The sequence below is a fragment of the Actinoplanes sp. NPDC051343 genome (genome assembly GCF_044455125.1).
GTDB lineage: Bacteria > Actinomycetota > Actinomycetes > Mycobacteriales > Micromonosporaceae > Actinoplanes.
Window position 1 is genome coordinate 1 of the sequence record NZ_JBITEL010000006.1, and the last position, 55,878, is coordinate 55,878.

54 protein-coding genes and 1 pseudogene (1 of these 55 only partly in view) are annotated in these 55,878 nt (G+C 67.3%); 31 read left to right on the forward strand and 24 right to left on the reverse strand.

From position 1 onward, the window contains the following. The coding region (locus ACIA5C_RS20115) for a transposase (protein ID WP_396056685.1) at positions 1-261 on the forward strand (261 nt) is incomplete at its 5' end. Positions 262-446: 185 nt separating this feature from the next. Here the strand turns inward: ACIA5C_RS20115 and ACIA5C_RS20120 are convergent. The 6 genes from ACIA5C_RS20120 to ACIA5C_RS20145 are packed head-to-tail and all read right to left on the reverse strand — an operon-like array spanning position 447 to position 6,074. Beyond that, positions 447-1,913, reverse strand: a complete 1,467-nt coding sequence (locus ACIA5C_RS20120; RefSeq protein ID WP_396056687.1) for an NAD-dependent succinate-semialdehyde dehydrogenase — start codon at positions 1,911-1,913, stop codon at positions 447-449. Beyond that, positions 1,910-2,314 carry a RidA family protein gene (locus tag ACIA5C_RS20125; RefSeq protein ID WP_396056689.1) on the reverse strand — a complete coding sequence of 135 codons (405 nt, stop codon included), beginning with the start codon at positions 2,312-2,314 and terminating at the stop codon, positions 1,910-1,912. Before ACIA5C_RS20125 ends, ACIA5C_RS20120 begins: the two co-directional genes overlap by 4 nt. Further along, entirely contained in the window at positions 2,311-3,162 is an 852-nt protein-coding gene (locus tag ACIA5C_RS20130; RefSeq protein WP_396056691.1) for a fumarylacetoacetate hydrolase family protein, read from the reverse strand. The genes ACIA5C_RS20125 and ACIA5C_RS20130 overlap by 4 nt, the downstream gene beginning before the upstream one ends. Then, positions 3,159-3,581: a YybH family protein gene (locus tag ACIA5C_RS20135; RefSeq protein ID WP_396056693.1), complete on the reverse strand. Its 423-nt coding sequence runs from the start codon at positions 3,579-3,581 to the stop codon at positions 3,159-3,161. Before ACIA5C_RS20135 ends, ACIA5C_RS20130 begins: the two co-directional genes overlap by 4 nt. Next, a complete protein-coding gene (locus tag ACIA5C_RS20140; RefSeq protein WP_396056695.1) occupies positions 3,571-4,821 on the reverse strand; it encodes a DUF3500 domain-containing protein in 1,251 nt (416 codons plus the stop codon). Before ACIA5C_RS20140 ends, ACIA5C_RS20135 begins: the two co-directional genes overlap by 11 nt. Then, a complete protein-coding gene (locus tag ACIA5C_RS20145) occupies positions 4,818-6,074 on the reverse strand; it encodes an FAD-dependent monooxygenase (protein WP_396056697.1) in 1,257 nt (418 codons plus the stop codon). Before ACIA5C_RS20145 ends, ACIA5C_RS20140 begins: the two co-directional genes overlap by 4 nt. A gap of 334 nt (positions 6,075-6,408) precedes the next feature. Between ACIA5C_RS20145 and ACIA5C_RS20150 the strand changes: the two genes are divergently transcribed. From ACIA5C_RS20150 to ACIA5C_RS20200, 11 genes are all read left to right on the forward strand, one after another. Further along, entirely contained in the window at positions 6,409-7,365 is a 957-nt protein-coding gene (locus ACIA5C_RS20150; protein WP_396056699.1) for an ABC transporter permease, read from the forward strand. Positions 7,366-7,391: 26 nt separating this feature from the next. Continuing rightward, the gene (locus ACIA5C_RS20155; RefSeq protein ID WP_396056701.1) at positions 7,392-8,537 is read left to right on the forward strand and encodes a sugar ABC transporter substrate-binding protein; all 1,146 of its coding nucleotides are present in this window, start codon (positions 7,392-7,394) and stop codon (positions 8,535-8,537) included. Beyond that, positions 8,534-10,093 (forward strand): sugar ABC transporter ATP-binding protein, encoded by a 1,560-nt coding sequence (locus ACIA5C_RS20160; protein ID WP_396056703.1) that lies wholly within the window; start codon positions 8,534-8,536, stop codon positions 10,091-10,093. The genes ACIA5C_RS20155 and ACIA5C_RS20160 overlap by 4 nt, the downstream gene beginning before the upstream one ends. Next, complete coding sequence (locus tag ACIA5C_RS20165; RefSeq protein WP_396056705.1) at positions 10,090-11,145, forward strand: amidohydrolase family protein; 1,056 nt, start codon at positions 10,090-10,092, stop codon at positions 11,143-11,145. Before ACIA5C_RS20160 ends, ACIA5C_RS20165 begins: the two co-directional genes overlap by 4 nt. 25 nt (positions 11,146-11,170) lie before the next feature. Continuing rightward, on the forward strand, positions 11,171-11,956 hold the full coding sequence (locus ACIA5C_RS20170) for a fumarylacetoacetate hydrolase family protein (protein ID WP_396056707.1): 786 nt from the start codon (positions 11,171-11,173) through the stop codon (positions 11,954-11,956). Beyond that, positions 11,941-12,732 carry an HpcH/HpaI aldolase/citrate lyase family protein gene (locus tag ACIA5C_RS20175; protein ID WP_396056709.1) on the forward strand — a complete coding sequence of 264 codons (792 nt, stop codon included), beginning with the start codon at positions 11,941-11,943 and terminating at the stop codon, positions 12,730-12,732. Before ACIA5C_RS20170 ends, ACIA5C_RS20175 begins: the two co-directional genes overlap by 16 nt. Further along, on the forward strand, positions 12,729-13,400 hold the full coding sequence (locus tag ACIA5C_RS20180) for a hypothetical protein (RefSeq protein ID WP_396056711.1): 672 nt from the start codon (positions 12,729-12,731) through the stop codon (positions 13,398-13,400). Before ACIA5C_RS20175 ends, ACIA5C_RS20180 begins: the two co-directional genes overlap by 4 nt. A 60-nt stretch (positions 13,401-13,460) precedes the next feature. After that, positions 13,461-14,120: a GntR family transcriptional regulator gene (locus ACIA5C_RS20185; RefSeq protein ID WP_396056713.1), complete on the forward strand. Its 660-nt coding sequence runs from the start codon at positions 13,461-13,463 to the stop codon at positions 14,118-14,120. Positions 14,121-14,136: 16 nt separating this feature from the next. Further along, positions 14,137-15,318, forward strand: coding sequence for a DUF3500 domain-containing protein (locus tag ACIA5C_RS20190; RefSeq protein WP_396056715.1), 1,182 nt, complete (start codon positions 14,137-14,139; stop codon positions 15,316-15,318). Continuing rightward, positions 15,299-15,922: a nuclear transport factor 2 family protein gene (locus tag ACIA5C_RS20195; RefSeq protein WP_396056717.1), complete on the forward strand. Its 624-nt coding sequence runs from the start codon at positions 15,299-15,301 to the stop codon at positions 15,920-15,922. Before ACIA5C_RS20190 ends, ACIA5C_RS20195 begins: the two co-directional genes overlap by 20 nt. A gap of 301 nt (positions 15,923-16,223) precedes the next feature. Continuing rightward, a complete protein-coding gene (locus tag ACIA5C_RS20200) occupies positions 16,224-16,496 on the forward strand; it encodes a HupE/UreJ family protein (protein ID WP_396056719.1) in 273 nt (90 codons plus the stop codon). A 420-nt stretch (positions 16,497-16,916) separates the two neighbouring features. Here the strand turns inward: ACIA5C_RS20200 and ACIA5C_RS20205 are convergent, their stop codons facing one another. Next, positions 16,917-17,414, reverse strand: coding sequence for a hypothetical protein (locus ACIA5C_RS20205; RefSeq protein WP_396056721.1), 498 nt, complete (start codon positions 17,412-17,414; stop codon positions 16,917-16,919). A 154-nt stretch (positions 17,415-17,568) separates the two neighbouring features. On the opposite strand from ACIA5C_RS20205, the gene ACIA5C_RS20210 reads away from it, so the two are divergent. Further along, positions 17,569-17,910, forward strand: coding sequence for a hypothetical protein (locus ACIA5C_RS20210; RefSeq protein WP_396056723.1), 342 nt, complete (start codon positions 17,569-17,571; stop codon positions 17,908-17,910). A 63-nt stretch (positions 17,911-17,973) separates the two neighbouring features. Further along, complete coding sequence (locus tag ACIA5C_RS20215; RefSeq protein ID WP_396057670.1) at positions 17,974-19,113, forward strand: recombinase family protein; 1,140 nt, start codon at positions 17,974-17,976, stop codon at positions 19,111-19,113. Positions 19,114-19,317: 204 nt separating this feature from the next. Here the strand turns inward: ACIA5C_RS20215 and ACIA5C_RS20220 are convergent, their stop codons facing one another. After that, positions 19,318-20,121 (reverse strand): alpha/beta fold hydrolase, encoded by an 804-nt coding sequence (locus ACIA5C_RS20220; protein ID WP_396056725.1) that lies wholly within the window; start codon positions 20,119-20,121, stop codon positions 19,318-19,320. A 551-nt stretch (positions 20,122-20,672) separates the two neighbouring features. Here ACIA5C_RS20220 and ACIA5C_RS20225 point away from each other — a divergent pair. Next, positions 20,673-22,874: a hypothetical protein gene (locus ACIA5C_RS20225; protein ID WP_396056727.1), complete on the forward strand. Its 2,202-nt coding sequence runs from the start codon at positions 20,673-20,675 to the stop codon at positions 22,872-22,874. Positions 22,875-22,892: 18 nt separating this feature from the next. Here the strand turns inward: ACIA5C_RS20225 and ACIA5C_RS20230 are convergent, their stop codons facing one another. Both ACIA5C_RS20230 and ACIA5C_RS20235 read right to left on the reverse strand, forming a co-directional pair. Next, the gene (locus tag ACIA5C_RS20230; RefSeq protein WP_396056729.1) at positions 22,893-25,958 is read right to left on the reverse strand and encodes an AfsR/SARP family transcriptional regulator; all 3,066 of its coding nucleotides are present in this window, start codon (positions 25,956-25,958) and stop codon (positions 22,893-22,895) included. A gap of 93 nt (positions 25,959-26,051) precedes the next feature. Continuing rightward, a complete protein-coding gene (locus ACIA5C_RS20235; RefSeq protein ID WP_396056731.1) occupies positions 26,052-26,201 on the reverse strand; it encodes a hypothetical protein in 150 nt (49 codons plus the stop codon). Between the two features lie 618 nt (positions 26,202-26,819). Between ACIA5C_RS20235 and ACIA5C_RS20240 the strand changes: the two genes are divergently transcribed. Then, positions 26,820-27,014, forward strand: coding sequence for a hypothetical protein (locus ACIA5C_RS20240; protein ID WP_396056733.1), 195 nt, complete (start codon positions 26,820-26,822; stop codon positions 27,012-27,014). A 39-nt stretch (positions 27,015-27,053) separates the two neighbouring features. On the opposite strand, the gene ACIA5C_RS20245 is transcribed toward ACIA5C_RS20240, so the two are convergent. Beyond that, the gene (locus tag ACIA5C_RS20245) at positions 27,054-28,328 is read right to left on the reverse strand and encodes an ABC transporter substrate-binding protein (protein WP_396056735.1); all 1,275 of its coding nucleotides are present in this window, start codon (positions 28,326-28,328) and stop codon (positions 27,054-27,056) included. Between the two features lie 180 nt (positions 28,329-28,508). Here ACIA5C_RS20245 and ACIA5C_RS20250 point away from each other — a divergent pair, with 180 nt between their 5' ends. From ACIA5C_RS20250 to ACIA5C_RS20265, 4 genes are read left to right on the forward strand one after another with little or no spacing between them, the layout of a single operon-like run. Beyond that, entirely contained in the window at positions 28,509-29,981 is a 1,473-nt protein-coding gene (locus ACIA5C_RS20250; protein ID WP_396056737.1) for a diguanylate cyclase domain-containing protein, read from the forward strand. Further along, positions 29,978-32,308, forward strand: a complete 2,331-nt coding sequence (locus ACIA5C_RS20255; RefSeq protein WP_396056739.1) for a putative bifunctional diguanylate cyclase/phosphodiesterase — start codon at positions 29,978-29,980, stop codon at positions 32,306-32,308. Before ACIA5C_RS20250 ends, ACIA5C_RS20255 begins: the two co-directional genes overlap by 4 nt. After that, positions 32,251-32,949, forward strand: coding sequence for a recombinase family protein (locus ACIA5C_RS20260; protein WP_396056740.1), 699 nt, complete (start codon positions 32,251-32,253; stop codon positions 32,947-32,949). The genes ACIA5C_RS20255 and ACIA5C_RS20260 overlap by 58 nt, the downstream gene beginning before the upstream one ends. A gap of 14 nt (positions 32,950-32,963) precedes the next feature. After that, positions 32,964-33,173, forward strand: a complete 210-nt coding sequence (locus tag ACIA5C_RS20265; protein WP_396056741.1) for a hypothetical protein — start codon at positions 32,964-32,966, stop codon at positions 33,171-33,173. A 183-nt stretch (positions 33,174-33,356) separates the two neighbouring features. Here ACIA5C_RS20265 and bla read toward each other — a convergent pair whose 3' ends face one another. After that, complete coding sequence (gene bla / locus ACIA5C_RS20270; RefSeq protein WP_396056744.1) at positions 33,357-34,184, reverse strand: class A beta-lactamase; 828 nt, start codon at positions 34,182-34,184, stop codon at positions 33,357-33,359. Positions 34,185-34,266: 82 nt separating this feature from the next. Between bla and ACIA5C_RS20275 the strand changes: the two genes are divergently transcribed. The 4 genes from ACIA5C_RS20275 to ACIA5C_RS20290 all read left to right on the forward strand — a co-directional run bounded on the left by ACIA5C_RS20275 (position 34,267) and on the right by ACIA5C_RS20290 (position 37,595). Continuing rightward, positions 34,267-35,112, forward strand: a complete 846-nt coding sequence (locus ACIA5C_RS20275; protein ID WP_396056746.1) for a LysR family transcriptional regulator — start codon at positions 34,267-34,269, stop codon at positions 35,110-35,112. A 4-nt stretch (positions 35,113-35,116) separates the two neighbouring features. Continuing rightward, complete coding sequence (locus ACIA5C_RS20280; RefSeq protein WP_396056748.1) at positions 35,117-36,025, forward strand: serine hydrolase; 909 nt, start codon at positions 35,117-35,119, stop codon at positions 36,023-36,025. Between the two features lie 311 nt (positions 36,026-36,336). Next, a complete protein-coding gene (locus tag ACIA5C_RS20285; RefSeq protein ID WP_396056750.1) occupies positions 36,337-36,537 on the forward strand; it encodes a hypothetical protein in 201 nt (66 codons plus the stop codon). Between the two features lie 128 nt (positions 36,538-36,665). Next, positions 36,666-37,595, forward strand: coding sequence for a hypothetical protein (locus ACIA5C_RS20290; RefSeq protein WP_396056752.1), 930 nt, complete (start codon positions 36,666-36,668; stop codon positions 37,593-37,595). Positions 37,596-37,799: 204 nt separating this feature from the next. On the opposite strand, the gene ACIA5C_RS20295 is transcribed toward ACIA5C_RS20290, so the two are convergent. After that, positions 37,800-38,831 carry an integrase core domain-containing protein gene (locus tag ACIA5C_RS20295; protein ID WP_396056754.1) on the reverse strand — a complete coding sequence of 344 codons (1,032 nt, stop codon included), beginning with the start codon at positions 38,829-38,831 and terminating at the stop codon, positions 37,800-37,802. A gap of 194 nt (positions 38,832-39,025) precedes the next feature. Here ACIA5C_RS20295 and ACIA5C_RS20300 point away from each other — a divergent pair. Next, positions 39,026-39,312, forward strand: a pseudogene (locus tag ACIA5C_RS20300) (IS110 family transposase); the annotation flags it as partial. 38 nt (positions 39,313-39,350) lie between these two features. Here ACIA5C_RS20300 and ACIA5C_RS20305 read toward each other — a convergent pair. The 4 genes from ACIA5C_RS20305 to ACIA5C_RS20320 form a co-directional block, all read right to left on the reverse strand. Next, entirely contained in the window at positions 39,351-40,025 is a 675-nt protein-coding gene (locus ACIA5C_RS20305; RefSeq protein ID WP_396056756.1) for a response regulator, read from the reverse strand. Then, positions 40,022-41,239, reverse strand: a complete 1,218-nt coding sequence (locus ACIA5C_RS20310; protein ID WP_396056758.1) for a sensor histidine kinase — start codon at positions 41,237-41,239, stop codon at positions 40,022-40,024. Before ACIA5C_RS20310 ends, ACIA5C_RS20305 begins: the two co-directional genes overlap by 4 nt. A gap of 63 nt (positions 41,240-41,302) precedes the next feature. Continuing rightward, positions 41,303-42,550, reverse strand: coding sequence for an alpha/beta fold hydrolase (locus tag ACIA5C_RS20315; protein WP_396056760.1), 1,248 nt, complete (start codon positions 42,548-42,550; stop codon positions 41,303-41,305). A 150-nt stretch (positions 42,551-42,700) separates the two neighbouring features. Further along, complete coding sequence (locus ACIA5C_RS20320) at positions 42,701-43,267, reverse strand: SAM-dependent methyltransferase (protein ID WP_396056762.1); 567 nt, start codon at positions 43,265-43,267, stop codon at positions 42,701-42,703. Positions 43,268-43,611: 344 nt separating this feature from the next. Between ACIA5C_RS20320 and ACIA5C_RS20325 the strand changes: the two genes are divergently transcribed. Together ACIA5C_RS20325 and ACIA5C_RS20330 are read left to right on the forward strand one after the other, a co-directional pair. Further along, complete coding sequence (locus tag ACIA5C_RS20325) at positions 43,612-44,421, forward strand: recombinase family protein (protein WP_396056764.1); 810 nt, start codon at positions 43,612-43,614, stop codon at positions 44,419-44,421. After that, entirely contained in the window at positions 44,415-45,005 is a 591-nt protein-coding gene (locus tag ACIA5C_RS20330; protein WP_396056766.1) for a zinc ribbon domain-containing protein, read from the forward strand. The genes ACIA5C_RS20325 and ACIA5C_RS20330 overlap by 7 nt, the downstream gene beginning before the upstream one ends. Positions 45,006-45,558: 553 nt before the next feature. Here ACIA5C_RS20330 and ACIA5C_RS20335 read toward each other — a convergent pair. From ACIA5C_RS20335 to ACIA5C_RS20345, 3 genes are read right to left on the reverse strand one after another with little or no spacing between them, the layout of a single operon-like run. Beyond that, positions 45,559-46,950, reverse strand: coding sequence for a hypothetical protein (locus ACIA5C_RS20335; RefSeq protein WP_396056768.1), 1,392 nt, complete (start codon positions 46,948-46,950; stop codon positions 45,559-45,561). Beyond that, positions 46,940-50,359 (reverse strand): AAA domain-containing protein, encoded by a 3,420-nt coding sequence (locus ACIA5C_RS20340; RefSeq protein WP_396056770.1) that lies wholly within the window; start codon positions 50,357-50,359, stop codon positions 46,940-46,942. Before ACIA5C_RS20340 ends, ACIA5C_RS20335 begins: the two co-directional genes overlap by 11 nt. Then, positions 50,352-51,179, reverse strand: coding sequence for a hypothetical protein (locus ACIA5C_RS20345; protein ID WP_396056772.1), 828 nt, complete (start codon positions 51,177-51,179; stop codon positions 50,352-50,354). Before ACIA5C_RS20345 ends, ACIA5C_RS20340 begins: the two co-directional genes overlap by 8 nt. A 423-nt stretch (positions 51,180-51,602) precedes the next feature. Here ACIA5C_RS20345 and ACIA5C_RS20350 point away from each other — a divergent pair, with 423 nt between their 5' ends. Continuing rightward, positions 51,603-51,917 carry a helix-turn-helix transcriptional regulator gene (locus ACIA5C_RS20350; protein ID WP_396056774.1) on the forward strand — a complete coding sequence of 105 codons (315 nt, stop codon included), beginning with the start codon at positions 51,603-51,605 and terminating at the stop codon, positions 51,915-51,917. Positions 51,918-52,190: 273 nt separating this feature from the next. On the opposite strand, the gene ACIA5C_RS20355 is transcribed toward ACIA5C_RS20350, so the two are convergent. Continuing rightward, positions 52,191-52,943 (reverse strand): helix-turn-helix domain-containing protein, encoded by a 753-nt coding sequence (locus ACIA5C_RS20355; protein ID WP_396056776.1) that lies wholly within the window; start codon positions 52,941-52,943, stop codon positions 52,191-52,193. Between the two features lie 361 nt (positions 52,944-53,304). Between ACIA5C_RS20355 and ACIA5C_RS20360 the strand changes: the two genes are divergently transcribed. Next, positions 53,305-53,853 carry an HD domain-containing protein gene (locus tag ACIA5C_RS20360; RefSeq protein ID WP_396056778.1) on the forward strand — a complete coding sequence of 183 codons (549 nt, stop codon included), beginning with the start codon at positions 53,305-53,307 and terminating at the stop codon, positions 53,851-53,853. 2 nt (positions 53,854-53,855) lie between these two features. Here ACIA5C_RS20360 and ACIA5C_RS20365 read toward each other — a convergent pair whose 3' ends face one another. From ACIA5C_RS20365 to ACIA5C_RS20375, 3 genes are read right to left on the reverse strand one after another with little or no spacing between them, the layout of a single operon-like run. Next, positions 53,856-54,308 carry a hypothetical protein gene (locus ACIA5C_RS20365; protein ID WP_396056780.1) on the reverse strand — a complete coding sequence of 151 codons (453 nt, stop codon included), beginning with the start codon at positions 54,306-54,308 and terminating at the stop codon, positions 53,856-53,858. Beyond that, entirely contained in the window at positions 54,301-54,777 is a 477-nt protein-coding gene (locus tag ACIA5C_RS20370) for an NUDIX hydrolase (RefSeq protein WP_396056782.1), read from the reverse strand. The genes ACIA5C_RS20365 and ACIA5C_RS20370 overlap by 8 nt, the downstream gene beginning before the upstream one ends. Positions 54,778-54,784: 7 nt before the next feature. Next, positions 54,785-55,357 carry an XRE family transcriptional regulator gene (locus ACIA5C_RS20375; RefSeq protein ID WP_396056784.1) on the reverse strand — a complete coding sequence of 191 codons (573 nt, stop codon included), beginning with the start codon at positions 55,355-55,357 and terminating at the stop codon, positions 54,785-54,787. Positions 55,358-55,668: 311 nt separating this feature from the next. On the opposite strand from ACIA5C_RS20375, the gene ACIA5C_RS20380 reads away from it, so the two are divergent. Both ACIA5C_RS20380 and ACIA5C_RS20385 read left to right on the forward strand, forming a co-directional pair. After that, a complete protein-coding gene (locus ACIA5C_RS20380) occupies positions 55,669-55,863 on the forward strand; it encodes a hypothetical protein (protein ID WP_396056786.1) in 195 nt (64 codons plus the stop codon). After that, positions 55,860-55,878, forward strand: the 5' end (the start) of a protein-coding gene (locus tag ACIA5C_RS20385) for a hypothetical protein (RefSeq protein WP_396056788.1). The gene runs 176 nt beyond the window's last position; only the first 19 of its 195 coding nucleotides appear in the window; it begins with the start codon at positions 55,860-55,862; the stop codon falls past the right edge of the window. Before ACIA5C_RS20380 ends, ACIA5C_RS20385 begins: the two co-directional genes overlap by 4 nt.

Consider the following 55,878-nt stretch of genomic DNA (forward strand, 5'->3'; position numbering starts at 1 on the left):
GTCGAACACGGCGCCACACTCGGCGTCGACGTCGAGATCGTCAGCAAGGATCCCCAAGTCAAAGGCTTCACGATCATCAAACGCAGATGGGTCGTAGAACGCACGCTCGGCTGGCTCATGCACCACCGCCGCCTCGCCCGCGACTACGAAACCCTGCCCACCACATCAGAAAACATGATCCGCATCGCCATGATCGACACCCTCACCCGCCGAGCCACCGGCGAAACCACCCCAACCTGGCGAGACCCCCAAATCACATAACACACAAAATACGTGAATCAGACGCCCTCTCAGGTCGAGCGTCCCGTTCTGTTGCGCCTCGTCCCACTCGCCGGGGCCGCGGCGCGACAGGTGCGAGACCAGCTGCTTGCCGTACCGGCCCGGCCGGCCCGTCGGTACCGTCGCGGTACTTGTCTGAGCTTCACTCATCGCTTTCTCCAGTTGGTTCAAGGTCGCGGCGAGGCCGAGGGGATCAGGGTGTATTTCGTCTCGAGATATTCGTTGATGCCCTCGCCGCCGCCTTCGCGGCCGAGGCCGGATTGTTTGATACCCCCGAACGGCGCGGCCGCATCCGAAATCGCGGCGACGTTCAGGCCCATCATTCCCGACTCGATGCGGTCGATCATGCGTTGCCCGCGGGCGAGATCGTTGGTGTAGACATAGGCGGCGAGGCCGTATTCGGTGTCGTTAGCCCGCCGCACGGCTTCGCTTTCGTCGGTGAAGGAGGCGATGGCGAGGACCGGGCCGAAAATCTCCTCGGTGAGGATGGCCGCGCCGTCCGGGACGTCGCTCAGCACGGTGGGAGAGTAGAACGTTCCCGGCGCCGCGACCGGCGTGCCGCCGCAGAGCTTCTTCGCTCCGCGGTGCACGGCGTCCGTGACGAGGCCGTGCACCTTCTCGATCGCTTTCTGCTCGATGAGCGGCCCGATCGCCACGCCCTCGTCGGTGCCGCGGCCGACGCGCATCGCCTGGACCCGCTGGGCGAGCCGTCCGGCGAACTCGTCGGCCACCGACTCGTGCACCAGGAAACGGTTCGCGGCGGTGCAGGCCTCGCCCGAGTTCCGGAATTTGGCGGCGAGCGCGCCCTCGACGGCGAGGTCGAGGTCGGCGTCCTCGAAGACGAGGAAGGGTGCGTTGCCGCCGAGTTCCATGGAGCACTTCAGAACGGTGTCCGCGGCCTGGCGCAGCAACCGGCGGCCGACCGGCGTGGAGCCCGTGAAAGAAAGCTTCCGCAGTCGCGGGTCGGCGATGATAGGCGCGCTCACCGCGGCTGACGCCGTGGTTGTGACGACGTTGACCACGCCGGCCGGCACCCCCGCTTCCTGCAGCAGGGCCGCGAAGTGCAGGGTGGTGAGGGGAGTCAGCTCGGCCGGCTTCACCACGACCGTGCAGCCGGCGGCGAGGGCCGGCGCCAGCTTGCGGGTCGCCATCGCGAGCGGGAAGTTCCACGGCGTGATGAAGTAGCAGGGGCCGACCGGCCGCCGGGAGACGACGATCGTGCCGGTCCCGGCGGGGTTGCGCTGGTAGCGGCCGGCGATGCGGGGGGCCTCCTCGGCGAACCAGCGGAGGAACTCGCCGCCGTAACGGACCTCGCCGCGGGACTCGGTGAGGGGCTTACCCATTTCGAGGGTCATGAGCAGCGCGAATTCGTCCTCCCGCGCGATCAGCAGCTCCCACGCGTGGTGGAGGATCTCGGCGCGGCGCCGGGGCGCCTCGGCGGCCCAGGATTCCTGCGCCGCCACGGCCGCGTCGAGGGCGCGGAGGCCGTCCTCGGCGGTGGCGTCCGCGATGCGGAGCAGTTCGTCGCCGGTCGCGGGGTTCCAAACGCCGAAGTCGGCGGCGGTGTCGGTCCAGGCGCCGTCGATCAGCACCCGGGTCGGCACCCGGCTCAGCAGTTCCGTTTCGTTGATCATTTTTCTCCGGGACGGGAGTCGCCGAGGACGGCGATGAAGTCGCACTGCACGAGCGTGTCCCCGTCGAAGGTGGCGGCTAGGGCGTGTCGCGCGGGCCGGCTGTCCGGATCCGGGAACATGGCTTCCCACTGTTCGTTGAGCGCGTCCCGGTCGCGGTAGTCGCGGAGCCAGACCGTCATCTTCACGATGTCGTCCGGGCTGCCGCCGGCCGCCTCGACGATCTCGCGGACGTGCCGGAACATGTTCGCGCACTGCGCGCCGAGGTCGGCCGGCATATCCCGGGTCTGCGGGTCGCGGCCGGTGATCGCGCCGGAGAACACGAAGCGGTCGATCCTGCTGGCGGCCGGCACGGGGTTGGCGTGCTCGAACCCGCCGATGTGGACGCTGCGGCGCTTGGTCATGACGACCCGGCGGCGACGACGCGGTTCTCGATCGCGCCGAGGCCCTCGATCTCGGCTCGCACCACGTCGCCGGGCCGCAGCCAGGTGCGGGTGGGGGCGCCGATGCCGGCCGGGGTGCCGGTGGCCAGGATGTCGCCCGGCATCAGGGTCATGACGGTGGTGAGTTCGGCGATCTGCGCCCAGATGTTGTGGATCATGTCGCCGGTGGTCCAGTTCTGGCGTTCCTCGCCGTTGACGGTGAGCCGCAGGGACAGGCCGTGCGGGTCGTCGATCTCGTCGTCGGTGGTCAGCCAGGGGCCGATCGGGCCGTGGGTGTCGAACGACTTGCCGAGGGTGAAGGTGGGGGACCGGGCCATCAGCCAGTCGCGTACCGACACGTCGTTGGCGACCAGGTAGCCGGCGACCACCGACCGGGCGTCCCCGGCGGCGACGTTACGGCAGCGGGCACCGATCACCACGGCGAGCTCGATCTCGTAGTCGAGCTGCTCGGACACGACCGGTTTGACGATGTCGTCGTACGGGCCGGCGATGCAGGACACCTGCTTGTTGAACCAGAGCTGATGGACCGGGACCGGGATGCCGGCTGCCCGGGCCTCCTCGGCGTGCGCCTTGTAGTTCATCCCGATGGCCAAGTACTTCTGGGGGTTGTCGATCGGGGCTTCGAGGAGCACGCCGGCGAGGGGGTGGCTCGGCCCGTCGGCGGCCTCGAGCGCGGGTCGTAGTTCGGCCAGCCGGGGCAGCAGGTCCCGTAGCGAGTCACCGGCGCCCGGGAGTTCCACCACGTGGTCGCCGACGACCTTGCCGAGGCGGGCCGGTGCTCCGGGCGTACGGAAGCGGGCGATCTTCACGGCTTTTCCTCCTCTGAGGCCAAAGCGGGCCAGGCCTGCTCGCCGTACGGGGTCATCTGGAAGCTGACGAACCGCCAGCCGCTGCGTTCGTCGCGGCGAAGCACCTGCGTCGCGACGCCCGCGAGCGTGCGTTCCCCACCTTCGGCCGTCCGCAGCCGGTTGGTGATCGGGCCGGTGATGATCGCGACGTCGTCGAACAGCCGGATGTGGAGGTCGCCGCGGGTGATCTCCAGATAGGCGCGCCGGGTGCCGGTGTGTTCCAGCAGCTGCGCCTTGTCGTGTACGACGCCGGGGGCGTGGATGTGCACCAGCGAGTCGTCGAAGAGCTCGTCGAGGGTGTCGAGGTCGCCGTCGAGGAGTGCCTGCTGTCGGCGCCGCTCGACGGCGTACAGCGCGGCGGTGGTCTGTTCAGGATCCATGCGTGTTCCCGGTGTGGTGGTCGGCCTCGGCGTAGTGCTGCCGGAGCAGGTCCTTGCCGTAGTCGTTACCGTTGGGTGTGCGTACAAGGGTGTGCACGTGGAAGCGGGCCGGCTCGGTGTTGGTGAGCCAGACGCCGCTGTGGGTGTCGAACTCGACCAGGACGACCGGGCTCTGTACGCGGTAGTAGAAGGGTGAGACGCCGTCGGTGGGGCCGATCCAGCTGAACCAGGTCTCGTCGAGCGCCGCCTCGATCTGTCGCATGCGGGCATCGAACGGCCGTTGCGGCAGGAGGTCCAGGAAGCTGGCCACCACGTCCCGCAGCATTCCCTGCTGGGCACTCTGCAGGGAGCGGGCGCTGATCCCCTCGTACGGGATGATCCGGTTGTCCTGGTAGGCGCCGCCGAGCTGGCGTTCGTCGGCGAAGTGCCAGCGTCCGTCCGGCATCGCCGGATCGCGCATCTCGCGGTAGGTCTGCGCCTGGTCCTGCAGCGATGACGGCAGCGAGCGCATCAGCTCGATGCCGGTCAACGCCTCCCGCTGGAACAGCTCGAACTGGTGGCCGTCGCCGCGGTCGATGACGGTCGGCTCGGCGCCCTGGAAGGTGGGGGAGACGACGATCTGGCCGCCGATGATCAGGCAGTTGAGCGCCAGGTGGTGCCCGTAGAGATTCCAGCCCCAGGGCTCGGTCTCGCTGGGCTCCCCGAACAGCAGAAAGTGGTAGCTCCACTCGTTCATGATGGTGCGCAGGTCGTACAGCTCGCCGAGGAACAGGTTCGCGATGCGGACCTGCTCAGTCTTGAGGTAGCCGTCGTCGCTGAAGCAGGCCCGCATGAGCGTGGTGACCGCGTCCCGTACCCGGTCGTCGACCTCGTCGAGCCGGATGCCGTGCGAGTTCATCGGCCATTCGGGGTTGTACCAGTCGCGCCACTCGGGAGCGTCGATCGCATAGCAGGCCTTTGCCCGCTCACCCTCGCTGAGCGTGTCGATCAGGGCAGTCGCGGCCGCGGTGGCCGTGCGGGCGTCGAAGCCCTCGTCGGCGAGCGCGTACCGGCCTTCGAGCAGGGTGCCGTCGGTAGTGACGCCGCGGAACGGCTCGTGGTAGAGGTCCTGCCACATCTTGATCAGGCCCTGGGCGCGCTCGGACTGCCGGATCGGCTTCGAATACGTCCAGGGGTCGAGCCCGCGGCCTTCGATCAACCGCGGCGAATCGGCCGGGATCAGATAGTCCTGGTAGTTCATGCGGACCGGAACCCGGTCGCCTGGCCGGCCTCCCAGCCGGGACGCTCCTGGCCGACGAGCTTGTGGTACTTGCTGAAGATCCCGTCGGCCTCAGCCAGCGGGAGCACCTTCTCGATGTCGTCGAAGCGCTGCCCGTCGGTGCGCTCGGCGACCATCCGCCGGATCACCTCGTAGCCCTCGCCCCGGTGCGCCATCACGATCCGGTTGACCGCCTCACGGCGCTCGTCCTCGTACGCCTGCAGCGCCGCGACCGGGTCGCTGATCGTCGCGAGTTTCTCCGCGACGACGCGTCCGTCCACCAGCGCCTGGCAGGCGCCGTTGCCGCCGCGCGGATACATCGCGTGTGCCGCGTCGCCGAGCAGGGTCACCCGGCCGTCGCACCACGAGTCGAGCGGCTCGTGCCGGATCAGCGGGAACAGGTAGACCTCGCGGGCGTTGCGCAGCATCTCCTGCACGTCCAGGAACGGGATCTCGCAGTCGTCGTAGTAGGGCAGGATCTCCTCGACCGAGCCACGCTGGTTCCAGTCCTCGACGGACTCCTCGCGGGTCGCCTCGACAACCCAGTTGACCAGGGTCAGCCCGGTCCCCTCGAAGTCGTCCCGCAGGGGGTAAACGATCATGCTCGACAGACGGGGGTCGCCGATGTGCAGGATCGTGCCGCCGGTCTTGAACGGCTTCATCAGCGTCGTCCCGCGCCACATGGTGATGCCGGAGTAGGTCGGCTCGGCGCTCTCCGGGTGCATCTCGCGGCGGACGACCGACTTGATCCCGTCGGAGGCGATCATGACGTCGTGCCGGGCCTCGGCGGTGCTGCCGTTGGCGTGCCGCAACCTCAGGGTGACGCCGTCGTCGTCCTGCGCATAGTCGATCAGGCGGGTGCCGAGCACGACTACGTCCGGGCCGAGGCGTTCGAGGACCTTGGCATACAGGAACATCTGGAAGTGGCCGCGGTGCACGAAGCGCTGCTCGTACAGGTAGCCCATGTGCACGCCACAGAGCTCCGCGTAGATCTCCTGGCCGTAGCGGTTGAAGAACAGCGACTCCTGGGCGTCGACGGAGATCGCGCGGAACTCGTCGAGCAGGCCGAGCTCGTCCAGCTCCTTGGTGGCGTAGACCTTCACGTCGATGCCGACGCCGAGCGGCTTCAGCGCCGCGACAGACTCGTAGATGCGAGGGCGCAGGCCCTGCTGGTGCAGCCGTAACGCGGTCATGAGACCGCCGGGACCGGCTCCGATGATGGCGATGTCGAGCATCGGTGCTCCTTGGTGCTCCGGGTTGGCGCTCCGAAACCGCCGGCGACTGCTCCGCGATGGGGGTACCGGCAGTGACTGTGACCGGATCGTATGTGAAATCGTGCACGGCATCAACAGCTTGACCTCGAGCATGTCAAATTTCGTATACGAAGAATCGCAGGATTTCGTTGTGTGTCGCAGACGACATCGTATACGCTTTCGCCTCATCCGCTGGTAGAGCTGCGGATCGGTCCGCTGCCGACCCTCAGGGGGCGAGATGAAAATCCGCAGCATTCAGACACTTCATCCGGGCGCTCGCGTCGTCGAACTGCCTGCGTCAACGCCGAACGAGCCCGTGCACCGCTCGCTGTCTCTCGGTCACCTCGGCTCCCGTTTCGCGGCGGTGGGTTTCTGGCTCGTCCTGGCGGTGCTCTACGCCGCCCTGCGGCCCGACACCTTCCTCACGGAGGGCACCTTCCAAACGATCTTCGGATCTCAGCAGGCGCTGGTGTTCCTGACCGCCGCACTGCTGTGCACGATCATCGTCGGCGAGTTTGTCGACATGTCGGTGGCGTCGAACTTCGGCTTCGCCGCGGTGCTCGTCGCCGTGCTGAACGTCAACCTGCACTGGAACGTCTGGGCGGCCACCCTGGCCGCGGTCGCCGCGTCCACGCTCGTCGGCCTGGTGAACGGCTGGCTCACGGTCCGGCTCGGCGTGAACACGATCGTCGTGACACTGGGCATGGGCACGTTCCTGCTCGGCCTGGGTCTGTGGATCACCAACTTGACCCCGATCTCGGGACTGCCGTCGGGCTTCGCCCAGATCGCCCTGTTCGACATCGCCGGGCTCCCGGTCGGGTTCTACGAGGGCCTGCTGCTGATGCTCGCCTTCGCGTACGTCATGAAGTTCACCCCGCTGGGCCGCAACATGCGCTTCGTCGGGGCCAACCGGGAAGTGAGCCGGCTCGCCGGCGTCCGGGTGAACCGGTTGCGGCTCGGCGCCTTCACCGCCGCCGGCCTGATCGCCGGTGTCGGCGGCGTGATCTCAGCCGCGGCCACCGGCGGGTTCGACGCGTCGGTCTCGCAGTCCTACCTCCTGCCGATCTTCGCGGCCACCTTCCTCGGGACGGCAATCCTCGAGCCGGGCAAGTTCAATCCGCTCGGCACGCTGCTCGCCGTGTACTTCCTTGCCACCGGCATCCTCGGGCTCCAGCTGCTCGGTGCCTCCGGCTGGGTCTCCTCGGTCTTCTACGGCGGCGTTCTGGTGATCGCCGTGACGATCTCGACGCTGCTGCACCGCAAGGTTCGCTGAATCTCTCCGTCCCCTCTGGAGGTTCCATGTCCACGATCAAGTTTGTCCTCGTCGGTGCGACCACCCTCCTGCTCGCCGCGTGCTCCAGCGGGACCACCGGCGGCTCCACCTCGTCCGGCGCGTCAGCGGCCTCGTCACCGCTGGCGACCAAGGTCGCCGAGCTCGAAAAGGCCGGCGACAGCTATCCCGTTCCCACCGGACAGATCTCCGGGGTCGACGCCCTCAAGGGCAAGACGGTCTACTACATCCCGATCACCCAGCAGTCGCCGCAGTTCGCGGTCACTCAGGCCGCCCTCGAGTCGGCGTTCGGCAAGGTCGGCATCAAGCTGCAGGTCTGCAACGGCAACGCCACCCCGACCGGCATCGCGGCCTGCCTCACCCAGGCGACGCAGGCGAAGGCCGGGGCGATCATCACCGACGCCATCCCGTACGTCATCGCCGCCAACGCCTTCAGCGCGGCCATCGCGGCCGGGATCCCGGTGCTCAACACGAACCAGACCGCGGACAGTGCGCACCCGGCGGCGGCGAGGCTCGGCTACGTCTACGCGGCCGGCTCTGCGCAGATGGTCGCGGTCGCGGACTGGATCATCAGCGATTCCGGCGGCAAGGCGAACGTCGTCATCAATCAGAGCACCGACGGCCCGTCGCCGGTGGCGTTCGTCGCCGCGGCCAAGGACGAGTTCACCAAGGAATGTCCCGGCTGCACGGTGACGATCAACGCGATCTCCTCGGCGAACTTCTCGCTGATCCCGTCCTCGACCAGTTCGGCGCTGCTGAAGAACCCGAACGCCAAGTATGTGGTCTCCGAGTTCGACCAGTACCTGCAGCCGACGCTGGGCGGTGTGCAGCAGGCCGGCAAGATCGCCGCGGTCAAGGGTGTCTCCGGCGCCGCCCAGCTGTCGGGCCTGAAGATGATGTCGGCCAAGAATTTCCTGTACGCCTCGGTTGGGCAGGCCTCGGCGTACCAGGGCTGGGTCGACGCCGACGCGGTGCTGCGGATGATGACCGGCACCAGCGGCGACAAGCTGCCCGAGTACACCATCCCGATCCGGCTGTTCACCCGGGACAACATCGGCAGCGTCCCGCTCACCTCGGCCGCGGAGGCCTCCGGCGAGTGGTTCGGCCCGACCGACTACACCGGCTCGTTCCTCAAGCTCTGGGGTCTGAGTTGAGTTCCCGCCTGCGGATCGAGGGGGTCTCGGTTACCTTCGGCCGCAACCGGGTCCTGCGTGACGTCGGCTTCGAGGTGGGCGCGGGGGAGATCCACGCGCTGATCGGACAGAACGGCTCCGGGAAGTCGACCCTGGTGAAGGTGCTGACCGGGCTCTACGCCGCTGAGCCGGGCGCCCGGGTCGAGGTCGACGGGGAGTCGTTGCGGCTGCCGGTCCGGCCGCTGGAGGCGCGCTCCCACGGGGTGGCGGTCGTGCACCAGTCCCTCGGGCTGGTGCCGGAGATGAGCGTGCTGGAGAACATGCGGGTCGGCCGCCTGCGCGCCGGCCGGTTCACCCGGCGGATCCAGTGGAAGCAGGAGGCCGCGGCGGCCGCGCTGATGTTCGACCGGCTCGGCCGGCACGTCGCGCTCGACGTGCCGGTGCACCGTCTCAGCGAGGAGGACCGGGCTACGGTCGCGATCGCGCGGGCGCTGCAGGACACCCCGGAGGGCGGCGGGCTGATCATCTTCGACGAGTCCACCCGGGCACTGTCCCGCCAGTCGCTCGAACACTTCTACGACGTGCTCGACGGCGTGGTCCGGGCCGGCACCTCCGCTCTGCTGATCTCGCACCGGCTCGAGGAGGTCGCCGACGTCGCCGACCGGGTCACGGTGCTGCGCGACGGCGAAGTCGTCTCGGCCGGTCTGCCCGTCGCCTCGCAAGGGCCGGCCGGCCTCGCGAAGCTGATGCTTGGCCGGGTGCTGGACGAGATCAGTTCCGGCGGCGGCCACGCCCGGGCCGGGCAGGAGCCGGCGGCCGAGTTGGCCGACGTGGTCAGCGGCCGGCTCGACGGCGTCGCCGTGCGGGTCGCGCCGGGCGAGATCGTCGGCCTGACCGGCCTCGCCGACTCCGGTTACGACCAGGTGCCCTACGTGCTCGCCGGCGTCGAACGGGCCACGGCGGGCAAGCTGGTCGTGGCCGGCGGCCAGGTCGATTTGGACCATCTCACCCCGGTGGATGCGATTGATGCGGGCATCGTGCTGGTGCCCGGCGACCGGGAGGGTGCCGGGCTCGCGATGGAACAGACCGTCTGCGAGAACGCGGCCCTGCCCCGGACGGGCGGCCGCGGGGCGTGGCTGATGCCGATCCGCCGGCGGGCCGAGCTGGCCGAGCTGACGCCCTGGCTCGAGCGGCTGGACCTGCGTCCCCGCGACCCGCATGCCGTGGTGGGCAAGCTCTCCGGGGGCAACCAGCAGAAAGTGGTCCTGGCCAAGTGGCTGTCCCGGGGTCCCAAGCTGCTGGCTCTGCACGAGCCGACCCAGGCCGTCGACGTCGGCGCTCGGGAGGTGATCGTCACCGCGGTCAAGGACGCCGCCGCCGCGGGCTGTGGGGTTCTGGTGGCCAGCAGCGACGAGAACGAGCTGTCCATGCTCTGCGACCGGATCCTCGTCTTCTCGGGCGGCCGGGTCGATCAGGAACTCTGCGGGCCAAGCCGGCCCGATGACATCGTCGCCGCGATTTTCGCCGGCACCGATCGCCGCCCGCTGCGGGGCGCCAAAGAAGGGGCTTGTTCATGACCGTCGTCGACATCAACATCCACCACCTGCCGGAGGATCTGTTCACCAACCCGAAGATCCTCAACGGCTTCCTCGACTCGGCGCCGCGCGGCTTCGGCGAGATCGCCCGCGTGGCCACCATGGACAGCGGCAAGAAGCAGCTCATCCTCGAGAAGCCCAAGGGCTACCCGAACCTCAACTACGTCGAGGGCGACTACTCCGCCGAGTCGAAGCTCGCCGCGATGGACGACGCGGGTGTCGACTACGGCATCATGCGGGTGCCGGTCTGGCAGGAGTGGCTGGACCTTCAGACCTGCAAGGCGGTCAACGACAACGCCTTCGACATCGTCAAGCGCTCCAACGGGCGCCTGTTCGCGACCGCCTGCGTCCCGCCGTGGGGCGGTAAGGAGAACGTTTACGAGGTCGAGCGGTGCGTGAAGGAGTACGGCGCGGTCGGCGTGCAGCTCGCCTGTCACTACGGCGAGCTCTACCTCGACGACGAGGTCTTCGAGCCGTACCTGAAGGTGCTCAACGAGCTGAACGTGCCGGTGATCGTGCATCACACGCCGCTGCCGGTCGAGTGGAAGTCCATCATCGACTACACCAACTTCCGGCGCGAGTACGGCCGGATCATGGACCAGGGCATCGCCGTCGGCCGCGAACTGTTCAGCGGCATGTTCGAGAAGTTCCCCAACCTGCGCATGATCCACACCATGCTCGGCGGCAACTTCTTCGCCAATACCGCGCTGCTGACCCCGCACAAGTCGAACAAGTCCGAGGCGATGAACCGGCTCGACTCCGGTGGCGGCGACAAGATCAAGGGCTACCTCGAGAACAACATCTTCTTCGACCTCACCCACCCGCACTCGTGGGGCAAGGACCAGGTCGAGTGTGCCCTCAAGGTCAACGGGTCGGACCACTACCTGTTCGGTTCGTCGTTCCCGGTCTTCTACGGCTGGATGAGCCAGGGCGTTCAGTTCGTCCGCGACACCCTCGAGATCGGCGACGCCGACCGCGACCTGGTGCTCGCCGGCAACGCGATCCGGTTGTTCAACCTGCCGATCTCGGCCTGATTTCCCGTAAAGAGACGGAGACATCGTGCTCGACCCGACCGTGCATCAACAGATTGCGGACGAACTCGCCCGTGCCGAGCACGAGCGGGGCGTCCTGCCGCTGCTGACCGCCCGCTACGCGGACATGACGGTCGACGACTCCTACGCGGTGCAGCGGATCTGGCACGCGAGCGGCGTGGCCGCCGGGCGCCGCCACGCCGGACGGAAGATCGGCCTCACTTCGAAGGTGATGCAGGCGGCCACCGGGATCACCGAGCCTGACTACGGGGCGGTGTTCGCCGACCAGATCTACGAGTCCGGCTCGACGATCGAATTCGACCGGTTCTCCAGTGTACGGATCGAGGTCGAGCTCGCCTTCGTGCTCGGCGAGAAGCTGATCGGCCCGGACGTGACGCTGTTCGACGTGCTGGACGCGACCAAGTACGTCGTACCGGCGCTGGAGATCCTGTCGTCGCGCATCGAGCTCGCGGGCCGCACGATCGTCGACACGATCAGCGACAACGCGGCGCTCGGCGGGGTGGTGCTCGGCGGCTCGCCGGTCGCGCCCTCGGCCGTCGACCTGCGGTGGGTAAGCGCCGTGCTCTACCGCAACGAGACGATCGAGGAGTCCGGCGTCGCCGCCGCGGTCCTCGGGCACCCCGCGATGGGCGTCGCCTGGCTGGCCAACAAGCTGGCTCACTACGGCGACAGCCTCGAGCGCGGCGAGATCGTGCTGGCCGGCAGCTTCACCCGGCCGATCTGGGTCCAGCGCGGCGACATCATCCTCGGCGACTATCGCGATCTCGGAGCGGTGTCATGCCGGTTCGCCTGAGCCTGCCGCGGCCGTTCGCGGCCACCCTGGCGGAGTTGGACCGCGCCGCCGTCGGGATGTGGGTCTGCTCCGGTAGCGCCCTGGTCGCCGAGATCTGTGCCGGCAGCGGCCTCGACTGGCTGCTGATCGACATGGAGCACGCCCCGAACGGCCTCGAGTCGGTCTTCGCGCAGTTGCAGGCCGTCGCCGGCTACCCGATCACGCCGCTGGTGCGAGTGCCGGTGAACGACCCGGTGGTGATCAAGCAGGTGCTCGATCTCGGGGCGCAGAACCTGCTGGTGCCGATGGTCTCATCGCAGGCCGACGCGGTGGCCGCCGTCCGCTCGGTGACCTACCCGCCGCACGGGGTGCGCGGCGTCGGCAGCGCCCTCGGGCGGGCCGCCCGCTGGAACCGGGTGGACGGTTACCTCGCCGACGCCGCCGGGACGGTCTCGGTGTTCGTACAGATCGAGACGGCCGAGGCGGTCGAGCAGGTCGACGCGATCGCGACCACCGGTGTGCACGGGATCCTGGTCGGGCCGAGCGACCTCGCCGCGTCGATGGGGCTGATCGGGCAGCAGACACATCCCGACGTCGTCGCCGCGGTCGAATACTGCATCGCGGTCGGCCGCAGGCTCGGCGTGCCGGTCGGCGTGAACGCGTTCGATCCGGCGACGGCGCGCCGATACCTCGGCGCGGGGGCCTCCTTCATCCTGGTGGGTGCCGACGTCACGCTGCTCGCACGTGGTTCCGAGGCCTTCGCCGACCAGTTCACCTCAGAAGGGGGACGTCAATGATCGACCGGCTTCGCGCCGTCGGCACCGCGGGGTTGTCCACGGCGCTGCGCAAGCGCGGCTATCACGACGTGTTCATCGACGGCGTACGCCCGCTCGCGGCCGGCATGCGGCTCGCGGGACCCGCCCGTACCTTGCGGTTTGTTCCGTTCCGCCCCGACCTGCTGGCTGCGCGGGGCGGCGGCTTCAACCCGCAGAAGCAGGCGTTCGACTCCGTCGGCGCAGGTGAGGTCCTGGTCATCGAGGCGAGAGGCCGGCCGGAGGCGGGCACCCTCGGCGACATCCTCGCGCTGCGCGCCCGGTACCGGGGTGCGGCCGGGGTGGTGACCGACGGCGGGGTGCGCGACGCGGAGGCGGTCGTCGCCACCGGCCTGCCGGTGTTCGCGAGCGGCCCGCACCCGTCCGTGCTCGGCCGGCGGCACGTTCCGTGGGAGACCGACGTGGTGATCGCGTGCGGCGGCGCCGCGGTGGTCCCGGGCGATTTGGTCGTGGGTGACGCCGACGGTGTGCTCGTGGTGCCCGCCGCGCTGGTCGACGAGGTGCTGGCCGAGGCAGAGCAGGACGGGATCCGGGATGCCTGGATTGCGGCCCGGATCGCCGAGGGTGAACCGGTCGACGGGCTCTTCCCGATGAACGAGGCGTGGCTCACTCGGTACGATGCCGCAGGTTAACAATCGCATACGATATATTACGCAATTTTTGAGCCTGCTATGCGAAAGATGGTGAACGGAATGGCAACGCGGACCGACATCTGCTACGACCTGCTCAAGGGGCGCATCCTTGACGGTACGTATGGCTCCGGACACCGGCTCGTCATCGATCAGCTCGGGCGCGAGACCAACATCAGCACCATCCCGTGGCGCGAATCGATGCGGCGGCTCGAGGCCGAGGGCTGGATCGAAATCATCCCGAACGTCGGCGCTCGCGTCGCCACGTTCGACAAGGGGGAGTGGACGCGGACCATGCGCCTGCTCGCCCGGCTCGAAGGGCTCGCCACCGCCCTCGCCGCCGAGGAACTGACCCCGGCCGACCTGGCCGGCGCCCGCCAGGTGAACCGGGAGATGTCCGAGGCACTCGCCGACTTCGACCCGATGCGGTTCTCCAACCTCAACCGCCAGTTCCATACGATGATCTTTCGTAAGGCTCCCGACAAGCACCTGATCGCACTGCTGGACACCGAGTGGTCGCGGCTCGACTTCATCCGCCGGTCCGCCTTCACGCACGCGCCCGGGCGCGCGGTCCAGTCGGTGGCCGAGCACGAGGGCCTGCTGGACCTGCTCGAGGCGCGGGCCGACGCCGACACGATCGAGATCGCAGCCCGGCAGCACAAGCTCAACACGCTCGACGCGGTCACCCGACACGCGGTTTCCCTGGGTAACGCGCTCGCCTGAGCCATGGAGGGGTGACATGGGCATGACCTACCGGGCGCCGGGCGCCATCCGGGACATGCTGTTCGCGACCTGGTCGCTGCTGAACAGCTTCTCCGGCGATCAGCGTGATCGTGCGCTGTTCGGATTCGACGACTCACGCCGGATCGACTGGGACTTCATCCCGAAGCCCGACCGCACCGGCATCGCCCTGTTCGAGCTCGACCGCCATCAAAAGGCGCTGGCGCACACCCTGCTGCGGTCGGGGCTGAGCCTGCGAGGGTACAGCCAGGCGCTGGCGATCATGGCGACCGAGAACATCCTCCGCGAGACCGAGGTCGTCCAGCGCGGCTTCGGCGTCTACGCGGCCGACTTCCGTGATCCCGAGGCGTACCTGTTCAGCTGGTTCGGCCGGCCGGCCTTCGAGGACACCTGGGGCTGGCGGATCATCGGTCACCACATCGGGTTCAACTTCACGATCGTCGGCCAGGAACAGCTGACCGTCACCCCTGTCGCGATGGGCGCGCAGCCGTTCCCGGCGGGCGTGCTGAACCCGCTCGGCCAGAGCCAGACGATGGCGTTCGACCTGTTCCGCCGGCTGAACGCCGACCAGCGGAAAGCCGCGCACATCCATCCGGTGGCGCCAGCAGACTTCACCACCCGGCAGGTCCCGTACGTCGGTGACGTCGAACTGCCCGACCACGTGGACCTCGGGATCGAGTCGTACACCATCGACGACGAGGACCGCTGGGCGCTGCGCTTCGAGCGGCACAAGCCGAGCGGTCTGAACGGCGCGGAGTTGAGCGCTGACGATCTCGCGTACGCGCGGGAACTGCTTCTGCACTTCGTGGAGACCGGTCCGGACGAGCTCAGCAAGCAGTACCGCGCGGTCGTCGAGTCGGAGTCCGCCGAGCTGCTCACCTTCGCGTGGGCCGGCGGGGAGCGCCCGGACACCGCGTACTACTTCCGGGTCTCGACCAAGGGCCTACTCGTCGAGTCGGACAACGCGGTCGCGGCCGGGCAGCACATGCACGCCGTCTGGCGCGACCTCGACAACGACCTCGGCCGCGATGTGCTGCTCGACCACTACGCCCGCAACGAACACCGCCGGGGAGACGCCCACCTCAAGCGGCGCATCACCTCGAGCACGGAGGCCGACGCCGACTTCATCGCGGCGCGCCGATCAGATCCAGGAGCCCCGCATGAAACACACACCACTTGATCTGCCCGACCCGATCATCGAGCGGGAGCTGTCCGCACTCGTCCAGCGGGAACGTCTCGCCCGGGACACCGGCGACTTCGAGACCATGGAAAACCTCTACTGGCCCGACTCGGTAGTCCGCGTCACCTGGTTCACCGGAAGCATCGCCGAGTTCGCGAAGGTGTCCCGGGAACGGCAACGCACCCGCGGCGGCGGATTCCACGTCATCATTCCCGTCCGGAGTGAGGTTGAGGGTGACCGGGCACTCGTTGAGAGCCTCGGCGAGATCCACATCCGCCCGCATGTCGAAGGCGTCGAATGTGATGTGGTCGCCTGGGGCCGGTTCTTCTCTCGGGTGGAACGACGCGACGGGCAATGGAGGCTGCGCACCTTCGATTCCATTTACAAGAAGGACCGGATCGACCCGGTTTCCCCGGATGCGGTCCTGCAACTGGACCCGGAACGACTCGCCGCGGCACGTCCGTCGTACCGCCACCTCACCTACCTGAACCGGGACGCCGCGTATCCCGTTCCCGACGATCTGCCCGGTGACGACGAACCGGCACTCGTCGAGGACTTCTATCGCGAGGCCCGGACCTGGCTGCACGGCAAGAACGACGACTGAGCGATGGTCGGTGACCCAAGACCTGGGGTCGTTCCCACGGGAAACTTCGTGGGGTCGGCGACTATCACCTCACCTACGACGGGATCGTGCACCACCTGCTGTCGCACCAGATCCTCGTCTCGCTGCGCTCCGTCGGCGCGGACACCTACGCCACCTTGTGCCTGCTGGACTGGCAGCAGCACACCATCGCCGTACCCGCGGCCTGCGCCACCGAAGAGACCGGGTTTCTCGCCGCTGTACGCCTTGGCATCGCCACATCGCCACATCGCCACATCGCCACATCGCCGAAGGCGTCGACCGCTTGCTGTTCCTGGTCATGCTCCTGCACACCCCGCTACCGGGTCGCCGTCGCCGCTGGCTTCGGCTCATGCACGGCTTGGCGTTCGCCGCGTTGCTAGGCGGCCTCGATCTCGGCCGAGGCCCACTGGTCGTCAGCCTGCTCGGCTTCGACCTCGGCATCGAGCTGACCCAGCTGATCCTCGTCGCACTGCTCATGCCGTCACTGCTGCTGCTCAGCCGCATCCGACTCCACCCGCGACGCGTGTCACGGTCGCCGGGATCGGCATCGTCCTAGCGGTGCGTGGCTTGCCGACACACCACCGTCATCTCCAGCACTCCACACACTCCTGTCTCCGACCAGCTCACTGGGCACCCGTTCATCATCGCCGTGACGTAGCGGTCGAAAGCAGAGCCAGAAACCGAAGCGCCACGACCACGGCGGCGCTGTTGCGCGGGGGCCTGCACAGCTCCCGCCTTCCACGACAATGAGCAACCTGCGACGACGACTTAGGCTGCTGGTGCGCAACGCCTTTGCCGTTCAGGATTCCTCGACCCAGGAAACTCCGGCGGACCCGTCAAAGGAGTATTGACCGGTTGCCGGGAACCCAGGTTTTTCTCCAGGGATGGGTCCGGTGGCCTCTGCCGCCTGATCAGGCGTCGGCCAGCAATTGCTCGGCCTGATCCACCAGTTCGCCGAGGTGATCGCGGTATCCGCTCAGGCCTCGAGAACAGGCGCGTCATGAAGCGGCCCACCATCGAAGGTCCAGAAGATCCGGGTGACGGTGTCTCCCGGGTTGACCGTCAGGTCGGAGAAATCAACCGGGTCGGCGTTCGTGGTCGTCCGTTGCCGCATCGAGGTCCGAGTGTCCAGTTCCTTGAGTTCGGCATTGCGTATGTCGGTGATGGCACGCTGCTCGGCCCGATCGAGATTCGTCCACCAGGCGCTGAACGCGGCAGTGCGATGCCCATGGCTTTCCGCGTCAATTGTGCGGGTGACTCCAGCCATCAGGTCGAGCACGTACGGGATGCGATCACGGAAGCCGACCGAGTCCGCACCGTGCCGGGCCAGGTCCTGCAACATGCGTTGCGTCCGGGCGAGGCCCGTGCGCGTTCTCGTCAACTCCACCTCATGAAGTCTGCCGGAGCAGACCTGATTCTGCGATGCGCCGCCCTGCCGCAGCCGATCGGATATGCCGTTCTTGCTCGTCAGCATCCGCCGCGACGGAGAAGGCGGTTAGCTCTTACGTCAGCCTTCCGGACTACATCCGTACTCCGGCGCGGTGACATCGACCGGAGTGGCGTCGTCGGCAGGTTCCTGGTGGGCATAGCGATCGGCATCTGTTCGGCCTCGAACCGAGGTGACCGTCATGTCCATCACCCTGCCAGCAAACGAAGGCCCGCAGCTCGCATCGTGGCTGAAGGCTCGATCGACACCGCCCCGCGTCCGCGGTCGCCGCCACCGGGCTCATTCGGACGCGGGTCTGCGTTTCGCGTTCTACGGCCGTACGTCGACCGGCCGGCAGCAGGACCCGGAGACGTCGCGGGAGTGGCAGCGCGACGACGCGGTTCGGGTGATCGACGGTCACGGCCGGATCGTGGTCGAGTTCTTCGACGTCGCCACTCCCGCAGCCTGCCCTGGCACCACCGGCCACAAGCCGCTGCTCTGCTGCGCGCCGCCGCGCGACCCGATCGCCCGTTCGACGCCGTAGTGATCGGTGAGTTCGAGCGTGCTTTCGCCGACAAACAAGCAAAGCCGATCATCGCACAGCTGCATGCGTGCGGGTGCAGGTGTGGTTGGCCGAGTTCGACGGTCCTGTCAATCTCGCCGATCCCGCCCACCAAGCTCTACTCGGACTGCTCGGGCAGCAGTCCGCGCGGGAAGTGCTTCGCACTCGACGCCGCACCACCGCGGCGATGAGCGCGCAGGTCCGGCTGCAGGGTCGGCATTTGGGTGGGCGGCCGCCGTACGGGTATCGGCTGGCCGACGCGGGCCCGCACCCCAACGGGCAACACGCGCTCTGGGGTCGGCGGCTGCTGCGGCTCGACCCGGACGCGGAAATGCCCCGCACGTGCGGTGGATCTTCGCGCAACGTCTCGCCGGAAACAGCACCGCCGGGATCGCCCGCACGCTCAACGCACTGGGTGTCCTTTCCCCGGCAGCGCATGACCCGGACCGCAACCGGCACCGTCAACGCTCCACCTGGACGGTCCGGACCGTGGCGGCGATCCTGGCCAACCCGCGCTACACCGGCCGGCAGGTCTGGAAACGCCAGAGCATCGACCACCACGAGCGACGGCCCGGCGACAAGTCGAGTCGGCCGGTCGGTTGTAAGCCGACCCGCGGCTGGAACCCGCGTGATCAGTGGGTGATCTCGCCGCCGGGTGTGCATCCCGCGCTGGTCAGCGAGGATGCATTCCTTCGGGCACAGCAGGTCAGCGCGCTCTCGGTACCGGACGACGCGAATCCCGATCGATATCAGCTGACCGGCCTGGTGATCTGCGGGCTGTGCGGGCGGCGGGCGGAAGGGCATTGGGCGCACGGGCGGGCTCGCTACCGGTGCCGGCACGGACGCACCAGCGCCAGCGACGCCCTGCCCGATCCCCCGAAAACGTTGTTCGTGCGGCAGGACCAGCTCATCGAGCAGGCCACCATCCAGCTCGCGCACATGCTCGGCGTTGATGCGGCCGCCATCAGTGTCCGTGAGCTCGCGCGTCAGCTCCGAGAGCGGGGGATAACCATCGTGTGCACCCCGGTCAGCATCACCCTCGACGTTCCCACCGCAGAGCCAGAGCCGCCCTCAGTCGAGGACCCAAGCGGTCAACTACAGCTGTCGATCGCGATCCCGCGGCGGACAACGAAAAACCCCCACCAAAACCATCCCGCAAACGTGAATGACCTTGGTGGAGGTTAACGTGTCCGGGCCCAACACGAGAGAAATTCACACGGTGGTTGCCGCAAGAGATCTACATTGCGCATCGTAGGGTGATCTGCTCACACGACATCCGTGTCGCGAGGTGCTCGCGATGGGACGGCGCCGGACCTGATCTGGGATGTGGTGTGCGCCGCCGGCGGCGTGCTCGCATCCGACGGCAACAGCGAGCCGTGTGCAGACCTGTCAGGATAGGTTGGTATCGCAGGGCCTCTCGGTAGCGGCGATGATGAGCGCGGCGACGGCGCCGGGATTGTCGGCCATCGGGACGTGTCCGCAGCCTGGCAGCTCGCCGACGCAGGTTCCCGGCGGCAGTTCGTCCAGGTGGCGGGACTGGCGGGGGAGCAGGAGGCGGTCACGCGACCCGAAGGCGACGGTGACCGGCGCGTCGATGGGTGGGCCGGCGCGGTAGCAGCGCGGCTCGGTGGCTTTCATGGTCGCGTCGAAGCCGGTGGCGCCGGCCATCGACCGTACGGCGGTGCGGGCGTAGGCGGCGGTGATCCGGGACGGTTGCCCGTGGGTCTGGCCGAGGATGGCGATCCGGCCGGCGCGGTACCGGACGAGGCGGCATGCCGGTGTGGTGAGGTGCTTGGCCAGCCATCGGGTGGTGCGCAGACTGATCCGGTTGTACAGCGGGCTTCGGCCGTGCCACAGCCCGGCCGGAGAGACCAGGGTCAGCGACTGGAGCGGGCGGGCGGCGGCGAGCTCGAGGGCGACCCAGCCGCCGAGCGAATTGCCGGCCACGTGCGGAGTCGCTATGCCCTGGGTGTCAAGGAATGCGGCCACCGCGGCAGCGATGGCGTCCGGCCGTGGTTCGACGCGCGAGGGCAGCGGCGGGGATTCGCCGTGGCCGGGCAGGTCGACGGCGATGACGTCGAATCGCTCGGTGAGCCGGTCGAGGACGGGGTCCCAGGCCTGGCGAGCGGAGCCGATGCCGTGCAGCAGGATCAGCGGCTCCCCGGCGCCGCGGCGGGTAAATGCGAGTGCCATGTCTGCAGGACGACCAGGCCGGCCGCATCGTGACGCGTGGGTGGGCGCGCGTCATGGTGTTGATGTGGGGTTTGGTGTTGACCTGCTTCGCGGCGGTCATGTTCTTCTGCACGCCGGTCAGCACCTCGGCGGCCGTGAACGAAGCGGCGGCCTGGGTCTTGGCACTGGCGGGCGCCGTGGCCGCATCAGCGGTCTTGAGGCCGATCGGAAGGGCGAGCGCGAGAGCCGCGGCGGTCGCGACGGCGATGCGCGTACGGGGGGATGACATGGCCCGGGTTCCTCCGTGTACGTTAGTAAGACTGATTAACAGATGGAAGCACCCGCCGTTCCCCGCGTGAAATGATCCTCAGGGAATTTGAGGTTATCGATGATCGGGCGCTCAGCGTCTTGACGAACGCGGTGGAGCTGGGCCTCCCATCGTTCGCCCACCATTTGCCCATCGCCCACTGGCAACGTCGCGCCGACGGTGAACCCATCATGATCGGGAGTTTTGAATGAGCCTCGGCGATAGACGAAAGCAGATTGCGGCAGGGGTGGCGGGGACACTGGCGATGATCCTCTTCGCGACACCCGCGGCCGCCGATCCCGACCCCGGCAAGGGGAATCCGGATCCTCCGCGGGCGACGGCCACACCCTGTGCGGTAATTCCGTCGGGTACCAGCGAGTTCGCCAGCTGTGTCGGCGTCACCGCGAAACTCGATCGGGTGCCGTCGGTGGGCGCGACGGCGACCCTGACTGTCACGATCCGGGCGAGCCGGGCCCTTCCCGGCACCGACGTGACCATCACCCTGCCGGAGCAGCTGGCCTGGGAGCGGAAGCCGGCCGAATCGACGGTCTCACCGGGCGCCGGGAAACCGGTGACCCTCACCGGCGTGGTCAAGGCAGTCGCCGAAGGCTTCGGCGAGATTTCCGTACGGGCAGCCGCGGGGGACGGCAACGACACCCAGACCGCCGGCGACTCGGTGTTCCTGACCGTGGCCGGCGCCGGCAAAGCGTCGCGGCTGGGTGCGCTCACCAAGAGCGGGAATCAGCCGGCCGTGCGGGTGACGCCGACGAAGGTGTTCCAGCGGCCGGCCGGGCAAAAGCTGCGCAGCGTGGCCGGCACCCCGAGTCCCTCGCTGGCCTGCGACACCAACGTCACCGGCAACTGGGGCTACTTCGACCAGAACAATTCCTGGCACAACGAGATGAACGTCAACGTCGTCATCAACGACGCGGTCAACGGGCGCGTCGGGGGCGCGCTTACCGACTCCAACGGCAACTTCACCATCTGCTTCGACTCTTCGAAGGGCACCCGGATCTCGGCCAGCTTCATCCTGGCGAACGACTCGTGGCAGGTGCAGGACCTCAGCGGCAACCAGTACCGATGGACGACCGAGATCCACACGGTGACGCCGGGAGTCACCGTCAACGTCGGATCCCGGACCAGCGACCCGGCCGTCTATCGCGGGTTGCACGCCTTCGACGAGGCCAACGACGCCTGGCAGTTCATCCCCAAACCCACCAACACGTGCTGGGATCAGAAGGACGTCGCCTGCCGACAGCTGAAGATCAGCTGGACGCCGGACTCCACCCTCGGCAACAACTACACCCCCGACACGAACATCGTCCACCTGCTCGCCGACGCCCCGAACGTCGCGATGGTCACCGCGCACGAGATCGGGCACGCGGTCATGGACGACGTCTACAGCGACGCCTTCCCGAGCGCGCCGAGCTGTTTCCCGCATCCGGACATCGCGGTGTCGTCGTCGGCCGGTTGCGCCTGGACCGAGGGCTTCGCGGACTGGTTCGGGATGGCCGTCTACCACGACAACTTCTACCACTTCCGGGACGGCTCGGTCCGCAACCTGGACGACCAGGGCTGGTCCGACGCCGCCGCGCGCGGCGACACGGTGGAGATGCGGGTGACCGGGGCGATGCTCGACATCCAGGACTCGGCCAACGAGCCCATCTGGGACCGCTCCTCCGAGGGCTTCGGCAACCTGTGGTTCACCTTCACCCACCACGTCAGCCCGAACTTCTCGGCCTTCTGGAACAGCCGGATCGCCGACGGGTTCAACGTGAGCGACACCGGCGCGCTGGCGTCGGTTTACCAGAACACCATCGACTACGGTTTCCGGGATCCGCTGCCGGACAACCAGGCCCTGGCCCGCCCGGTGCCGGCCCCGCACAACTTCTCGATGAACACCACCACGGCCGACTGGTCGGTGGTCGCCGTGGTGCCGTCGGTAGCGGCCGACGTGGACCTGACCGTCTACGACGACCGGGCCGAGACGCTTCCCCTGGCCTCCAGCCAGGGCGCGGCCGACGTCGTCGACTTCGTGGCGATCGACTCCAACCGGCGGTCGTTCGGCGACTACTACCCGCGCGTCAACAACTTCTCCGGTGGACTGCCGTACAACATCGAGGTCGCCCAGAACCGGAACATCCTGGCGCCAGGCTCGTCGCAGATCGTGCACATGCCGGCCGACCTGGTCGCGGTCCGCGACACCTTCCTCACCGCCGGCGCACCGGTGCTCTTCTCGGTCACCCCGTCGACGGTGGACCAGGATCCGGGGCTCTTCGTGATGGGCGACGACCCCGGCAACCCCGCCACCTTCGTCCGATCGCGGTCGGCGGCGTCGGCTTCGAGCACCGGCAACGGCCCCGGCACCACCGAGTTCCTGTCCTTCACACCGGCGATCTCCGGCTGGTACGGAGTCGTGATCACGAATCAGCACGGCGTGGGTGACTACACCCTGACCCGGAGCTGACTCCTGCTCGGCCGCCGGTCAACGCCGGCGGCCGAGCATGGTCTCCATCTCCTCGGACCCGAGCCGGTGCCCGCTCGCCTGATAGATGTCAAGAGCACACCGGGCGTGCCGCGCCCCCGTCTCCGCATCACCGGCGTTCATTGCGGCGGCCGCCAGCGCTGCCTCGGCATGCGCCTCGAAAACCCGATATCCACCGGCTCGGGCGGGCCCGAGCGCCTGCTTCGCGTACGCGCGTGCCCGCTCCGCATCGCCGGCGGCGACACCCGCCGCGGCCAGGCCGAGCAGCGCTCCGAGCTCCGCGTGCCGGGTCTCGGTCGCCCGCGCCGACCGGAGCGCCTCCTCGTACCCGGCGGCCGCCTTGGCGATGTCGCCGAACCGCAGGTGGACGCCGGCGAGCACGTTGAGGGCGTTGGCGGCGATCTGGTTCTCACCGGCCTCGCGGGTGAGGTCGACCGCGGCCCGCGCCAGGCGCAACGCCTCGTCGAGGTGGCCGGCGTCGCGTTCGACGGTGGCCAGCACGGCCCGGCTCTCCGCCTCGGCGCCGCGGTCGCCGACCTCCTCGTGAATGGTGAGGGCCGCCCGCAGATGGGTCCGCGCGAGATCGAGGTTGCCGAGCGCGGCCTCGCACTCGCCGAGGTTGGCCAGGTCGATGCCCTCGTTGCCGCGCTCGCCGAGCTTCCGGTTCAGCGCAAGCGCCTGGGTCTGGTAGTCGGCGGCCTCGGCGAACCGGCCGCGCAGCCAGGAGACCAGGCCGAGGTTGCCGAGGCGCACGGCCTGTGCGCCGAGCCGGCCCTCGGATCGGGCGATCTCCAGCGCCCGGTGGTATTGCTCGGCGGCTGCGGGCAGCTCGCCGAGCCAGAAGTACGCCGTGCCCAGGTTGCCCAGCACTGCCGAGTGGCCGATCGACCAGCCGGCCCGCTCAGCCAGCGCCGCCGCCTGGGTGTAGTGGCCGATCGCCTCCGGGTAGCGGCCCTGACAGCGGACCAGGTCGGCCATGCTCAGGTGGCACGCGGCCTGCCCGGCGAGATCACCGGCGGCGGTGGCCGCGGCCAGGCCGGCCGACGCCACGGTCTGCCAGTCCACCGTGTGCATCCGCAGCCACAGGAATCCGCGCAGTCCGTCGGCGAGAGCCCAGGCCTTCTCGTACGGGCCCTTCTCCGCCGCGTGCAGGGTGGCGGCGACGAGGTTGGCCCGCTCCGCGTCCAGCCAGGCCGCGGCCGCCGCCGCGTCGTCGAAGGCGGCCGGCGGCTCCGGCCGGGGCAGTCGCAGTTTGGCGGGGTACAGCTTCTGGGCGGCCGCGTCACAGCCGGCGACAAACCAGTCGAACAGGCGGGCGACGGCATCCGCGTCGTCTCCGTCGGCCTGTTCCCGCGCGTACAGCCGCAGCAGGTCATGCATCGCATGGCGCTCGGACCCGGTGGTTTGAATGAGGTTGGCCCGGATGAGCCGGTCGAGCGCCGGCGGCTCGCCGCCGAGCGTCGCGACGGCTTCGGCGCTCACGTCCGGCCCGGGCACGAGACCGAGGCGGCGGAACAGAGTCCGCTCGGCCGGGTCCAGAGCGACGTAGGACCGGTCGAACGCGGCTCGAACCGCGTTGTGCCGATCACCTTCGACCTCGAGCGCGGCCAGCCGGTCGTCCGCGGACAACGCGATCACCTCGTCGGTGATCCGGCGATCCGGCTGGCCGGCGAGGTTGGCGGCGGCGATCCGCAGGGCGAGCGGCAGGCGGCCGCACAGCCGGGCCAGCTCCGCCACCTGCCCGGGCTCGGCGGCTACGCGTTCCGGGCCCAGCACGCGCTCGAGCAGCGTGACCGCGTCCTCCTCAGCGAGCGGGTCCAGCGTGATCGGCCACGCGCCGTCGCGCGCGACCAGGCCGCCGAGCCGGTCCCGGCTGGTGACCAGGACGAGACAGCCCGAACCGCCGGGCAGCAGCGGCCGGACCTGGTCCGCGCTGTCCGCGTTGTCGAGCACCACGAGTATCCGGCGTCCGGCCACCACGGAACGATGCCGTGCGGTCGCCTGCTCCTGCTCGGTCGGGATCTGGTCGGTGGGCGTACCAAAGGCCTGCAGGAAGCCGGCGAGGGCGTCGATCGGCCGCCGGCCCTGGAGGTTGACGAAGAGCTGGCCGTCCGGGAACTGATCCCGGACGCGGTGAGCCCAGTGCACGGCGAGCGCGGTCTTGCCGACCCCGGCCGTACCCGAGATGAGGCCGACGACGGTGGTCTCGTCCACCCCGGCGAGCAACTTGCCGAGGACGCTCAGATGATTGTCGCGACCGGTGAAGACGGACACGGCGGGCGGCAGCTGCGCGGGCGTCGGTGCCGCGTCCGGGGTGGACCGGTAGGGTGCCAGGGCGTCGCCGCCGGCCAGGATCGTCGCCTGCAGGGCGCGCAGGCTCCGGCTCGGTGGCACGCCGATCTGGTCGATCAGGGTCTGCCGCAGCCGCTGGAATGTCGCCAGGGCGTCGGCCTGCCGATCGGCGCCGTACTGGGCCAGCATCAGCATCGCCCAGAACCGCTCCCGCAACGGATGCGACCGGACGTAGCCGTCCAGTTCGGTGATCAGCGTCGGATATCGGCCCAACCGCAGGCCGGCCTCGAGCCGCTGCTCGACGACCGCCAGCCGCTGCTCCTCGAGGTGGGCGGCATCGGTTCGGGCGGCCTGGACCTCCACACCGTCCAGGGCCGGTCCCCGCCACAGCGCCAGGGCCGCGCCGAGAATCTCGGCCGCGCGGGCCGGAGGCGCCACGGCAGCGCTCGCCACCTGCGCCTCGAACCGGTCGAGATCCAGCTCACCGGGAGCGACCTCGAGCACATATCCCGGCGTCCGGGTCACCAGCCGCTGCCGGTCCGGGTCGGCCACGCGGCAGGCGCGCCGCAACTGGGCCACGCAGCCCTGCAGCAGACTGCGCGCGGCCACCGGCGGCCGGTCCTCCCACAGGTACGTGATCAGCCGATCGGCCGACACCACCCGATTGGCATTGACGAGTAGCGCGGCCAGCAAGGCTCGCTGCTGTGGACCGCCGACCGAGATCGGGCGGCCGTCCCGCCACATTTCCGGCGGCCCGAGGATCCCGAATCGCATGCGACGGTCCCCGTCCTGGCGTTTGCCCGGAACGGTACCAACCTGGGCCATGCATCTTCACGAATACGACGGCCAACCGACACCCGGTTCGGGTCAGCCGTTGCGGAGCGAGGTGGTGGCGGCGGCCAGCGTCACTACCAGCGCAGTCAGCAAACGATGCCTAAGCACATACCGCGCCGTCGCCCGGCCTACGCGTCCGGCTGACCCGGCGGCCACCGCGATGGTGCGCTCCATGATGGTCATGGGTTCATTGCACTCGATGTGGCCAAGCCGTCACCCATTCACCTACGACGATCTTGGCCAGTGCCGGTTTCCGGCGTACTCCGGTCGGCCCCGCAATGGGGAAGCTGATCCGGCTAGCGATCACAAGGGACGGGGGTGACGGCCCTGGGTTCCTCGGCTCCCGATCATGAAGGCGCAACACCACCGGCGAGGCGCCCTTCAAGAGCCTGCTCATGATCCCAGCCCGGGTCTCCTGGGCACTGGTCGAGGACGGTTGGATCCTGCGCAACCGGATCGTGTGGAACAAGACCGACGCCATGCCGGAGTCGGTCAGGACCGGCTGTCCAACCGGCACGAAGAGCGACGTTGCTGCACTCCTCTGCCGTACCGTCACCGCCTGGCCCTCGCAGACAGTGACGGTGCCGCGGTGGGCTGCGCTCGCTCAGGTGACCCGCGCGGCCACCAGGGTCTCGAAGGTATAGGGCCGCAGGCCGTCGGTCCGGCCGGCGAAGTACCGCTGCTGGAGGTCTGCACGTGCGGGGTGGTCCATGACCTCCAGCCCGCACCGGCCGATCAGCCTCTCGATTCCGGATACCGGCCAGCCAGGCTGAAGAGGATCGCCGACAGAAGCGGCGACCCGTGTGTAGATACGAGCGTATTCCGTCGCCGCAGTTCGAGGAGCTCGGCTGTGCGCGACCACGCGATCTCGCCGTCAGCCTGCTCTCCGCGATCCAGGGGGCCTCGGTGTTCGCCGCGACCTTGCGCGACCCGGAACTCCTGTCGATCGAGATCCGCCGCTTGCACGACTGGATCGACACACTCGACCCGGAGTGACCCTCTGATGAACCGTGGTCAGGGCGGGGGAGGCCCACATCACGCGTATATGCCGTCCATCGACTTCAGGAACTGGTCGATGGCTCCGCCGCCGACGAACTTGGACAGCGCGGTGTCGATTTCGCCGCTCCGCACGGTGTCGACCAGCACGCCGTGAGTCGCCGATCCGACCACGACCGTGGCGGGGTTCTGCCACGCCGCCAGCGCCGAGGCCAGATAGTCCTTGTATTTCATCTTGTCTGAGTCGACGCGCGCGGTCAGGGACCGTTTCTGGAGACTGAGCGCCTCCTGGCCCGGGACCGATGCGCAGGCTTCGAGCCACTTCTCCGCCGCGGCGCGGTGTGGGGCACCGGCGGGCAGCATGAATGCGTCCGAGAGGAAGTTGAACACGCCGTCGGTGCCGGGGGAGGGGACGGCGTCGTAGTCGGTTCCGAACGTCATGCCTTTCGCACGGCTCAGGTACGCGTCCGCCCAATCGCCCATGACCGTGTACGCGGCCTTGCCGTCGATCACCTTGTCGAGCGCCGACTGCCAGTCGCCGTCGAACGTCTTGACGTCCGACGCCGCCAGCACATTGCTGAAGACCTTGACGGCCGCCCGGACATCCGCTCCCAGCCAGCTCGCCTTTCCGGTCCACAACGCGGAATACTTGGCCGGGCCCAGTTCACCCAGCAACACGTTCTCCAAGAGGTGCTTCTGGGTCCATTCGGGCCCGATCGCCAGCGGAGTGATCTTCTTGGCCTTGAGCTTCGCGGCGATCGTCATGAATTCCGGCCAGGTGGCGGGCGGCTTGGCGATGCCGGCCGCCCTCATCGCTTTGACGTTGTACCACAGCAGGTTCGATCGGTGGATCGTCACCGGCACGGAATAGATTTTCCCGCCGATGGTGATGGCGTTTATGACCGCTTTGGGGAACTTGTCGCGCCAGCCGTTGCGATCGAAGAGGTATGTCAGATCCTGGACCTTGCCCGCCTTGACGTCGCTCATCTCCTCCTGCCCGGCGTGCACCTGGTAGGAGTCGGGCGGATCGTTGGCCGACATTCGGCTGGCCAGCACCGCTCGCGCGTTGCTTCCGGCGCCGCCGGCGACCGAGGCGTTGATGAAGTCGACGCCCGGATTCTGGTCCTTGAAATAGGCGATGAGGGCGTCGTATCCCTCCTTCTCGCCGGGACCCTGCCACCACGAGAAGACCTCGACCTGGTCGGCTGACTTGGCGGGCTGGTCCGATGCGCCGTTCGAGTTGGCGCATCCCGAAACGGCGGCCAGGAGGATCGCCAAAGCCAGCGTGACCGGATGATTTGGACGCCGGAACACCGCGCACCGCCCTTCCGGGGCAGGATCGGACATACGTTTGTTGGCCACCGAGTCCGTCTTCGTGGCCTGAGCGTAGATGGCCTCTCGTCCGCTTCGCCGGGCTTTGGCGCAGCTCCTGGGTGATGCCGAGAGGGCTCCGGCGGCGAGCTCCGGACGGACGGGTGCGAGACAGAGCCTTCATTGGCGGCGTTCGCGACCGATATGCCAATAGTCCGTTGCGGTGATGCGTATCCAGGGAGAGGGTTCGTGGGCAGGAAGTCAGCGGGAGACGGTCCGTCGCAGGGCGCGCCCGAGAGAGCCGTGCGCGGCCGCTCAATCGCATTCCTGAAGCATCCCAAGCGAGCTTTCGCCGATCGTCGCATCAGCACCAAGATCGTGAGCGTTGCGCTGGTGGTCGCGTCGGTCTTCGCCGCCGTCGGGGTCGTCGGCCTCATTCGTATCAACGCCCTCGCGGCGCAACAGGAATATCAGTACCGGACGAACGTCATGGCGCTTTCGTACATGACTGATGCCCGTTCCGCGGTGGGTACTCAGCTGGAAGCCGTCGTGTCCCACATCCTTTCCGACTCCGGCTATTACCGGAACCAGTACGAGTCGGACATCGCTACCACGGATCTGCGGCTGGACGCCGATCTCGCACAGCTGCAGAAAGTGCATCTGGTGAGCTCCGAGGAGCGAGCCCTGAACGCGTTCGGCTCCCTGTTGAAGTTGTGGCGCGCCGCTCGCGACAGCGCGCTCGACGCCAGCCGCCGGGGCGACCGGCAGCGAGCGAGTGAGATTCTCCTGGTGCAGTCGCAGGCTCTGGCGACGTCGGTGAAGACGCGGGCCGACGCGGTGCTCACCCAGATTCTCGCCTCCGTGGCCACCGGATCGCGCCAGGCGTTGTCGAGCAGCCGAGCCACCGAACGTTTCATGCTGCTGTCGCTGCTGGCCGGCGCCCTGGTCGCGATCACCTTGTCGGTGTTGGCCGCGCGGACGTTGTCGCGACCGCTGCGCGAGGCGGTCGACGTGCTCACAGGGGTCGGCCAGGGCGACTTCAGCCAGCGGCTCACGGTCCGCGGCGACGACGAGGTCGGCCAGATGGGGCACGCCCTGAACAAGACCCTGGTGGCGCTGCGCGACGCCTTCGCCGGGCTGAAACATCAGGCCTATCACGACAACCTCACCGGCCTGGCCAACCGGGCCCTGCTGCGGGACCGGCTGACCGAGGCGTTCACTCGTACGTCGCACGACAACACCCTCGCGTTGATCTTGGTCGATCTGGACGGGTTCAAGCAGATCAACGACGTCTACGGCCATGCGGTGGGTGACCTCCTCCTGGTCGCGGTCGGCGAGCGGTTGCGCGAGAACGTGCAGGGCCCGGACGACATGGCCGCCCGCCTGGGCGGCGACGAGTTCGCGGTCCTGCTCGAACGGTTCGACAAGCCCAGCGAGGCCTACGCGGTGACGGATCGTCTGCTGGCGGCCATCGGGGAACCGGTTTCCCTTCCGGGCCTGGAGATCCGGCCGCGGGCCAGCATCGGGGTCGCGCTGTGGAACGGCCACAGCGATATCGACGGCTTGCTGCGTGACGCCGACGTCGCAATGTACGCCGCGAAGGCGCAAGGCAAGAACAACGTCGTCCGCTTTGAGGAAATCAAGGCGCTGACATGAGGGTGCCCGCCACGACCGCGACCGACGAGGCGTCGACGGGGATGATCCCGGCCCGTGGGCGGATCTGGCTACGGGTCGGCTTCGGTCTGGGCCTGGTGTTGTTGCTCGGCCAGTTCCTGGTGGCCCTGCCGGCGGGCTGCGCCTGGGCCGACCGGCACCCCGGCTTCAACGACTTCCTGCAGGACGCGATCTATCTGCTCGCCGCACTGCTCGTGGCGATCCGGGCGATCACCGTTCGGCAGGATCGCGGCGCGTGGTTGCTGATGGCTGGCGGCCTGACCTGCTATGCCGCCGGAACGGTGTACTGGACAGCGGTCCTCACCAAGCTCAACCTGCAGCCGTACCCTTCGGTCGCCGACGGGATGTGGCTGGCGTACTACCCGTTCGCCTATGCCGCGGTGCTGCGTCTTCTGCGGGCACGGCGCTTTCGCCTGGGCGTCTCCAGCTGGCTGGACGGACTGATCGCCGCGGCCTGCGCGGCCGCGTTCGCCTCGGTCATGTTCCTGACCGGCTTCGCCGGCACGTCCGGCCAGCGAGCGTGGTCGGTCGTGGTGAGCATGGCCTATCCGCTCGTGGACATCGTGCTGGCCGGGCTCCTGCTCGGCGCGTGGGCACTCAGCGGCTGGCGCACCGAACGGGTGTGGATGTTGCTGCTGGCCGGTATGGGCGTCAACACCACCGCCAACGGCATCCACATGTTCGAGACCACGCACGGAACGTTTCTGCCGGACAGCTGGACCGACGCGTTGTGGTCGGTCGCGCTCGCCCTGATCGTCGCAGCGGCCTGGCAGGGCCCGGTGCGGTCGGCGGCTCAGCCGCACCCCAGAGCGATCGTGCGGGTCGCGCTGCCTGCGGCGCTGGCATGCGCGTCGGTCGTACTTCTGCTGTACGGCAGCTGGAGCGACGACGTGTTGCCCCGCGCCAGCAGTCTGCTCGCCAGCGTAGCGATCATGGCCGCGATCTTACGCATGCTGCTGACCGTCCATGCGGTGGAGGCGATGGCCGACGCCCGACGGCAGGCCCGCACCGACGACCTGACCGAGTTGCCGAACCGCCGGCTGTTCCAGGAAACCCTCGATCGCCAACTGCTCCGCCGGGACGTGCAGCAGGCGCTGGCCGTGGCGATCATCGATTTGGACCGCTTCAAGGAGATCAACGACAGTTTCGGGCATCACCTCGGCGACCGGCTTCTACAGATGGTCGCCGTCCGGCTGCGCGAGGCCTTCGGCGGCGACGGCCTGCTGGCGCGGCTCGGCGGCGACGAGTTCGGCCTGCTGCTGCCCGCCGAAGTCGACGGCGCCCTCGAAGTCACCACCAGGCTGTTGACCGCGCTGCGGCGTCCCTTCGATCTGGAACAGGTCACGCTGCACGTCGACGCCAGCATCGGCCTGGCCGTCTTCCCGGACCACGGCCGCGACCGCAGCACCCTGCTGCGTCACGCCGACAACGCGATGTACATCGCCAAGACCGACCACAGCCGGATCGCCGTGGCGAACGAAGGTGCCGACGACGACGCCGGCCGGCGACGCCTGACCACACTCGAGGAGCTCCGCAGCGGCCTCGACAACGGCGAGCTCATCCTGCACTACCAGCCGCAAATAGACCTCGCGTCCGGCGCGGTGTCGGGCGTGGAGGCCCTCGTCCGCTGGAACCATCCCACCCGCGGGCTGGTCTACCCGGACGGGTTCCTGTCCCTCGCCGAACACGCCGGCCTGATCGGCGTGCTCACCACGCAGGTGCTCGGCATGGCCCTGGAGCAATGCCGCGCCTGGCGCGCCGTAGGTATCGACCTCACCGTCGCGGTGAACCTCTCCGCCTCCAACCTGCACGATCCCGCACTGCCGAGCTTCGTAGCCGAGTCGCTGGCGCGCCACGGCATACCACCGTCGGCGCTGCACCTGGAGGTCACCGAGGAAGTCCTGATCAGGGACGCAGCCCGCGCGACCGAGGTTCTGGCCCAACTGCGCCGGATGGGCATCAAGCTGGCCGTCGACGACTACGGCACCGGCTACTCGAGCCTGACCTACCTGCATGCCCTGCCCGTCGACTACCTGAAGCTCGACCGCGCGTTCGTCGCCCACTGCGACACGAACCCCCGCAGCGCGGCCATCGTGAAGAGCACGGTCGAGCTCGCCCACAACCTCAACATGCGGCTGATCGCCGAGGGCGTGGAGACCGAGGCCGTGCTCGACCGTCTCCGGGAGTGGGACTGCGATCTCGTCCAGGGATATCACCTCAGCCGTCCGCAGGCCGCGGATCTTCTCACCGAATGGCTCCGGAATCGGTCGGCCGCGCCACTCATCAGCCCGAGCGCCGCCCGCGGCTGACCCGCCGGGCGCCGCTCCGGGCAGGCCTCGTGGTGGTCGACCTGGCAGCTTTTCCGCGCTCGCACCCTGATCGAACCGGCAGGCGGCGAGATTGTCGCCGAGTTCTTCGACATCGGGCAGTCCCGGTCGTTGCCCTCGAAACGGCGCCCGAAGCGCTGCGCCTGCTCGACACGATCAAGAGCACCGGCCGCGACTTCGACACCGTGGCGCTCTACGGCGGCATGAGCAAGGGCGAACGCAACCGCATCAAAGTCCGCGTCCGGTCGGCGATGAAGGCGCAGACCGAGTTGGAGGGCCGCTACCTCGGCGGCCGGCCCTACGGCTACCGGCTCGCCGACGCCGGCCCGCACCCGAACCCTGGCAAGGCAGCCGAGGGCAAGCGGCTGCACCGGCTCGAACCCGACCCGGTCACGGCGCCGGTAGTGCAGCGGATCTTCACCGAGTACGTCTCGGGCCGGGGGATGACCTCGATTGCACGCGGCCTCACCCAGGACGTTATCCCCTGCCCGTCGGCGTACGACCGGGCGCCCAACCCGCACCGGCACACCAGGTCTGGGAGACGACAGCGATCCGCGATCCTGCACAACCCGCACTACACCGGCCGTCAGGTCTGGAACGCGCACGCACCGATGAAGTCCTGATCGACGTCGAAGACGTGGCGCTCGGCCACGAGAACCGCCACCGCTGGAACGACCCGAGCGAATGGGCCTGGTCCCGCGCCGAGGCACACGAGCCGCTGATCAGCACCGACCTCTACGAGCGCGCCCAACAGACCATCAAGAAGCGTGGCACGAACAGCGACACGGGCAAGGCACCTCGACGCACCGGAAGCCCAGCTCTCAATCGCCACCCGCTGCGGGCATAAGGGTGCCGGGTGGGGATGGGAGCGAGGATGCCGTCGGACACGGCAGCATCGACTCGTCGTTTCAACTCGACGTAACCAGCCATGCTCTCGAAGCCGCGGATCTCGTCCCACCCCATCACGCACGGATTCGCGCCGGGTTCGGTCTCGCGTGAGCGGAACCGACAATCCCATGCCGCGAGGCGCTCAGTGGAGGCGAGCCAGCGCGATGCGAGTGGCCTCGGCGACGAGGGCGTCGTCGGTGGCCGCGCCCGGATCGTCGTGCGTGGTGAAGACGGTCAGGACGATCGGCGCGCCGGCCGGCGGCCACAGGACGGCGATGTCGTTGCGTGAGCCGTACGACGCGGTGCCGGTCTTGTCGCCCACCGTCCAGCCGGCAGGCACACCGGCGCGGATCGTGTTGCCCCCGGTGGTGTTGGCACGTAGCAGGGCGACCAGCTCACCCCGGTCACCCGGGCAGAGCTCCCACCCCAGGGCGTACGCCCGCAGGTCGCGGCCGAACGCCCGCGGCGTCGTGGTGTCGCGCCGGTCACCGGGGATGGCGGTGTTCAGGTCGGGCTCGATCCGGTCCACCGACGTGATGTGGTCGCCGGTCGCCCGGAGTTGACGTTCCAGGCCGGCGGGGCCGCCGAGCTCGCGGAACAGCAGGTTTCCCGCGGTGTTGTCGCTGACGGTGATCGCGGCGTCGGCGATGGCGGTGAGGGTCATGCCCTCGTCCACGTGCAGCGATGTGACCGGCGAGAAGTCGACCAGGTCGTCGCGCGTGTAGTGCACGACGCGGGACATCCCGGCCTCGGATGTGCGGTCGAGCACGGCGGCCGCGGCGAAGGTCTTCAGCGTCGACGCGTACGCGAAACGCTGGTCCGCGTGGTACGTCACCGTGCGGCCGGACCCGGTGTCCACCGCGTAGACGCCGAGCCGCGCGTCGTGCGACGACTCCGCCTGGGCGAACGTCGGTCCCGGCACCACGCCGAGGGAAAGTACGAGGCCGATCAGAGGTACGAATGCGGTCATGCCGGGGACTGTGCCGAACTCTTGTCATGCTGTCCAAGACTGAAATGGGCGCTTCCATGTTGATCTGGCATAGTGCCGGGCCATGGACCTGGTCGCCGCGAGCCGAGCGTTCCTCGCCGTCGCCCGGCATGGCAGCTTCACCGTCGGCGCCGCCGCCATTCGTGTGCCGCAGTCGGTGGTCAGCCGCCGGATCGCCGCGCTCGAGTCGCATCTCGGCGGCGTCCTGCTCGACCGTACGAGTCGGGCGTTGACGCTCACGCCGTTCGGCAGCGACCTGCTGCCGGCGGCGCGGCGGCTCGTGCAGCTGGCCGAAGCCCTGGAACACGACGCCGAGCGAGCCCGGCGCCGGCCCTTGCACTTGGTGGTCCCGGCCATCTGTCCGCCGCGCGACCTGGCCCGACTCGCCGCCAAAGCCCAGGAGCGCGGCATTCACCTGGAACTGTCGACGGCTGCGCCGGACGACCACGCGGAGATCGGCGTCGAGATCGTGCCCGTCCCGCCCGACGTGGCGACCTGGCGCGTGCCTCTCGGTCTGGCCACGCTGGGTGATCCGGTCACCCATGTGGAGAACCTCAAAGACCGGGAGGGTACGGGTAGAGCGATCTGGATCCAGCCGGAGGACGACCTGCCGCACGTGCGCGACCGACTCACCCGCCTCGGCGCGAGCGTCGGGTTGCGACCGGCCCAGATCGTGGTCGCCTCGTCGCTCGTGGCGGCGGCCGCCGAGGCTATGGCAGGAACGGACCTGCTGCTTTGCTCGGCGGCCCAGGCGAGCGATCTGGGGTTGCCCTGGGGCAGGATCGGGGAGCTGGAACTGACCCGGGGCTACGACGCGGCGGCCGGATCGGCGGCCGGGCTCGATCGGGTCCGGCGGCTGTTGCCCGACCTGATCGGGTGTGCTCTCGGCGTACCCAAGAAGGGATCTTGATCTTTTGAGCACTGCCAAGGTCTTCCGCGAGGCGCGGCAGACACTCGAGGACGCCGGCTTGCGTGGCGGCTTCCTGGTGCGCGACCTCGATTCGGGCGATGAGCTGGGGCTGGAGCCGGACGCGGTGTTCCCGGCGACATCACTGATCAAGGTGCCGCTGGCGGTCGCGACACTGGAGCGGGCCGGGCGCGGCGAGATCAATCTCGAACGGACGGTGACCGTGCGCCCGGACCGCCGGGAAGGGCTGGGGCCGCCCGGCCTGATGCGGTTCCGGCACCCGGCTACGGTGGCGGTCGAAGACCTGATCTATCTGGCCGTGGCGCTGAGCGACAGCGTGGCGGCGGATGAGCTGTTCGCGCTGACGCCGCCCGGCAACGTCGCAGCCGAACTACGCCGACTCGGGCTGGACGGCATCGCGGTGCGGCACCGGACCCTCGACCTGATGGACACGCCGGCCCAGCGGCTCCCCGCCGGCGACGAACATCTGGCACAGGAACTGGCCATCGGCGCGGTGACCGCCGGGCAGGGGCACCCAGTACCGCAACTGGACGTGAGCCGGGCCAACGCGGGCTCGGCGCGCAGCTTCGTCGACCTGCTCGAAGCCCTGTGGCGCCCGTCCAAGATCTCAGCCCCGGTTGCCGCGCGCCTCCGCGAGCTGATGTCCCTCAACATGCTGCGGCACCGGCTCGCGCCGGACTTCGCCTCGGATGCGTCCCGCTGGTCGTCCAAGACCGGCACGCTGCTGACCATGCGACACGAGATCGGGGTGGTGGAACACGCGGACGGCAGGACGTACGCGATCGCGGCCCTCACCGAGTCGCGGGTGCCGGCCGCGATCCAGCCCGCGGCCGAGGTGGCGATGGGCCGAGCGGCACGCATGCTCCGCGACCTGCTCCGGGACTCGGCTCTCTGAGCCTCTGTCCGCGGCTGAAGACGACACGCTGCACGACGCTCGACCAGTTGCCGGACCCGTGACCAGTTGTAAGCGATCGCCCTGCCTTTCAGTGCCGTTCCCGGCGTGAATCTCGTGCGCATCGACGGTCTACGGAAGGTCGTCGTGGACGACACCACCGTCGCGCTGCGGCTGCTGGTCGACCGCCGCGACCAGCTCGGCCGAACCCGCACCGAAACTGTGCGCCGGCTGCATCACCTGATGCTGGAACTGGTGCCCGGCGGGCGAAGAGGTTCCTGTCCGCCGCCCAGGCCCGCGCGCTGCTCAACACGGTGCGCCCGCGTGACGTCGTCGGCAAGACCCGCCGCTGGCTTGCCTCCGAACTGATTCACGAACTCACCGTCATCGACAAGAAGATCAAGGGCGCCAACGCTGAGCTCACCGAGCTGGTCGACAGTACCGGCAGCACCCTGCAAGACCTCACCGGCATCGACCCGTCCGGCGCCCCCCCGCCTGCTGGGCGACATCGGTGACATCAGCCGGTTCGCCAGCCGCGCGCACTTCGCGACTACGCGTGATCCTGTCGCGCTGGGCCAGCATCCGGGGTAGCCGAGATGAGGACGGCGCCCCGGCCGCGACGACAACCATTACAGTCGCCTTCGTGAGCGCAGACCAGGGTCTTGTCCGGGTGTCCGATGCGTTCGGCGTACGCCGTGCCCGAACCGGATCGATCCTCGCCGATGACGGGACGATCTATCACGTCAAGTGGGATGACACCGATGAGGAAGAGCGCGTCCCACGAGCCGCCGACGTTCACGTCGCGACGAGGCGCTCGCTGCGTTTCATGGCCTTGTCCGACACTCGGCTGTTCCATGCCGTCTTCGCCCAAGAGCCCCTCGCGGTGGTTCTCCACCTGCTGGCCGACTCGCCGGTCCCGCTGAAGGTGCGAGAGATTCGGGAGCACCTGTTTGAGCTCGGGCTCCGGAACGAGACGTGGGCCCGGCACTGGCCCCGCGCGCTGGCGGTTCTGCCCAAGTGGCCAAATGTCGTCCGACGGCAGAAGGGCGACACCCTGGCCTACGCCTGGGTGGGCGGCGACCTTCCCGATCTTCCGTCGGACGCCGAGTCGGAGCCGGAACCGGAGCGGGCTATCCCCGCGCCTGCGTCGAAGCGTGCTCCTGGGTCCGCCAAGCCGGTCGCGGCGGCCGCGCCACCGGTCGAACCGGCGGTGCCGTCCGCTGAGCGCCTCCGGCGCCAGATGACCGCCGCGCGGAGCCTCAGCGAGGTCGCGCGCCTGCTTACGCTGCCGAGAGAGTTCGTGGCTGAGTTGTCACCGGAGGTGGTCGCCTCCGCTCTCCGCCGGGTCGCCGCCGAGGATCGGCTGGTCATGGGCTGGCTCGACGCCCTGACCGCCTCTGGGCCGGTCGGTGCGCTGACCGAGGAACTGGCGACCGCCCGGGCGGCGAACGCCGCACTCCAGAGCCGGGTCGACGAACTGGAGGAGTGGTGGGCGGCCCTCGAGCAGAGCACCGATCCGGGCGCCGCAATCCGTCAGCCGGGTGCAGGTCGTCCCGACGGTGCTGGATTCTGATCTTGCCGAGGTGATGCTCGGCGCACTCACAGGTAGCTCGTCCTTGATGACGGCCCGATCCGCCTCGATATCGAAGCCGAGCATGGGATGACGGCCGGGATCGCCGCCTTCGGCCCCTTTAGCTCGCGCGGCCGAGCCGGGTGAAGGACACTACGAAAACGGTTGAGGCAGCCCTGCGGATGCCGATAATGCCATCCGTGCTGGTCAAGCGGCTTGCTCGTATTCGTGGATGAGTCCGCCGAGCCGATCATGTCGGTGGATGCGGAGCCGCCTGATTGTCGCCGGTTCGGTGGTTGGTTCGGGTAGCGGTGCGCGTGGTCGGGCGTTGGCGATGCCCTGGTGCGGCCGGTGCTCGTTGTAGTGGCGTTCGTACTCGCGTAGGGCGTGCAGCAGATGGGCCCGATTGAAGATCAGAGTCCGGTCGAGTAGTTCTTGGCGGCAGGATTGGATCCACCGCTCCATGATCGAGTTCATGCGGGGCATGCGGACGCCGGTGAGTACGACCTCGAGGCCGGCGTCGGACAGGATCGTGTCGAACAGGGCCGGGTACTTGCCGTCACGATCACGGATCAGGTGCTTGACCTCGCAGCCGATGTCCTCGAGGTCCATGACCAGGTTCCGGGCAGCCTGCGTGACCCAGGCTGCGGTCGGGTGGGGTGTGGCGCCGAGGATCCGGACCCTGCGGGTGGCGTGTTCGATTACCGCGAGGACGTACAGGCGGGTGCCGGTTAGCGTCACTGTCTCGAAGAAGTCGGCCGCGAGGATGGCCGGGGCTTGGGAGTGCAGGAACGTCGTCCAGGTGCTGCTGGTGCGCTCGGGTACCGGGTCGACGCCGGCGTCTTTGAGATCTCCCACGGTGGAGGCGGCGACCTTCACGCCTAGGGTGAGCAGTTCGCCGTGGATACGCCGGTATCGCGAGGCGGTGTTCTCCGCCGCCAGACGCAGCACCAGCGCACGGATCGACCGGATCGTTCGTGGCCGCCCGGCCCGACGGGGCCGCGAACTGCTGGCGTGCCGGCGGGCGATCAGATCGCGGTGCCAGCGCAGCACCGTGTCCGGGCCCACGAGCAGCCGCAGCTGGTGCAGCACTGTTCGTGGCAGCGGGTGCAGCAGAGCGGCCAGCCAGGCCCGGTCGATCCGGGTGAACCGGACCCGTTCGCCACCGAGCTGCCGTTCTAGCAACATGATCTGGTGCCGCAGAGCGAGGATCTCAGTGTCCTTGTCGCGGTCGCTCATCGGAACAGCCGCAGCAGAGTCAGAGCGTTGGTCACCCCGATATACGCCAGTCGTAGCAACACAACCGATCATCCTCGCGGAGCAGCACGCATCGGGCATCGCCGAGGCCCGGTCGCTGAAACCAACCCTGGGTCAGGTTCATACGTCGGTGATCGATATGGCCGCGAACAGGGCGGATGAGGTTTTCGGCACCCGCAACCTCACCGATCACCCGCGCATCCGGCAGTCGCCGGGTCGTGCTGGCTCGTTACGCCCGCAACCGGCGTCTCGCTGACGCGGTGCATCAGTGGGCGTTCTGCGCGATGCGCGGCTCACCGGGCGCCCGCGCCTACTACCAATCCCTGCGGGAGCGCGGCACCGGCCATCAGGCTGCTCTACGCCAGCTCGGCAACCGCCTCGTCGCATCCTGCACGGCTGCCTAAAGACCAGAACGGCCTACGACGAGGCCACCGCCTGGGCCCACCTTCAACCCCAGACTTGACTTTGAAAACATGGGATGTCTGCCGCAGGTGTCGAGGGTCAGTCCGGGTCTGCTGGCATGAGGCCGTTGCGGTAGGCCCAGATGACGGTCTGTACGCGGTCGCGGGCGCCGATCTTGGACATGGCTCGGCTGAGGTGGCTCTTCACGGTGCTTACCTCGACGACCAGGGCGGCGGCGATCTCGGCGTTGGACATGCCCTGGGCCAGCAGTTTGACGATCTCGGCCTCGCGGGCGGTCAGCGCGTCGGCGGTGCCGGCGGCCGGGCGTGGGGCGGACGCGGCGGCGGGGCGGCGGCGGGCGAACTCGCGGATCACGCGACGGGTGACCGACTGGTCGACCAGGCCCAGGCCGGCGGCGACCCGCCGGATGGCGTCGACCAGGTCGTCGGGTTCGGTGTCCTTGAGCAGGAAGCCGCTGGCGCCCGCCTCGAGCGCGCCGAACACGTACTCATCCAGCTCGAAGGTCGTCAGGACCAGAACCGCGGGGGCCGGTTCGATCTCGTGGACGATCTCGCGGGTGGCGTCGAGGCCGTTGCCGTTCGGCATGCGGACGTCCATGCAGACCACGTCGGGGCTCAGCAGGCGGGTGAGGCGTACGGCTTCGGGGCCGTTGGACGCCTCGCCGACCACGCGGATGTCGTCGGCGAGTTCGATCAGGGAACGAAAGCCGGCCCGCAGCAACTGCTGGTCGTCGACGAGGAGCACCGTGATCACGGAGGTGGTTCCCCTTCTGCTCGCGGCACGGTGAGTTCGACCTGCCAGCCCCCGTCGGCGGTCGGGCCGGCGGTCAGCGTCGCGCCGATGAGCGTGGCGCGTTCCCGCATGCCGATCAGCCCGAAGCCGCGGCGGTCGCCGTTGGTGGGTGTTGCGACGACCGCGGGTGGGTCGTTGCGTACCAGCAGGGTGGTGCCGTCGCGGCGGTGCCGGATGGTGATCGTAACCGGGGCGCCCGGTGCGTGATCACGGGCGTTGGACAACGCCTCCTGCGCGACCCGGTAGAAGGCCATGTCGGCGGCCGGCGGGACGTCGCGCGGTTCCCCGGTGACGGTCAGCGAGGCGCCCTGGCCGGACGCCAGCTCGGCGATCCCGGCCAGGCCGGCCGCCGGGGCACCGTTGGTGCCGTCCTCCCGCAGGGCGCCGACGATGAAGCGGAGGTTGCTCAGCGCCTTGCGGCCCTCCTCGCGGACGGTGATCGCGCCGGTGCGCGCAGCCGCAGGGTCGCGTTCCACCAGGCGTTCCACCAGGGCGGCCTGCACGATCACCGAGGTCAGATGATGGGCGGTGACGTCGTGCAGTTCGCGGGCCATCCGGGTGCGTTCGGCGGCCAGCGCCGACTCGACCCGGGCGGCCTGGGCCCGGGCCGCCTCGGCGGCCCGGAGCTCGACGAGTTCGGCGTAGCGGCGGCGCATGGCGACGTTCTGGCCGATGAGGGCCGCGCCGCCGTAGGCGGCCAGGGCCACGAGAAGTTGCCCGGCGGCGCGGGCGACCACGGCGGACGGCTGCATCACGGGGGCGGGTCCGAAGGTGGCCGGCACCGCGCTGAACAAGACATAGCCGGCGATCTCGGTGCCGGCCGCCGCGGCGGCCAGGGCGAACGAACGACGTACGGTCAGAAGCGTGCCGCAGGTGTAGACCGCGATGGCGACGGCCGCCCCGCGCACCTCCTGCCCGGTGGGTACGACGGCGGAGAGCACGGTCTGCAGGACGAGCACCAGTGCGATGCACACCAGCGGCCGCACCCGGCGCAGGCACAGCGCGATCGCCTGCGCGGCCAGCAGGGTCAGCACGAAGCCGGTGGCGGTCACGGTCGGGTCGGGAAACCACAGCACGGTCGCCGACAGGAGCGCCACCAGCGCCGCGAGAGCACAGTCGCGGCGAAACGGCGAGGTCAGGCCGAGTGCGTCCCACGGCCGTACGGAATCGGTCATGGCCTGTCCGGATTCGGGGGGTCGGTGCGGGTGCGGCCGGGTCGCGGCCGCACCCGAGAATGGTCAGCGGTGCCGGGCGAGCCACTTGCCGATGTCGGCCAGCACGACCGGGTCGGGGTTGGCCTCGGCCGGGTTGTACTGGGGAGTCACGTTCAGGAAGTGACCCATGCCCGGGTAGGTGATGAGCTTGTGGTCGCGGTTGCCGGCCGTGGTGAGCGCGGCGTCGGTGACGATCGCACCGCGCACCCGGGTCTGGATGTCGGTCTGGCCGTTCAGCAGCAGCACCGAGCCGTGGTAGTGGACCAGGTCCTGGGCGGGGGTCGGGAACCGGGCGATGTCAACGAGGTAGTCGGCGAAGCCCTTCGGGGCGTTCGTGAGATTCGGGTACTTGGCGAAACCAGCGGCGGCCTCCACGGCCGGGCGCACCTCGGCGTCGATGGCCAGCTTGCCGTCGCCGTTCGCGTCGAGCCGGCTGTTGACCTTGTCGTCGTGCACGCCGTCGAGCAGCAGCGGGCGCAACTGCTGCGCCGTGCCGGCCGGTTGACCCAGCAGACCCTTGGTGACCTCGTCGGCGGTGAGCAGGCCGTCGCCGTCGAAGTCGAACTCGTCGTGCAACTGTCCCAGACCCGCTCCGACCGCCTGGTAATACACCACCTCGCGGGGCGTACCGCTGACCACGCCCATTTCGACGACGCCGGCCGGACCGGGGATGCCGTAGGTCCGTGGGGCGGCGGCCAGGTTGCTCGCCACCTGGGTCCCTTCGCTGTGGCCGAACAGGAACAGCCGCCCGGTGTCGACCCGCGACGACTTCGCGGCGAATCGTACGGCCGCGGCCGCGTCCCGCACCACCTGCTCATAGGGCTTGGCCGGATAGAGGAAGGCCGGATTATCGCTCAGCTTCGGGCCGACGTCGACGACGCCCCGCTTGTTGAAGCGCAGCACGGCGAAGCCCTGGTGGTTCGCCGTCTGGGCGACCTGCTCGAGCGGGGTCGCGCCGGTGTCGACGGTCTCGTTCAGGTCGTTCTTGCCGCTGCCGTGCAGCAGCACCACGGTGGGTAGCCGGCCCTTGGCGCCGCGCGGATAGGTGAGCTCGCCCTTCGACACCCACCCGCCTTCCATCGGGATCGTGACCTCGTCCCGGACGATCCCGGCCCAGCCGTCCGACGTCGCCGGCACGAGCGATGCCTCGGCCCGTGCGAACGGCACCGAACCGACCGCCAGTGCGGCGGCGACCACGGCCACGGCCGTCCCGGCGAGGACCGACAGCGTTCTACGCCGGCGCCTTCGTTGCGAATTCGCGTGCTCGACCATGGTGAACTCCCTCGGGCTGCCGATGGCGCCGGCCGGACGACCGGCGCCGTGGCTTGAACCCTTCCGTCCACCCGTGGTCCGGCACATCCGTCGCAGGCCGGAACTCGGCCTTACGACCTCCGATGGAGATCGGGGCCGCGGATCGTGCGGTCAGTCCTTGCGGGCCACCCCGGCATAGAGGCCGACCGACTTCGGGTCGGGAATCTCGGTGCCCTCGGCCGGCCGCCACTCGCCGGCCGGCACGATGCCGGGCTCGATCAGCGTGAATCCGTCGAACACCGCCGCCATGTCGGCGCGGGTCGCCGGCCACACGTCGGAGCGCCCCTGATCGAGCATCGTCCGGTAGGTCGCGATCGCCTCCGGCGTCTCGAAGTCCTGGGTCGCGTGGGACGCGAGCAGGTAACTGCCCGGGGGTAGGGCGGCCATCAGCTCGTGGACGAACTCGGCCGCCCGGGTGCGGTCGGTGATGAAGTGCAGCACCGCCAGCAGCACCAGGGCGACCGGCTCACCGAGGTCGAGGGCCTCCCGCAGGGCGGGCCGGCGCAGGATCGCCTGCGGATCGTTCAGGTCGGCGTTGACGTAGTCGGTGCGGCCCTCGGGCGAACTGGTCAGCAGGGCCCGGGCGTGCACCAGCACCAGCGGGTCGTTGTCGACGTAGAGGATGCGGCTCTCGGTGCCGAATGGCCCGCGCATCGCCTCGTCGGGGCCCGCCGCCATCGCCGATCACCTCCGCCGGCACCACCTGATCGCCGTCTGCGACGCCAGCTCAGTCTCCGTGCAACCGGACATCGTCGCAGTGACCCGCTGAGCACACCGCAGTACCTCGAACCCGCCCCGCCTCCCGACGAGACCAGCACCCGGATAGGGTGGCCCGTCACCAGGGCGGGCGGAAGGCAGAAAACTCCACAGTGTTCGCATCCGACACCAGTACGCTGGCCGCATGGCTGCACCATCCATCGCCCCGTGAACGGGGCCACAAGATTCCACCTCCGGTTCGGGGCAGTCTGCGGTTCGCGTTCTACGGGCGGGTCTCTACCGCCGATCGGCAAGAACCCGCCGTCTTGCGCCGCTGGCAGCACGAGGTCGCTACCGACACCATCGGTGATGCCGGCAGCATCGTGCGGGGCTTCTTCGACATCGGCTGCTCCCGCAGCGTCCCGTGGCCCGACAGGCCGCAAGCCCGTGCCCTGCTGGTGGCCGTCGCTGACCCTGGCCGCGATTTCGACGCGATCATCATCGGCGGCGCCGACCGGGCGTTCAGCGGCGGCCAGCTGCAGGACATCCTGCCGATCCTGGACCGGCACCGGGTCGCGTTGTGGCTGCCCGAGCTCGACGGTCCACTCGATGCCGGTAACGCTGTGCACCAGGCCCTGATCCTGATGCTCGGCCACGACGCCCGCCGCGAAGTCCAACGCGCCCGGTACCGGACCCTGACCGCTATGAGGGTGCTGGCCCGCGACGAGGGCCGTTTCCTGGGCGGCCGCCCACCGTATGGCTACCGGCTCGTGGACGGCGGACCGCACCCTAATCGCAAACACGCCCAGTGGGGTCGGCGGCTCAAACGCCTCGACCCCGACCCGGCCACCGCTGGCCATGTCAGCTGGATCTTCACCCAACGGTTGAGAGGCTTCAGCGCCCAGCAGATCGCCGTCCTGCTGACCGAGCGCGGCATCCCGAGCCCTGGGGCGAGCGATCCGGACCGTAACGCCCACCGGGCGGGTCCGGCCTGGAGCCGCCGGGCGGTTGACACGATCCTGGCTAACCCGCGGTACACCGGGCGGCAGGTGTTCGGCGGCAACGCATTACCCATCACGAGTCCAGTCCCGGCGGCCCGCCTACGCGTGGGCCCAACGACCGCAGCGACGTGGTGATCTCCCGCGGCCTCGCGCATCCGGCGCTGATCAGCGAGGCGATGTTCGTCGCGGCCCAGAAGGTGTCGGCGGTCGCCGGCCCGCGCGACGGGGGAGAGCGCCGATACCTGCTGACCGGGCTGGTCATCTGCGGATCCTGCGGGCGGCGGGCCGAAGGGGCGTGGGTGTCCGGCCGGGCCGCCTACCGATGCCGGCACGCCCAGCGCGGACGCCGGGCTACCGACTCGGTGCTGCCGTTCTACGCCCGCGAGGACACCCTGCTGAACATGGCCGCCGCCGAGCTCGACAACCTCACCGGCGGCGGACAAACGCTGTGGGATACGACTGCTCTGGCCGATTATCTCCGCGCGCGGGATCTGACGTTATCCAACACCCGAACCGGCGTAACACTGCTCGGAGCCCTGCCCGAGAAGGCGGCTATCGCCATTCCTGGAATCTTCGGTGTAGACCAGATCAGCACTCTCGGCATGACCGCCGAATACCGCGCAACCGCGGCGTCGCCGCGAAAGACGGTGGCGCCAAAGACCACCAGAAGAAAGACCCGGATGATCACCGCAAGATCGATCAAGAAAGATCAGCAGTGACCCCGTAGGGGTTTGCGTGTCCGGAGACCAACACTCGGGGTAGGCACACAGCCATCGCGGCTAGAGAGTTGGGGATATAGTTCGTCGGGTTGTATCGATCATCGTCTGAACCGGCACGCACGTGCGGAAGAGAGGGCCGCGATCATCGCGTTGCATAGCTGCCCGTTACGTCGGCACTGGATGTGGAACCGGGCACTCAAGGACGAGTTACTAATCGGTGTCGACGACAACGCGATCGACCGCAAGAAACGCCATTGGAATGGTCCAAGTCGGTGGGCAGGGTTGCATGCCGCGACGCCTACTCCGCCAATCAAAACTGACCTCGACGATCGAGAGCGCCGAACAATCAAGGCGCACGGCGCCGCTAGCGGGGAAAGATAAAGCACCGTAGCGTGGCCGGTCCGCCGACCTTTCACATGGCCTTCTACGACGTGGTTCGTGCGGTAGAATCTACCGATGCGGCCCGAGCTTCGGCGCAACTGTCACCACTCCAAGACGGTCTCGACTACGGGTAGCCATACGGCACACGTTCCCCCCCTCCCCCGGGAGGAGGTCACACTTCCTGTGAACGATCTGGGAACGATGAGGAGTTCCGATCGAAAATTTCATCAGACAACTCTTTGCTTCGAACTAGTACCCCAGCTTCTCGGCGATATGGGCCGGTCCTAATTCCCTTGTATGACAGCCAGCCGGAGGTTGAGAAAACCACAGTGTTGTCAAATAGCAACACGTTCGGAGAGTCGTCATGAAATTCGCCGACGATAAGATTCGGAAAGCGCGAAGAAAGGCTGTTCAGTCGCGAGACAGCCGAGTCGTCAACTATGAAATCGCCATCTTTTTGTGTATAGCCAATGTGCACTTTCACGCCTTTGCGGAGGCGGTTGTCGAGCCAATTCGCGATAGTGGAGTTAAACACGCCGGCCCTTAAGCCGCTGGAGCGGATCATAATTCGCTCGCTCGCACACTCTAGGGCGTGATTGAGCAGGTCAGGTTGTTCGCCAGGTGCAATATCTCTCGCCACGCATTCCTCTAGCGTAGTCCTTGCGTTAGTGCCTGACCGATGCCGACTGCCCCTGTCGCCTTTCGGAGTGCGCCTGGAAGAGTCGTCGGTGCGCAGTTCAAACACGTCTTCTAGCTTAATCTTGACCGACTCGAATTCTCCGGGAATTGCGGGGGGCGCTGCTGGCTCGCCAACCCGCACGCCAAGCGATAAGGCGCCGCCCCGGTTTGCGATCCTATTTTCGTGTTCAGGGCTGAGAATTCCGTCGATAGATACGGCAATATCCGTCTCTCCCCGAGCTGAGTCGCCGTAGATCAACATTTTAACTGGGAGGTAGAGATGTGCGCTCGGCGTAACCTTCTTAACGGCCAGAACCTCAAAGGAGCGCCGGATGTCGATACTGCCAGATTCAACTAGTCCGGCAATTTGCTGCGGTGGAACGTCGGGCATCGAGATTCGCGCCTTACTCGATGCTGGAAGCATATACATTCCGGCCGACCTGGCATCCTTTGCTTGGATCAAATCGGAACGGCGGTAGTTTGCCACCGACCAAGTAAGGCGATCGAACGCTACAGGGACATCTTTCTGAACCGGTACAACTGATTCGAGGTCCTGAACTACGCGTTCGCCAAGTGGCGTTAATCCGAGAGATCGGTGGCCGTCGGGAAGTACAAGGTTCCCCCATCTCGCCTGCTCTGCAAGAGCGCCTTCGACAATAGGTACCTCAAGTCCGAGGAAAGCCGCGAGTTCTGCTCCGTCTTCCACGCCGCCTCGAATTAGGCGCAGAACATACTCGTCGAGCAGAGGAACCTCTTTGCGCTCTTGGGCGAGCACAGTAGTGCGAACTATGGTGACTGGGAGTGCGGCGTCTTCGATAGCGATGAGCTCACGGCCCGGCCTTTCGTTTCCCAAAAGTGCGAAGATATCGCTATCGCTATATAGCATGGCCGGCGTTCCTTATTTCGCAATCTTGTGGATGCTGCATCATGTAGTTGGCAACATCTCGAAGTGCGCCGGGTGATCGACGACAGAACCCGAGATCGCCTACAATGGTCAGACCGAATTTTGCGCGTGAGAGAGCCACGTTTATTCTGCGCCAATAGTCAGGTCCCAGGAATCCGAGGCGTCCCTCGTGGTTGCTGCGGGTAACAGAGAATATCGCAATGTCGCATTCTCGACCCTGCACCGCGTCGACCGACTGAACGTGAATCTCAAGATTATGTATGGATGCACCCGCGAGTCGGCGTGATAATTCTTCAACTTGACGCCGGTAAGGCGCAATGAGGAGGACTTCAATTCTACGATCGCTGCTTGGAGGTGTTAAGAGGCCTTTATCTACCGCGCCGTCCAGTGCCATTAAGCGGCCGATGGTGACTTTGACTTCCTCGCGATTGGCATAGCTCGTATCTACACCTGATGGAGCGTCCTCGAACCTACGCGTTGAAAGTGTTTCAGTGTTTATCCAAATTACCGGTTTGCCGAGTATTTCGTAGCCGGACAATCCAATTTCTCTCGGAGAACGAAGTTTCCCCTCGTAGAAACAGGAGGAAATAAGGTCGCCGATTGGCCGAATCATTCGATATTGCTCGGACAACAAGAATTTTGAATGGTCGGGCAGATTGTCGGCAAGACGTTGAAATAGTGTTTCACTTACAAACTCTCGGTCGAGGCCGTACTCGTCAAGCGTCGACGACGAGCGCAAGAGTTCCTCGTCGAGCGGCGGAAGCTGGCTCGTGTCACCGACGAGAATTGAACGATCTGCTCTTGCGATCGGAACGAGTGCTTCGGTCGCTGTGGCTTTTGAAGCTTCGTCGAGAATGCATACGTCGATCGACAGGTCACGGACGGCACGATGACTGATGAAGCCTAGGCATGTTCCTGCGATGACCCGCGATGTTCGAAGGAAGACATCAGCCATGTTCCGATCGGAAGAGACCCGCTGGAGCCACTCGGCTTGAAGTTCGAGAAATCCTAAGAGTTCTTTCCCCGGACCCTCGTTTCCCATCAGTATGTCGATCAACGCTAGGGCATCTTCTGGCGAGGTTTCAGGCTCGATGTTAAATTCCTCAGCCAAGCTTGTCCGGGCCTCAGCGAGTAGTTCCTCTTTTTGATCGGCCAGACGATCGAGCCGATGTTGCATTGTGCTTGCATCGTCTACCACGCCCAGGCCTGTGGCTGCATCGGAAGCCTTTTCTTCTCGCCCGAGCGTCGCGTCAACTTCTTCCGCCAAAGCGACGAACTCATCACAGGCGCGAACATATCGCTGTAACGCAAGTGACGCCTGTAGGTGATTGGCTGGCAGGCCAACGGCGCTGGCGCGCCGCTGAAGGTGCGACTCAGCCCGTTTTTTGATCGTATTAGCCCATCGATCCATGCGTTGATCGAGTAGCAAATGCTTTACCGACGAATCGACTCGCGGGTCATCGGGAAGTCCTAGTCTGACCAGCCCCTGGATGCCAGCCTTATCAAGCCGGCTGAGCGCATTGTCGACGGCGACGTGAGTCTGGCTTACAATGAGCACACGACCGCTGGGCCTTTTCGATAGAAACTGCGCCACGGCTTCGACGATAAAGTCCGTCTTTCCGGAACCGGGCGGCCCTTGGACCAAGACAATATCCGAAGCTCCAAGTGCCGCAGAGACTGCCTGTTTCTTGCTGTCATCAAGCTCGCGCGTCCAGTTTTCGATTTCGACCGTAGCTGGGGAAGAAGCTGATCCGGGATCGCTGATCAGCGAAGAGAGGTCCGGCCTCGCGCCAGCCCCGTTCATCACCGCTGTCACTGCATCGATTTGGCGCTGAAGGGCAATTTGGGTTGGTCCAAGGAAGGGGGTCAGTTCACCAGGCGATTTCACGTTCGAAGTTGCGGCTGCGCGTGTGAGCCTGAGCGTTAGTTCGCCGTCGCGATATCGCACTACTTCGCCTCGAACGACGGTGCGATTATTATTTCCAGCTACGTCGAACTGTTCTCCCAGGAGGTCAGTATCGGGCTCGTCTACAAGCGCGAAGACCGCCTGCTTTCCGCTGATCCTACAAGTTGAATAGGCGAGCTTATTGCGTGTGCCTCGGGCCAATTGTTCACGAGCATCTAGGGTTCGAAGCCAGCCTTCGAACAATTGGAAGTCGTCGTTCTTTGCCTCGGCAGCGTCAATGTTGGCATCGCGGAATCTATCGATAGCATCCACAATTACCTCTGTGGCTGCTATTGCAGTAGCCGCCTCGCGGGGACGCGTAGTCGACCAGCTCACGAGCCGCCCAAGAGGCATCGCCCGCCGGCGGACTCGTTCCAGAGATTCGTAGCTTTCGGCATGGGCTGAAATCACTTTAAGGCAGCCCGATGGCATTGCTGGCTTAAGTACGAGTTTGCGTGATTCTGATACAACTACTAATGTTCCGCGGTCGAGCCCGCCGCTTCCGTCTTGCTTCCTCCCGAATTCCGCGTAGCAATCCTTGCCAAGTTCTTGGAGGAGAGTCTGTGGAGCGGATATTGGAGCATCGTGATCGCCTTCTTCCATGATGTGACGCTCCGCGGCCCTGGTCAGTTCTAGCCATGCAATATTTTGACGCGCGGATCTTGCGCCCTTCTCGCGTGAGACGGCCTCGTCGAATTCCTGAAGCAAGATTGACCCGTTGGCCGGGCGTTCGGCGGGGTTTAGGTCGATGCAGCGCTCAAGAAGCCTTCGCACATCTGGTCGAACATCGATTCGATCGAGCGCCGACCGAATCTCATGGAATTTTTTGATTGGCTCCTCGTGAAGTGCTTGTATCAGCAATACGCCCATCGAATACACGTCTCGCACCCAAGGAATTCCCTCGTCAGGTTCTGGAGGAGCATATGGAACTGAATGCAGGTGTGCGACGGTGTTGTCGGTTGGGTTAAAGATGTCCCGCATCTTGGCAATGCCGAAGTCGGCCAGCAGCGGGGTGCCGTCTTCCCGGATTAGAACGTTTCGGGGTTTGATGTCTCTATGCTCGATACGTTTTAGATGGGCGTAACTTAGGGCCGAGAGTAGTGGCGCCGCGACCGTTTCGGCAAATTCATTCCACTCATAAGGTCCGTGCGACTCAAGAACATCGTGGAGCGAACGATCGATCCAGTCCAGCACCAAGTAGAAGACGCCATCCTCTTGTCCGTGATCCTGCAGTCGGATGATGTTTGCGTGTCGCAGCGACCTAAGTCCGACCATCTCTCGTTCGAACACTAATTCGGTCAGATGGTCGTCCGGATGTTTCACGAACTTCACTGCGACCTGGCTGCCGTTTTCCCGGTCGATGGCTTTCCTAACAAAGGACATGCCGCCAGGCTCGGGTGCTCCCTGGCCTAACAGTAAGTAGCGGTCACCAATGAGGTCACGCATTTTGACTCCCACCGAAGACACAGGTAGGGCACACTGTTAGTTTTGTGCCCGTTTTGCTACTTACGATGCTCCGAAACTCGCCGACTGTCTGGGGCCGATCGTCGGAGTTCGCTGCTGTCGCGAGTGTTACAACTTCTCGCCATCCAGTATTATCGGGCAGCAAAGGAAGGTTCGGCTTGGGCCATTTTCCCGTAAGGGCCCACCCGATCAGCTGCCCTACGCTGTAGATGTCGGCGGCAGGCATTGCCTCGTGTGCGTCATCACTGAGTTCCGGAGCGGCGAAACCTGGTGTACCGTACTCTGCCCCGACGCGAGTCCGATGGGGATCGGTGGTCTGCCCGCGTGGCCTTCTATTTAGTCCCCAGTCAGCCAAAGTCCATTGGTCCGCGATCCGGAGAATATTGGTAGGCTTAACATCACGGTGTATCCAGCCACGTCGATGTGCAGACTCCAGTGCATTGCACGTTGCGGCTAGCAGGTTCGCCAGCTCGCCTTCTGCCGCCCATGGCTGCTTCCACTCGTCGGCGTTTCCGTCAGCGATCGGCATGACGAACCAATCAAAGGCTTGGCTAGAGTCAAAGATTGGCGTGACAAATGGACACTCATCGAGAAGCTTCCCGAACTCGATCTCTCGTCGCATCCTGGCAACACTGTCTACAGAGAAGTTGAAGAGGCGCTTAAAGGCGACGCGGAGTCCGGTGGGCTTGTGTGTGGCGCCGACAACTTCCGCTTGGCTTCGGGGCGCAAGGGGTCGAGGGTCCAGTCGGTAGTCGCTCTTGTGTCCTCGCGCGGACTTCTTCAGCTCTTCGTATGCTTCCATGTCCCACTCTTCCAAGCTCAGCTAAGCGAGCCTACCGTCGGGCGGCACTTGCAAGGGCTGGTGACGCGGTACTGGACGGAAAGTCAGACCTCTGGGTTGCTGACGTGCCGTAGCGATGGCAAAACTCGTCGCATCGGCGGATGCGTGTCTGTATTGATTCATTCCCGATTTGGTGGTACAGATCGGTCAGGGAGCCAGCTCTCGAACGCGTAGCAATCGACGAATCAGCGGCTTGTCCCTCGGGTACGACCAGAAGTCTCAGGACGTCCAAAGAGACGCAGTCTGCCTGGACGTGCTGACGCGGCAGGGTCCTCGATAGCCGGTTTCTAGGGATGTGGGTCTTGGGGCACCGGTGACGTAAGGCCCGGCCGTCCGTGACTCGCTCCGGGCGGCTGGGATGTCACCGACTGCCGAGGACTGCGGATGTATGAGGAAGTGGCCGAGGTGGGGTGCCTGGATTCGGAGGCACGCCGCTTCATGGGCAACTACGAGATCAGGGCGCTGTTGGGTGTCAGCCGGCAGCGCGTTCATCAGATTACGCACCTGGACGGCTTTCCGGCGCCTGTCGCCGAGTTGGCGTCCGGATGGGTCTGGCTCGCAGCTGACGTTGGTGCCTGGGTTGGCGCCAACCGACCGAATCTCCAGCGGCCCGAACCGGGCGCATCTGAAGCCGAAGTCGGCCCCTTGGGTGAGCGGCAAGACGAGGACGAACGGAGGGAGTCGGATGACCGGCCATGACGTCCGGACGGGAACTGGCTTTGGGCCTGATCTGTCCAACGCGAGTTCCGATGCTGGCCATCGAGTTCAGATGGAGGCGCGCTGCGTGCCCGAGAGCCGCCAGGACGTCTTGGCGCGGGCGGAGGCCTCGCTCTACGACCATCTCGTCGTCTCGCCGGGAGGGCTGTGTCTCGGATGTTCGGAGCCTGAGCCTTGCCGTGCTCGGTACGCGGCGCTCGCCGTGTTCAACAGGTACGGCGTTCTGCCCCGCCGGCGGGCGGGAGTAGCGGGCGTCTACATCGCTGGCGGTGCTGTCAGCTTTGACGCCTTTGCCGTGGCCCAGACGCGCTCGAACGAGGTCATGTGAGTTGAGACCATGCCTTCGGCTTCGGTGCGCTTGAGATGCATGACGGGTGCCTGGGCGGCAGGCCGGCCGTAGATGTGGGAGTTGATGAGCATTTCGTCGTCGGCCCGGTAGGTCGAGTTGTAGAGCACGGTGTCGTGCAGGCGTAGCTCGATGCTGGGCTCCTCGGCGAGCGGCTGGAGGCTGACGAGTGCGGTACGGATGCGGGCGCCCATGCCGACGCCGATACGTTCCTCGGCCCCACGGCTGGCGATGTGTTCGCCGTCTGGATCGCCGAGAGCTATGCGTACCCGTACGCCGGCCTGGGCCTTCTGTCGCAGCAGATTGAGCACTGCGACGTCGTCGGCCAGGAAGCTTGCGCTGTAGACCAGGATGTCGATCTCTCGCTTGGCCTGGCTCAGCAGGCGTGACCATGAGTCGGACGGCACGGCCGATCGGTGGGGGTAGACGATCCGGATCTCGTCGGTGGCGGCAAGGGGCTCAACCGGGCGAGGCAGGGTCGGCCACAGGTCGTATGCCGACCATCCCGTGAGGCTGACCAGCGCGTCGCGGTGCCGGGGGTACGGGATTCGGCCGCTGCTGATCCAGCGCTGCACGGTCTTGGGGTCGACGCGAAGTTGGGCGGCTACGTCGACGATGTCGAGCCTGGCTCCACTCAGTGCTCGGGCGAGCAAGTGGTTCACGCGTCCGCTCCCATCCCTGGGCGAGACCCCATAGTAGCCAAGAAGTCCCTAGACGTCCCGACGCGTGGTTCAGCGTCTGTCACTTGGCGTGAACACTTGGCGGAACCGAGAGAACGGACGGGACGTCATGGGTAGCGACGCAGAAGTAGCAAGATCCTCGGCGGATCGGCTGGCGCAGGCGCTGGAGAATGCGGGGTTCGACGTCGGCCAGGAGTTCCCGGCGCTGAGCGACGCCATGGGCCACCGGGGAAGTCCCGTCGTACGGCTTGGAGACGTCCTACCGGCGGTCGCCGACCGGCTTGCCGACGCCTTGCGGGTTGACTATGGCGACAGGTGACTAGCCCGGCATTAGGCTGCCTATGTGGATCAAGTCGAGGGCGCTCGTGAGCTTGCACGTCAGTTGCTGGCCGTGCCGCTCCCTCGCCGCTGGTTCCACAGCCAGGGCGTCGGGCGTAAGGCTGAGTCGGTCGCGGCGCTGGTCGGTGACGACGGCCCGGCCCTGGTCGCCGCCTCTTGGCTTCACGACGTGGGGTATTCGCCGGACCTTGTCGTGACCGGCATGCACCAACTCGACGGGGCTCGCTACCTGCGGGATGTCGCCCGCGCTGATGATCTGGTTTGCCGGCTGGTGGCTCACCACTCGTGCGCGTTCATCGAGGGCAGGAACCGCGGGCTCGGAGACCAGCTTGCGGACGAGTTTCCGCCGGTCGGGGGCATGTTGTCGGACGCCATCACGTACGCCGACATGACAACCACCCCGGACGGCGAGCCCATTGACGTGGAGCAGCGCCTCGCGGAGATCTTGGACCGCTACGGGCCGGATCACCTCGTGGCCGGGTCGATCAGCGAAGCAGGCCCGCTGATCATCGGGTCCGTGCAGAGGATTAAGGCGGCGCTCGCCGAGGGCTGACGTCAGTCCGTACGGGAAAGGGCTCCCTGCTCGTCGCGGCTCCAGCGGCGGCCGGCGCTGTCCAGGAATTCGATCTGTACGGGCTCAGGCTCGACGTACGTCCGAAGCCACTCTCCCGGCGCGGGTCGCTGGACTGTGCGGCCCGGCGGAACGAGGCCGACGAACTCTGATCGGGATTCTTCGCCGTCGCGCGCGGGGAGGGGCAACTCGACCTCGTAGATCGGCATCGCGCTCGCGTTGTGGATGTGAAAGGCCAGCTCGCGGCGGCCTTCGAGGCTGTGGGTCAGCTCGACCCAGGCGCTGATCCGTTCGGCCTGCGAGCGGCGTTCGTCTTCGGCGCGGTCGGCCTCGCGCCGGTGCTCTCGGCGCAGGAGCAGGAATCCGAGGCCGAAGGCGCCGACCGTACCGACGGCGGAGAAGACGTCCGCGAAGGCGCTGAGCCCGTCGCTATCCAAGGTGAATGTCGAGCGGTGAGGTGAGGAACCGGTCGATCCGCATGCGCATCGAGCGGTCCATCGGCAGCGCGCTGATCTCGGCCGGCGGCACCCAGCGGACCTCGGTCGATTCGTCGCTCGGCGTCGGTGTTCCGCCGACGGGCCGGGCGGTGAACACCACCGAGAACTCCTGCCGGGCCTCGTTGTTGCTGGTGTAGAGGATGACGTGGTTCGGGTCGGTGTAGATGCCGACCAGGCCGGTCACCTCTACGTCGATCCCGGTCTCTTCGGCCGTTTCCCGTACGGCCGTGTCCGGCAGCGACTCGCCGAGATCCATCCCACCGCCGGGCAGTGCCCAGTTGTCGTTGTCCGAACGGCGGATCAGCAGGATCGCGCCGTCGTCGTTGACCACGACTACGTTCGCCGACGGGACGACACTGTTGGCCTTGGGTGCCTCGGGGTCGTTGTAGTAGTCGATGCGTCGTCCCACGTCGTCCTCATTCCAGCGGTGTCGCGGCGTCCCACACGTGCTCGAAGCTGTCCACGTACGTTGAGACCATGGTCGCCCCGGCGACCCGCCGTAAATGGAAGACCGGCGCTTCGGACGCGGGAAAGCTGTAGATGTGCGTGTTGACCAGTAGCTGCTCATCGGCGCGGTAGATCGAGTTGTAGAGCACGGTGCGGTGCAGCCGGAGTTCGACGCCTTCGAGGCTGAGTAGGGGTCGGTACATCACGATGGCGTTCTTGATCTTAGCGGCGAGGCTTTCGATGCCCTCGTCGGCGTCGCGTTGCGCCACGACCTCGGAGTCCGGGTCGCCGAGCAGGATGCGTACTCGGGCTCCGGCCTCGGCTTTCTGGCGGAAGATGCGGCGTACGCCGGCGTCCTCGGACAGGAAGAGCCCGCTGTAGACCAGGACCCCGATCTCCGACTCGGCATCGTCGAAGAAGTTGCGCCAGAGTTCGGACGGCACGGTCCATCGGTGCGGGTAGATGTTGATGATTTCGCTTCCGCTGGCGCTGGCTACCTGGTCGGCGCCGAGTGCTTCGGGCCAGAGGTACACCTCATCCACGCCGAGATGAGCAGCCGCTGCATAGCGGTGACGCCGGTACGGCATCCGTCCACTGATCCAGCGCTCGATGCTCTTCGGATCAACTTTGATCGCTTCCGCCAGGCCAGCCGGGGTAACCCCTCGTTGCAGCATTGCGGAGCGTAGTCGCTCGTTCGGCATCGTCTCCCCATAAAGGACGTCCGTCAGCTCGCCAACCCTAGGCTAGACATCTCGAACACGTCCAGCCATGACCTGATCACGTCCCGTCGCCTGGTCGCACTCTCAATGGCGTCGATGCAGACAACGCATCGCCGACCGAGAGGAGATCAGCAATGCAGATCCAACACTTCACGAACGAGGCCCCCATCTGCCCGTGCGGCGCCCAGCTCGGCGCAGGCAACTCAACGCTCTGCCGCAAGTGCACGGCCCGCAACCGCTGGATCCGGCGGCACCGGGCACGCGGTAGCCACAACGGCGTGGACAAGGGCATCCGGACGCGCCGCAACCGCAAGGACAGCGGCGCATGACGATCGCTGTCTCCG

Excerpts from the sequence above, each read along its gene's own strand:
- ACIA5C_RS20225 (WP_396056727.1), top strand. The coding sequence starts at position 20,673 with ATGATCCTCTTCGCGACACCCGCGGCCGCCGATCCCGACCCCGGCAAG.
- ACIA5C_RS20350 (WP_396056774.1), top strand. The coding sequence starts at position 51,603 with ATGTATGAGGAAGTGGCCGAGGTGGGGTGCCTGGATTCGGAGGCACGC.
- ACIA5C_RS20310 (WP_396056758.1), bottom strand. The coding sequence starts at position 41,239 with ATGACCGATTCCGTACGGCCGTGGGACGCACTCGGCCTGACCTCGCCG.
- ACIA5C_RS20255 (WP_396056739.1), top strand. The coding sequence starts at position 29,978 with ATGAGGGTGCCCGCCACGACCGCGACCGACGAGGCGTCGACGGGGATG.
- ACIA5C_RS20215 (WP_396057670.1), top strand. The coding sequence starts at position 17,974 with ATGCGTGCGGGTGCAGGTGTGGTTGGCCGAGTTCGACGGTCCTGTCAA.
- ACIA5C_RS20220 (WP_396056725.1), bottom strand. The coding sequence starts at position 20,121 with ATGGCACTCGCATTTACCCGCCGCGGCGCCGGGGAGCCGCTGATCCTG.
- ACIA5C_RS20125 (WP_396056689.1), bottom strand. The coding sequence starts at position 2,314 with ATGACCAAGCGCCGCAGCGTCCACATCGGCGGGTTCGAGCACGCCAAC.
- ACIA5C_RS20165 (WP_396056705.1), top strand. The coding sequence starts at position 10,090 with ATGACCGTCGTCGACATCAACATCCACCACCTGCCGGAGGATCTGTTC.
- ACIA5C_RS20135 (WP_396056693.1), bottom strand. The coding sequence starts at position 3,581 with ATGGATCCTGAACAGACCACCGCCGCGCTGTACGCCGTCGAGCGGCGC.
- ACIA5C_RS20205 (WP_396056721.1), bottom strand. The coding sequence starts at position 17,414 with ATGCTGACGAGCAAGAACGGCATATCCGATCGGCTGCGGCAGGGCGGC.
- bla (WP_396056744.1), bottom strand. The coding sequence starts at position 34,184 with ATGACCGCATTCGTACCTCTGATCGGCCTCGTACTTTCCCTCGGCGTG.
- ACIA5C_RS20335 (WP_396056768.1), bottom strand. The coding sequence starts at position 46,950 with ATGCTATATAGCGATAGCGATATCTTCGCACTTTTGGGAAACGAAAGG.
- ACIA5C_RS20195 (WP_396056717.1), top strand. The coding sequence starts at position 15,299 with ATGAAACACACACCACTTGATCTGCCCGACCCGATCATCGAGCGGGAG.
- ACIA5C_RS20180 (WP_396056711.1), top strand. The coding sequence starts at position 12,729 with ATGATCGACCGGCTTCGCGCCGTCGGCACCGCGGGGTTGTCCACGGCG.
- ACIA5C_RS20120 (WP_396056687.1), bottom strand. The coding sequence starts at position 1,913 with ATGATCAACGAAACGGAACTGCTGAGCCGGGTGCCGACCCGGGTGCTG.
- ACIA5C_RS20210 (WP_396056723.1), top strand. The coding sequence starts at position 17,569 with ATGTCCATCACCCTGCCAGCAAACGAAGGCCCGCAGCTCGCATCGTGG.
- ACIA5C_RS20345 (WP_396056772.1), bottom strand. The coding sequence starts at position 51,179 with ATGGAAGCATACGAAGAGCTGAAGAAGTCCGCGCGAGGACACAAGAGC.
- ACIA5C_RS20140 (WP_396056695.1), bottom strand. The coding sequence starts at position 4,821 with ATGAACTACCAGGACTATCTGATCCCGGCCGATTCGCCGCGGTTGATC.
- ACIA5C_RS20295 (WP_396056754.1), bottom strand. The coding sequence starts at position 38,831 with ATGAGCGACCGCGACAAGGACACTGAGATCCTCGCTCTGCGGCACCAG.
- ACIA5C_RS20315 (WP_396056760.1), bottom strand. The coding sequence starts at position 42,550 with ATGGTCGAGCACGCGAATTCGCAACGAAGGCGCCGGCGTAGAACGCTG.
- ACIA5C_RS20175 (WP_396056709.1), top strand. The coding sequence starts at position 11,941 with ATGCCGGTTCGCCTGAGCCTGCCGCGGCCGTTCGCGGCCACCCTGGCG.
- ACIA5C_RS20185 (WP_396056713.1), top strand. The coding sequence starts at position 13,461 with ATGGCAACGCGGACCGACATCTGCTACGACCTGCTCAAGGGGCGCATC.
- ACIA5C_RS20190 (WP_396056715.1), top strand. The coding sequence starts at position 14,137 with ATGGGCATGACCTACCGGGCGCCGGGCGCCATCCGGGACATGCTGTTC.
- ACIA5C_RS20380 (WP_396056786.1), top strand. The coding sequence starts at position 55,669 with ATGCAGATCCAACACTTCACGAACGAGGCCCCCATCTGCCCGTGCGGC.
- ACIA5C_RS20275 (WP_396056746.1), top strand. The coding sequence starts at position 34,267 with ATGGACCTGGTCGCCGCGAGCCGAGCGTTCCTCGCCGTCGCCCGGCAT.
- ACIA5C_RS20235 (WP_396056731.1), bottom strand. The coding sequence starts at position 26,201 with ATGACCATCATGGAGCGCACCATCGCGGTGGCCGCCGGGTCAGCCGGA.
- ACIA5C_RS20320 (WP_396056762.1), bottom strand. The coding sequence starts at position 43,267 with ATGGCGGCGGGCCCCGACGAGGCGATGCGCGGGCCATTCGGCACCGAG.
- ACIA5C_RS20145 (WP_396056697.1), bottom strand. The coding sequence starts at position 6,074 with ATGCTCGACATCGCCATCATCGGAGCCGGTCCCGGCGGTCTCATGACC.
- ACIA5C_RS20340 (WP_396056770.1), bottom strand. The coding sequence starts at position 50,359 with ATGCGTGACCTCATTGGTGACCGCTACTTACTGTTAGGCCAGGGAGCA.
- ACIA5C_RS20155 (WP_396056701.1), top strand. The coding sequence starts at position 7,392 with ATGTCCACGATCAAGTTTGTCCTCGTCGGTGCGACCACCCTCCTGCTC.
- ACIA5C_RS20260 (WP_396056740.1), top strand. The coding sequence starts at position 32,251 with ATGGCTCCGGAATCGGTCGGCCGCGCCACTCATCAGCCCGAGCGCCGC.
- ACIA5C_RS20230 (WP_396056729.1), bottom strand. The coding sequence starts at position 25,958 with ATGCGATTCGGGATCCTCGGGCCGCCGGAAATGTGGCGGGACGGCCGC.